At 42.4% G+C, this 56,377-nt stretch carries 62 protein-coding genes, 2 tRNA genes and 1 riboswitch (1 of these 65 running past the window's edge); of the genes, 20 read left to right on the forward strand and 44 right to left on the reverse strand.

The window, feature by feature from the left end:
* Nucleotides 1–44 precede the first annotated feature (44 nt).
* The 7 genes from QNM16_RS08135 to xerD form a co-directional block, all read right to left on the reverse strand.
* Nucleotides 45–121: transfer RNA gene (locus QNM16_RS08135), tRNA-Arg, on the reverse strand.
* Between the two features lie 25 nt (nt 122–146).
* Nucleotides 147–239 (reverse strand) — tRNA-Ser (locus QNM16_RS08140).
* Between the two features lie 712 nt (nt 240–951).
* Complete coding sequence (lysS, locus tag QNM16_RS08145; RefSeq protein ID WP_284020035.1) at nt 952–2,493, reverse strand: lysine--tRNA ligase; 1,542 nt, start codon at nt 2,491–2,493, stop codon at nt 952–954.
* A 27-nt stretch (nt 2,494–2,520) separates the two neighbouring features.
* Nucleotides 2,521–3,619, reverse strand: a protein-coding gene (gene prfB, locus QNM16_RS08150) for a peptide chain release factor 2 (protein WP_152614627.1) whose coding sequence is annotated in 2 segments (ribosomal slippage) — nt 2,521–3,543 and nt 3,545–3,619 — 1,098 coding nt in all. Because the reading frame shifts where the segments join, the coding sequence is not laid out codon by codon here.
* Between the two features lie 205 nt (nt 3,620–3,824).
* Entirely contained in the window at nt 3,825–5,555 is a 1,731-nt protein-coding gene (gene recJ, locus QNM16_RS08155) for a single-stranded-DNA-specific exonuclease RecJ (RefSeq protein ID WP_284020036.1), read from the reverse strand.
* 135 nt (nt 5,556–5,690) lie between these two features.
* On the reverse strand, nt 5,691–6,422 hold the full coding sequence (gene dsbC / locus QNM16_RS08160) for a bifunctional protein-disulfide isomerase/oxidoreductase DsbC (RefSeq protein WP_284020037.1): 732 nt from the start codon (nt 6,420–6,422) through the stop codon (nt 5,691–5,693).
* Between the two features lie 63 nt (nt 6,423–6,485).
* Nucleotides 6,486–7,412 carry a site-specific tyrosine recombinase XerD gene (gene xerD, locus QNM16_RS08165; RefSeq protein WP_284020038.1) on the reverse strand — a complete coding sequence of 309 codons (927 nt, stop codon included), beginning with the start codon at nt 7,410–7,412 and terminating at the stop codon, nt 6,486–6,488.
* A 77-nt stretch (nt 7,413–7,489) separates the two neighbouring features.
* On the opposite strand from xerD, the gene fldB reads away from it, so the two are divergent.
* On the forward strand, nt 7,490–8,011 hold the full coding sequence (gene fldB / locus QNM16_RS08170; RefSeq protein ID WP_284020039.1) for a flavodoxin FldB: 522 nt from the start codon (nt 7,490–7,492) through the stop codon (nt 8,009–8,011).
* Nucleotides 8,012–8,046: 35 nt separating this feature from the next.
* Here fldB and QNM16_RS08175 read toward each other — a convergent pair whose 3' ends face one another.
* Both QNM16_RS08175 and QNM16_RS08180 read right to left on the reverse strand, forming a co-directional pair.
* Nucleotides 8,047–8,556, reverse strand: a complete 510-nt coding sequence (locus QNM16_RS08175; protein ID WP_284020040.1) for a hypothetical protein — start codon at nt 8,554–8,556, stop codon at nt 8,047–8,049.
* A gap of 40 nt (nt 8,557–8,596) precedes the next feature.
* On the reverse strand, nt 8,597–9,295 hold the full coding sequence (locus QNM16_RS08180; protein WP_284020041.1) for a tRNA1(Val) (adenine(37)-N6)-methyltransferase: 699 nt from the start codon (nt 9,293–9,295) through the stop codon (nt 8,597–8,599).
* A 67-nt stretch (nt 9,296–9,362) separates the two neighbouring features.
* Here QNM16_RS08180 and srmB point away from each other — a divergent pair, with 67 nt between their 5' ends.
* A complete protein-coding gene (gene srmB, locus QNM16_RS08185; protein WP_284020042.1) occupies nt 9,363–10,595 on the forward strand; it encodes an ATP-dependent RNA helicase SrmB in 1,233 nt (410 codons plus the stop codon).
* A gap of 152 nt (nt 10,596–10,747) precedes the next feature.
* Nucleotides 10,748–11,542 carry a hypothetical protein gene (locus tag QNM16_RS08190; RefSeq protein ID WP_284020043.1) on the forward strand — a complete coding sequence of 265 codons (795 nt, stop codon included), beginning with the start codon at nt 10,748–10,750 and terminating at the stop codon, nt 11,540–11,542.
* Here QNM16_RS08190 and QNM16_RS08195 read toward each other — a convergent pair.
* From QNM16_RS08195 to yaaA, 3 genes are read right to left on the reverse strand one after another with little or no spacing between them, the layout of a single operon-like run.
* Entirely contained in the window at nt 11,499–12,674 is a 1,176-nt protein-coding gene (locus QNM16_RS08195) for an MFS transporter (protein WP_284020044.1), read from the reverse strand. The two genes, QNM16_RS08190 and QNM16_RS08195, sit on opposite strands and share 44 nt — an antisense overlap.
* A gap of 32 nt (nt 12,675–12,706) precedes the next feature.
* Nucleotides 12,707–12,919: a hypothetical protein gene (locus QNM16_RS08200; RefSeq protein WP_284020045.1), complete on the reverse strand. Its 213-nt coding sequence runs from the start codon at nt 12,917–12,919 to the stop codon at nt 12,707–12,709.
* A complete protein-coding gene (gene yaaA, locus QNM16_RS08205) occupies nt 12,916–13,695 on the reverse strand; it encodes a peroxide stress protein YaaA (protein WP_284020046.1) in 780 nt (259 codons plus the stop codon). Before yaaA ends, QNM16_RS08200 begins: the two co-directional genes overlap by 4 nt.
* Before the next feature lie 291 nt (nt 13,696–13,986).
* Between yaaA and tal the strand changes: the two genes are divergently transcribed.
* Nucleotides 13,987–14,937 (forward strand): transaldolase, encoded by a 951-nt coding sequence (tal, locus tag QNM16_RS08210; RefSeq protein WP_284020047.1) that lies wholly within the window; start codon nt 13,987–13,989, stop codon nt 14,935–14,937.
* 454 nt (nt 14,938–15,391) lie between these two features.
* The gene (locus tag QNM16_RS08215) at nt 15,392–15,583 is read left to right on the forward strand and encodes a DUF3545 family protein (protein WP_039611677.1); all 192 of its coding nucleotides are present in this window, start codon (nt 15,392–15,394) and stop codon (nt 15,581–15,583) included.
* Nucleotides 15,584–15,661: 78 nt separating this feature from the next.
* On the opposite strand, the gene ung is transcribed toward QNM16_RS08215, so the two are convergent.
* The 21 genes from ung to QNM16_RS08320 all read right to left on the reverse strand — a co-directional run bounded on the left by ung (nt 15,662) and on the right by QNM16_RS08320 (nt 34,236).
* On the reverse strand, nt 15,662–16,321 hold the full coding sequence (ung, locus tag QNM16_RS08220; protein WP_284020048.1) for a uracil-DNA glycosylase: 660 nt from the start codon (nt 16,319–16,321) through the stop codon (nt 15,662–15,664).
* On the reverse strand, nt 16,318–17,166 hold the full coding sequence (locus QNM16_RS08225) for a cobalamin-binding protein (protein ID WP_417709678.1): 849 nt from the start codon (nt 17,164–17,166) through the stop codon (nt 16,318–16,320). The genes ung and QNM16_RS08225 overlap by 4 nt, the downstream gene beginning before the upstream one ends.
* Before the next feature lie 5 nt (nt 17,167–17,171).
* On the reverse strand, nt 17,172–17,771 hold the full coding sequence (gene cobO, locus QNM16_RS08230) for a cob(I)yrinic acid a,c-diamide adenosyltransferase (protein ID WP_284020050.1): 600 nt from the start codon (nt 17,769–17,771) through the stop codon (nt 17,172–17,174).
* A 9-nt stretch (nt 17,772–17,780) separates the two neighbouring features.
* Nucleotides 17,781–19,250 (reverse strand): cobyric acid synthase, encoded by a 1,470-nt coding sequence (locus QNM16_RS08235; protein WP_284020051.1) that lies wholly within the window; start codon nt 19,248–19,250, stop codon nt 17,781–17,783.
* Nucleotides 19,247–19,789: a bifunctional adenosylcobinamide kinase/adenosylcobinamide-phosphate guanylyltransferase gene (cobU, locus tag QNM16_RS08240; RefSeq protein ID WP_284020052.1), complete on the reverse strand. Its 543-nt coding sequence runs from the start codon at nt 19,787–19,789 to the stop codon at nt 19,247–19,249. The genes QNM16_RS08235 and cobU overlap by 4 nt, the downstream gene beginning before the upstream one ends.
* Nucleotides 19,786–20,562, reverse strand: coding sequence for an adenosylcobinamide-GDP ribazoletransferase (gene cobS / locus QNM16_RS08245; protein WP_284020053.1), 777 nt, complete (start codon nt 20,560–20,562; stop codon nt 19,786–19,788). Before cobS ends, cobU begins: the two co-directional genes overlap by 4 nt.
* 1 nt (nt 20,563) lies before the next feature.
* On the reverse strand, nt 20,564–21,619 hold the full coding sequence (gene cobT / locus QNM16_RS08250; protein ID WP_284020054.1) for a nicotinate-nucleotide--dimethylbenzimidazole phosphoribosyltransferase: 1,056 nt from the start codon (nt 21,617–21,619) through the stop codon (nt 20,564–20,566).
* 11 nt (nt 21,620–21,630) lie between these two features.
* Nucleotides 21,631–22,623 carry a FecCD family ABC transporter permease gene (locus QNM16_RS08255; protein ID WP_284020055.1) on the reverse strand — a complete coding sequence of 331 codons (993 nt, stop codon included), beginning with the start codon at nt 22,621–22,623 and terminating at the stop codon, nt 21,631–21,633.
* Nucleotides 22,620–23,444: an ABC transporter ATP-binding protein gene (locus QNM16_RS08260; RefSeq protein ID WP_284020056.1), complete on the reverse strand. Its 825-nt coding sequence runs from the start codon at nt 23,442–23,444 to the stop codon at nt 22,620–22,622. Before QNM16_RS08260 ends, QNM16_RS08255 begins: the two co-directional genes overlap by 4 nt.
* Before the next feature lie 84 nt (nt 23,445–23,528).
* Nucleotides 23,529–23,653, reverse strand: a riboswitch (cobalamin riboswitch).
* Nucleotides 23,654–23,670: 17 nt separating this feature from the next.
* Entirely contained in the window at nt 23,671–24,270 is a 600-nt protein-coding gene (locus QNM16_RS08265; protein WP_284020057.1) for a histidine phosphatase family protein, read from the reverse strand.
* A 47-nt stretch (nt 24,271–24,317) separates the two neighbouring features.
* On the reverse strand, nt 24,318–24,530 hold the full coding sequence (gene nqrM, locus QNM16_RS08270) for a (Na+)-NQR maturation NqrM (protein WP_039611686.1): 213 nt from the start codon (nt 24,528–24,530) through the stop codon (nt 24,318–24,320).
* 139 nt (nt 24,531–24,669) lie between these two features.
* Nucleotides 24,670–25,701, reverse strand: coding sequence for an FAD:protein FMN transferase (locus QNM16_RS08275; RefSeq protein ID WP_284020058.1), 1,032 nt, complete (start codon nt 25,699–25,701; stop codon nt 24,670–24,672).
* A 99-nt stretch (nt 25,702–25,800) separates the two neighbouring features.
* Complete coding sequence (gene nqrF / locus QNM16_RS08280; RefSeq protein WP_284020059.1) at nt 25,801–27,027, reverse strand: NADH:ubiquinone reductase (Na(+)-transporting) subunit F; 1,227 nt, start codon at nt 27,025–27,027, stop codon at nt 25,801–25,803.
* Nucleotides 27,028–27,046: 19 nt separating this feature from the next.
* Nucleotides 27,047–27,655 (reverse strand): NADH:ubiquinone reductase (Na(+)-transporting) subunit E, encoded by a 609-nt coding sequence (gene nqrE / locus QNM16_RS08285; RefSeq protein ID WP_023399566.1) that lies wholly within the window; start codon nt 27,653–27,655, stop codon nt 27,047–27,049.
* 10 nt (nt 27,656–27,665) lie between these two features.
* Nucleotides 27,666–28,298 (reverse strand): NADH:ubiquinone reductase (Na(+)-transporting) subunit D, encoded by a 633-nt coding sequence (locus QNM16_RS08290; protein WP_039611690.1) that lies wholly within the window; start codon nt 28,296–28,298, stop codon nt 27,666–27,668.
* Nucleotides 28,298–29,044: a Na(+)-translocating NADH-quinone reductase subunit C gene (locus QNM16_RS08295; protein WP_284020060.1), complete on the reverse strand. Its 747-nt coding sequence runs from the start codon at nt 29,042–29,044 to the stop codon at nt 28,298–28,300. Before QNM16_RS08295 ends, QNM16_RS08290 begins: the two co-directional genes overlap by 1 nt.
* Nucleotides 29,037–30,236 (reverse strand): NADH:ubiquinone reductase (Na(+)-transporting) subunit B, encoded by a 1,200-nt coding sequence (locus tag QNM16_RS08300; protein WP_284020061.1) that lies wholly within the window; start codon nt 30,234–30,236, stop codon nt 29,037–29,039. Before QNM16_RS08300 ends, QNM16_RS08295 begins: the two co-directional genes overlap by 8 nt.
* A 2-nt stretch (nt 30,237–30,238) precedes the next feature.
* Nucleotides 30,239–31,582 (reverse strand): Na(+)-translocating NADH-quinone reductase subunit A, encoded by a 1,344-nt coding sequence (locus QNM16_RS08305; RefSeq protein ID WP_039612158.1) that lies wholly within the window; start codon nt 31,580–31,582, stop codon nt 30,239–30,241.
* Nucleotides 31,583–31,949: 367 nt separating this feature from the next.
* Nucleotides 31,950–33,140 (reverse strand): enoyl-ACP reductase FabV, encoded by a 1,191-nt coding sequence (gene fabV, locus QNM16_RS08310; protein ID WP_284020062.1) that lies wholly within the window; start codon nt 33,138–33,140, stop codon nt 31,950–31,952.
* 143 nt (nt 33,141–33,283) lie between these two features.
* Nucleotides 33,284–33,595 (reverse strand): BolA family protein, encoded by a 312-nt coding sequence (locus QNM16_RS08315; RefSeq protein WP_063369092.1) that lies wholly within the window; start codon nt 33,593–33,595, stop codon nt 33,284–33,286.
* A gap of 59 nt (nt 33,596–33,654) precedes the next feature.
* Nucleotides 33,655–34,236 carry an alpha-ketoglutarate-dependent dioxygenase AlkB family protein gene (locus QNM16_RS08320; protein WP_284020063.1) on the reverse strand — a complete coding sequence of 194 codons (582 nt, stop codon included), beginning with the start codon at nt 34,234–34,236 and terminating at the stop codon, nt 33,655–33,657.
* Between the two features lie 40 nt (nt 34,237–34,276).
* On the opposite strand from QNM16_RS08320, the gene QNM16_RS08325 reads away from it, so the two are divergent.
* The 4 genes from QNM16_RS08325 to QNM16_RS08340 are packed head-to-tail and all read left to right on the forward strand — an operon-like array spanning nt 34,277 to nt 38,026.
* Nucleotides 34,277–35,431, forward strand: coding sequence for a methyltransferase (locus QNM16_RS08325; protein WP_284020064.1), 1,155 nt, complete (start codon nt 34,277–34,279; stop codon nt 35,429–35,431).
* Nucleotides 35,432–35,433: 2 nt separating this feature from the next.
* Nucleotides 35,434–36,000, forward strand: a complete 567-nt coding sequence (locus tag QNM16_RS08330) for a YajG family lipoprotein (protein WP_284020065.1) — start codon at nt 35,434–35,436, stop codon at nt 35,998–36,000.
* 15 nt (nt 36,001–36,015) lie between these two features.
* Complete coding sequence (locus QNM16_RS08335; RefSeq protein ID WP_063360205.1) at nt 36,016–36,639, forward strand: peptidylprolyl isomerase; 624 nt, start codon at nt 36,016–36,018, stop codon at nt 36,637–36,639.
* Between the two features lie 7 nt (nt 36,640–36,646).
* Entirely contained in the window at nt 36,647–38,026 is a 1,380-nt protein-coding gene (locus tag QNM16_RS08340; RefSeq protein WP_284020066.1) for an AmpG family muropeptide MFS transporter, read from the forward strand.
* Nucleotides 38,027–38,068: 42 nt separating this feature from the next.
* Here QNM16_RS08340 and QNM16_RS08345 read toward each other — a convergent pair whose 3' ends face one another.
* Both QNM16_RS08345 and erpA read right to left on the reverse strand, forming a co-directional pair.
* Nucleotides 38,069–38,314 (reverse strand): helix-turn-helix domain-containing protein, encoded by a 246-nt coding sequence (locus tag QNM16_RS08345; protein WP_023399554.1) that lies wholly within the window; start codon nt 38,312–38,314, stop codon nt 38,069–38,071.
* A 582-nt stretch (nt 38,315–38,896) separates the two neighbouring features.
* A complete protein-coding gene (gene erpA, locus QNM16_RS08350; protein WP_039611699.1) occupies nt 38,897–39,235 on the reverse strand; it encodes an iron-sulfur cluster insertion protein ErpA in 339 nt (112 codons plus the stop codon).
* 213 nt (nt 39,236–39,448) lie between these two features.
* On the opposite strand from erpA, the gene QNM16_RS08355 reads away from it, so the two are divergent.
* From QNM16_RS08355 to hemL, 4 genes are all read left to right on the forward strand, one after another.
* Nucleotides 39,449–41,131, forward strand: a complete 1,683-nt coding sequence (locus QNM16_RS08355; RefSeq protein ID WP_284020067.1) for a chloride channel protein — start codon at nt 39,449–39,451, stop codon at nt 41,129–41,131.
* A gap of 21 nt (nt 41,132–41,152) precedes the next feature.
* On the forward strand, nt 41,153–41,587 hold the full coding sequence (locus QNM16_RS08360; RefSeq protein WP_284020068.1) for a CopD family protein: 435 nt from the start codon (nt 41,153–41,155) through the stop codon (nt 41,585–41,587).
* Between the two features lie 149 nt (nt 41,588–41,736).
* Entirely contained in the window at nt 41,737–42,753 is a 1,017-nt protein-coding gene (locus QNM16_RS08365) for an aspartate carbamoyltransferase (protein ID WP_284020069.1), read from the forward strand.
* A 16-nt stretch (nt 42,754–42,769) separates the two neighbouring features.
* The gene (hemL, locus tag QNM16_RS08370) at nt 42,770–44,056 is read left to right on the forward strand and encodes a glutamate-1-semialdehyde 2,1-aminomutase (RefSeq protein ID WP_284020070.1); all 1,287 of its coding nucleotides are present in this window, start codon (nt 42,770–42,772) and stop codon (nt 44,054–44,056) included.
* 65 nt (nt 44,057–44,121) lie between these two features.
* Here hemL and aroC read toward each other — a convergent pair whose 3' ends face one another.
* On the reverse strand, nt 44,122–45,222 hold the full coding sequence (gene aroC, locus QNM16_RS08375) for a chorismate synthase (RefSeq protein WP_284020071.1): 1,101 nt from the start codon (nt 45,220–45,222) through the stop codon (nt 44,122–44,124).
* A gap of 146 nt (nt 45,223–45,368) precedes the next feature.
* Complete coding sequence (gene prmB / locus QNM16_RS08380) at nt 45,369–46,304, reverse strand: 50S ribosomal protein L3 N(5)-glutamine methyltransferase (protein ID WP_063360212.1); 936 nt, start codon at nt 46,302–46,304, stop codon at nt 45,369–45,371.
* An 83-nt stretch (nt 46,305–46,387) separates the two neighbouring features.
* On the opposite strand from prmB, the gene smrB reads away from it, so the two are divergent.
* The 4 genes from smrB (at nt 46,388) to QNM16_RS08400 (ending at nt 48,456) form a co-directional block, all read left to right on the forward strand.
* On the forward strand, nt 46,388–46,942 hold the full coding sequence (gene smrB, locus QNM16_RS08385; protein ID WP_284020072.1) for an endonuclease SmrB: 555 nt from the start codon (nt 46,388–46,390) through the stop codon (nt 46,940–46,942).
* 167 nt (nt 46,943–47,109) lie between these two features.
* A complete protein-coding gene (locus QNM16_RS08390) occupies nt 47,110–47,910 on the forward strand; it encodes a response regulator (RefSeq protein WP_284020073.1) in 801 nt (266 codons plus the stop codon).
* Between the two features lie 173 nt (nt 47,911–48,083).
* Nucleotides 48,084–48,329, forward strand: coding sequence for a hypothetical protein (locus QNM16_RS08395; RefSeq protein WP_284020074.1), 246 nt, complete (start codon nt 48,084–48,086; stop codon nt 48,327–48,329).
* A gap of 1 nt (nt 48,330) precedes the next feature.
* Complete coding sequence (locus tag QNM16_RS08400) at nt 48,331–48,456, forward strand: hypothetical protein (RefSeq protein ID WP_269199990.1); 126 nt, start codon at nt 48,331–48,333, stop codon at nt 48,454–48,456.
* A 66-nt stretch (nt 48,457–48,522) separates the two neighbouring features.
* Here QNM16_RS08400 and QNM16_RS08405 read toward each other — a convergent pair whose 3' ends face one another.
* Both QNM16_RS08405 and fadR read right to left on the reverse strand, forming a co-directional pair.
* The gene (locus tag QNM16_RS08405) at nt 48,523–49,128 is read right to left on the reverse strand and encodes a peroxiredoxin C (protein ID WP_023398641.1); all 606 of its coding nucleotides are present in this window, start codon (nt 49,126–49,128) and stop codon (nt 48,523–48,525) included.
* A gap of 228 nt (nt 49,129–49,356) precedes the next feature.
* Entirely contained in the window at nt 49,357–50,070 is a 714-nt protein-coding gene (fadR, locus tag QNM16_RS08410) for a fatty acid metabolism transcriptional regulator FadR (RefSeq protein WP_284020075.1), read from the reverse strand.
* 493 nt (nt 50,071–50,563) lie between these two features.
* Between fadR and dsbB the strand changes: the two genes are divergently transcribed.
* Both dsbB and QNM16_RS08420 read left to right on the forward strand, forming a co-directional pair.
* The gene (gene dsbB, locus QNM16_RS08415) at nt 50,564–51,070 is read left to right on the forward strand and encodes a disulfide bond formation protein DsbB (protein WP_284020076.1); all 507 of its coding nucleotides are present in this window, start codon (nt 50,564–50,566) and stop codon (nt 51,068–51,070) included.
* A 13-nt stretch (nt 51,071–51,083) separates the two neighbouring features.
* Entirely contained in the window at nt 51,084–51,386 is a 303-nt protein-coding gene (locus QNM16_RS08420; protein ID WP_284020077.1) for a hypothetical protein, read from the forward strand.
* Nucleotides 51,387–51,402: 16 nt separating this feature from the next.
* Here the strand turns inward: QNM16_RS08420 and QNM16_RS08425 are convergent, their stop codons facing one another.
* Nucleotides 51,403–51,696, reverse strand: coding sequence for a ComEA family DNA-binding protein (locus tag QNM16_RS08425; RefSeq protein WP_284020078.1), 294 nt, complete (start codon nt 51,694–51,696; stop codon nt 51,403–51,405).
* Between the two features lie 214 nt (nt 51,697–51,910).
* Between QNM16_RS08425 and QNM16_RS08430 the strand changes: the two genes are divergently transcribed.
* Nucleotides 51,911–52,222, forward strand: a complete 312-nt coding sequence (locus QNM16_RS08430) for a YebG family protein (RefSeq protein ID WP_063360220.1) — start codon at nt 51,911–51,913, stop codon at nt 52,220–52,222.
* Between the two features lie 101 nt (nt 52,223–52,323).
* Here QNM16_RS08430 and QNM16_RS08435 read toward each other — a convergent pair whose 3' ends face one another.
* From QNM16_RS08435 to QNM16_RS08450, 4 genes are all read right to left on the reverse strand, one after another.
* Entirely contained in the window at nt 52,324–53,517 is a 1,194-nt protein-coding gene (locus tag QNM16_RS08435; protein ID WP_063360221.1) for an amino acid aminotransferase, read from the reverse strand.
* A gap of 175 nt (nt 53,518–53,692) precedes the next feature.
* Nucleotides 53,693–54,352, reverse strand: coding sequence for a GAF domain-containing protein (locus QNM16_RS08440; RefSeq protein ID WP_284020079.1), 660 nt, complete (start codon nt 54,350–54,352; stop codon nt 53,693–53,695).
* 153 nt (nt 54,353–54,505) lie between these two features.
* Nucleotides 54,506–56,155 (reverse strand): SpoIIE family protein phosphatase, encoded by a 1,650-nt coding sequence (locus QNM16_RS08445; protein ID WP_284020080.1) that lies wholly within the window; start codon nt 56,153–56,155, stop codon nt 54,506–54,508.
* A gap of 16 nt (nt 56,156–56,171) precedes the next feature.
* Nucleotides 56,172–56,377: the 3' portion of an STAS domain-containing protein gene (locus QNM16_RS08450; RefSeq protein ID WP_039608683.1), read on the reverse strand. The gene runs 100 nt beyond the window's last position; 206 of the gene's 306 nt are visible here — the last part of the coding sequence; the start codon falls outside the window, past its right edge; its stop codon occupies nt 56,172–56,174.

Below are 56,377 nucleotides of genomic sequence, written 5' to 3' on the forward strand. Positions count from 1 at the left end.
TAACACTCGATAAGTGCCTCTTTTATTTTTCCACTTAGAGAAAGTGGCGGACGCGGGAGGATTCGAACCTCCGACCGCCTGGTTCGTAGCCAGGTACTCTATCCAGCTGAGCTACGCGTCCAATCACAAAGAAAACCATTAAATAATGGCGGAGGGGGAGGGATTCGAACCCTCGATAGGGCTACAAACCCTATACTCCCTTAGCAGGGGAGCGCCTTCAGCCACTCGGCCACCTCTCCGTCTTTGTGGGGCGTATAATATAGAACAGAAAAAATAAGTCAAACACTTTTCTTGTAAAAAATGACTATCTGGTGACAGATTGAACACACTGCCTTTTTTTCTAACAAATTGCTCTAATCCTAATCATTTCTGGGGGTTGTGGGGTTCGAAAACTTGCTCATTAAACGCTGTTTGCGATCGAATACTTCTTCAAGGTAGGAGTCTAAATACCCCAATTTCTGAAATTCGATAATACATTGCCTACAATATTCCCTTCTTGCAGCCTCATGCTTTAATTGTTCTTCGTCTAATTTCGGCATAATCTATGTTTTCTTATAACTTATTATGTGTGATTCATCCTAAATGCCACGTCAGTATAGAAATGCATTAAGAAATTGCCAACTAACTAGCTTGATAAAACACGCACCAATTTAAGAAACAACAATAATAAAACACTGTTTTCAAATGCAAAGGCAATAATTATTGAGAAAATAAAAATTATTTTTGAGAAATATCTTACACAGATAAAAGAAAAGCACCGCACAAATACTTTATAACAAAATACCCCTGATATTACTGAATTCTTTTAACTTATATGGAGCTATAAAAAGAATATGTCGCGCTAATGATCGTGCTCGATTAAGTAATGCAGAAATTATCAATGAAGATCTGAGGGCGTGAATCAAAAAAAACGGCTTTCAAATGAAAGCCGTTTTTTCAATTAATCGGTTATTAGTCCGCTTGCGGGCGCATATGCGGGAATAAAATAACATCTTTAATCGTTGGTGAATCAGTAAATAGCATAACTAAACGGTCAATACCGATTCCTTCACCCGCTGTTGGCGGTAAGCCATACTCCAGCGCTTGAATATAATCTGCATCATAGTGCATCGCTTCATCATCACCAGCATCTTTTTCTTCAACCTGACGCGTAAAACGCTCAGCTTGGTCTTGCGCATCGTTGAGCTCAGAGAAGCCATTCGCAAGCTCGCGACCACCAACAAAAAACTCAAAACGGTCAGTGATGAATGGATTTTCATCATTACGACGTGCAAGTGGCGACACTTCCCACGGGTACTCAGTGATGAATGTTGGTTGAATTAACTTGTGCTCAGCGGTCTCTTCGAAGATCTCACATAAGAATTTGCCAGCACCCCATACACATTTCTCAGGGATCTTAACATGTACTTTCTTTGCATAAGCGACTAGTTCATCAAAGTGGTTTTCAGGATCTTTGAAGATATGCGCGATTTCTTCAGCATCAGGACCATACTTGATGATTGCATCTGCCATAGATAGGCGCTCGAACTGCTTACCGAAATCATATTCAATGGTCTCAATAACTTCGCCTTCAGCGTTCTTAACCGTGTTAATTACCGTTGTTGTACCAAGTACATCTTGTGCAACAGTACGAAGCATGTCTTCAGTTAAGTTCATTAGATCTTTGTAGTCAGCATATGCTTGGTAGAATTCAATCATTGTGAATTCTGGATTATGACGCGTTGAAAGACCTTCATTACGGAAGTTACGGTTAATCTCGAATACACGGTCAAAGCCACCAACGACTAAACGCTTAAGATAAAGCTCTGGTGCGATACGCAGGTACATGTCGATATCTAGCGCATTGTGGTGAGTCACGAAAGGACGTGCCGTTGCACCACCAGGAATAACCTGAAGCATTGGCGTTTCAACTTCCATGAAGTCACGCTCAGCTAAGAAACGGCGAATACCTTCAATTACTTTTGAACGAATACGGAAAGTCTCGCGTGTATCCATATTTGTAATCAAGTCAACGTAGCGCTGACGGTATTTCGCTTCCTGATCCGTTAAACCGTGAAACTTTTCAGGCAATGGACGCAGTGACTTAGTTAATAACTCATACTGAACCATGTCTACGTAAAGATCGCCTTTACCTGACTTATGAAGTGGGCCTGAAACACCGATGATGTCACCAATATCTAGCTGGCCGTACTTTTCTTTCAGCGCTTTTTGCACATCTTTTGAAGCATACGCTTGGATACGACCTTTCATGTCTTGTAGTACAAGGAAAGGCCCGCGTTTAGCAAGAATACGACCTGCTACCGACACCTGATGGTCTAACTCAACAAGCTCTTCTTTCGATTTATCACCAAACTTAGCCTGTAGATCAGCCGTATAGTCTTCGCGGCGGAAGGTGTTCGGGTGGCCATTGGCATCACAATTCTCACGAATTGCATCCAATTTAGCACGACGCTCAGCAATGAGTTTATTTTCGTCTTGGATTTGATCTGTCATTTTTTAGCTCTTAGTTTAGCTTGTTGATTAAAGGCCTGATTTCAGGCTAGCTTCGATAAATTTATCTAAATCACCGTCTAATACTGCTTGAGTATTACGGTTTTCAACGCCGGTACGTAAATCTTTAATACGAGAATCGTCCAATACGTATGAACGAATTTGACTACCCCAACCGATATCAGACTTAGCATCTTCTTGAGACTGCTTCTCGGCGTTTTGTTTTTTCATTTCAAGTTCAAACAATTTAGCTTTTAACTGCTTCATTGCTTGCGCTTTGTTTTTGTGCTGCGAACGGTCATTCTGACACTGCACAACAGTATTCGTTGGTAAGTGGGTAATACGTACAGCAGACTCTGTACGGTTTACGTGCTGACCACCCGCACCCGACGCACGATATACATCAATACGTAAATCCGCTGGGTTAATATCAATTTCAATATTGTCGTCAATTTCTGGGTAAATAAATGCAGAGGCAAATGAAGTATGACGACGACCTGTTGAGTCGAATGGGCTCTTACGCACTAAGCGGTGTACACCAGTTTCTGTGCGTAACCAACCGTAAGCATATTCACCTGATACACGCACCGTTGCGCCTTTAATGCCGGCAACATCACCATCAGTTGCTTCAACGATTTCAACTTTGAAGCCTTTTGCTTCAGCCCAGCGCAGATACATACGCAGAAGCATGTTACACCAGTCTTGCGCTTCAGTACCGCCCGAACCTGATTGTAAATCGATGTAGGCATCGTTGGCATCTTGCTCACCTGAGAACATACGGCGGAATTCTAGTTTTTCTAATTGACCAACTAAGCCTTCTACTTCTTGCTGTGCTTCAACGAAAGTATCTTCATCTTCCGCTTCTACAGCAAGCTCTACCAAGCCTTCAGCATCGTCTGCGCCACCAACAAGGTTATCAATGGTTTCAACTATCGCTTCTAGATTCGATTTTTCACGGCCCAGCGCTTGGGCTTTTTCTGGCTCATTCCATACTGCTGGATCTTCAAGTTCGGCATTGACTTCCTCTAAACGCTCTTGTTTTAGAGCATAGTCAAAGATACCCCCGAAGAAGCTCAGTACGTTCGCGAATTTCCTTGATTTGGTTAATCACAGGATTCACTTCAAACATCTACATTACTCCAATTTACGCCTTTAACATCTAGCCCATACACCGTAATTTCTTCGCTATGCTACGGCGTTTATTTAGACAGGCTATCTAAACGGCCAATAGTAACAAAATTTACTGCCATATATCAGCCCCAAAATACGATAATTTTGGGGTTTCGCATGGATAACTAAGGTCATTTCGTTTAATCGCAAGAAAATATCCAAAACTAGTTTGTGATGGCTTGGATCTCACGCACAATCAACTGCAATGAAAATTTACCTCTAAACTCGTTGATATCGAGTTGATACGCCACCTCAGCGAACTGGGCAGACATATTTGGCCACGCTCTCAAATCGACATTAAATGCGATAGCATCCACCAGCTTACCAGTCGGGTGTTTTAACACTAATTTAAGGTGTTTTTCGGCAACCAAACGCTGCTGTACTAACTCAAAGCGCTCACTAAAAATTGGCTCAGGGAATTGCTGCCCCCAAGGCCCTGCCGCTTGGAGCATATTTGCAAAGTCCATATTAAAACACTCGCTCGGTAACGCACCATCGGTCAGCAACACGCTTTGTTTCAACTCTTCAGTCAATTGCTTTTCGACTTGTGCTTCAAACGCAGTTTTGAATTCAGCAAATTGTGACTCATTAATACTGAGCCCCGCCGCCATAGCATGACCACCGAACTTCAAAATGAGGCCTGGATTTTGTGTGTTAATGTGTTCCAATAGATCACGCATATGAACGCCTTCAATCGATCTACACGAACCTTTGATCTGACCATCATCCCCTTGCGCAAAAATCACCGCTGGTCTGTGATATTTTTCCTTCAGTCGACCAGCCAAGATACCAATAACACCTTGATGCCAGTCATCCTGATACAAACACACCGCCGTTGGTACGCTTTGGTTTTTATTGCTTAATCGCTCTAAAACGGCGTTTGCTTCTTGCTGCATACCTTGCTCTATTTCGCGCCTTTCATGATTTAAGCTATCAAGCTCATTCGCAATCCGGCGCGCTTGAAATTCATCTTTCGCTAACAGACAAGCTATACCCAAGCTCATGTCATCCAAACGACCCGCCGCATTGAGCCTTGGTGCTAACGAAAAACCAAAATCACTGGCCGTTAAACGGTTCATATTACGATTAGAAACTTCAATCAGGGCTTTTATTCCAGGTCGTGTTTGGCCGTTTTTTATACGAGCCAGACCTTGAAAAACCAAAGTACGGTTGTTTGCATCTAACGCAACCACATCGGCCACTGTGCCCAATGCCACAATATCGAGTAATGAGGCTAAATTGGGTTCTGGACGTTGGCTATTTTCAAAATAAGACACCGAGCGCAGATGATGTCGCAATGCAATTAATAGATAGAATGCAACCCCAACACCAGCTATCGACTTTGATGGAAATTGACAATCATGGCGGTTCGGATTAATGATTGCGTCTGCTTTAGGCAACTGCTCGCCCTGTAAATGGTGATCGGTCACGATAACTTTGATGCCAGCGGCCTTTACAATATCGATACCCGCAATACAAGAGATACCATTATCAACGGTTATCACAAGATCTGGACCTAATTGTACTATTTGCTCGGCTAATGCTGGACTAAGCCCATAACCCAGACTAAATCTATCTGGCACCAAATAATCAACATGATTAAATCCAAACTCGGGCAACCCTTGCATTAATACCGCAGTACTGGTTGCGCCATCAGCATCAAAATCACCAACAATCAGAATGCGTTGCTGCGCACTTAGTGTCGTTGCCAAAATCTCACAAGCCACTGTTATATCTTTAAATAGCTTAAAATCTAGCAGTGTCGCTGCACTGTTATTTAACTCAGTCGCAGATTGCACTCCACGTGAGGCATAAAGCTGTTTAATGACTGGATGAAGATTATCCGGCAAGTAGCTATCATCAACATGCTGTCGAGGCTGGATCTTAGTTTGCATAGAACTCTGATTACTCTTTATCTGACTTTAGTTATTCCAGTTTGCGGCTACAAATAAGTGGATAGATAACATTTGCAGGCACAAAAAAAGGCCTGACGGCCTTTTTTATCATTATGGGTCTATTATACGTAAAGCTTAAGACTTTGCATTTCTTTCTAGTGAAGCAGCTAGTTCGGCTGCAGGCTGATAGCCTGGAATGATCGTGCCATCATCAAGAATAATTGCAGGTGTACCAGTCACACCAAACTTCTGACCTAGCTGATAATGCTCAGCAACTGGTGCTGTACAATCTTTTACATCAGCAACAGGATTACCCGCTTTCGCCTCTGTCATCGCGTTTGCAGAGTCTTGTGCACACCAAACATTCATTAAGTCTTCATAGCCTTGGCTTTGAATGCCACCACGTGGAAAAGCCAGATATTTGACCGTGATCCCAGCTTCTAAATAATCTTCTAACTCACGGTGAAGCTTACGACAATAACCACAAGTGATATCGGTAAAAATCGTGACCTGATGCTTCTCGTCTTTTGCTTTGTAGACAATCATTGAGTCTTCGTATTGCTTTAAGCCTTCTTTACGTACACCACTCAACGCATCTTCTGTCAGGTTTTTTCTATTTGGAATATCGATTAATGCGCCCTGCATTAAATAACGGCCATCAGTGCTCGAATAAAACACACCGCGGTCGGTGATCACGGTTTTCAACCCCGGAATTGGGCTATCAGTAATTTCATTCACTGATAAACCAAGGCCAGCAAGTGATTGCTGAATTGGGTTAATTGCAAAAACACCTTCTTTTTGCGTTGCCTCTTCTGCATAAGCAGAAGCACTGACCGCAAGCGCGGCTGCTAAAAATAACTTTTTCATCTTTGTTCTCGTAAATTCGTTTTTCATTCACCAATAGGACCGTAAAACCACAAAAAAATTCCATTAAGCCCTAGGATGATGTTGCTCGTGCAGGGATTTTAAACGCTCACTAGCAACATGGGTATAAATTTGTGTCGTTGACAAGTCACTATGACCCAACATCATTTGCACAACGCGTAAGTCTGCTCCATGATTCAGCAAGTGTGTTGCAAATGCATGACGTAACGTATGTGGAGATAACGGAGACTTAACATCAGCCAACATAGCATAGTGTTTGATTCTATGCCAAAAAGTTTGCCGTGTCATACCTATGCCGCGCTTAGATGGAAAGACAAAATCGTTGGCATGTTTGACCATTTGAGGCCTACCAATATTTAAAAATTGTTCCACCCAGCGCAATGACTCTTCACCCATTGGCACCATACGTTCTTTGCCCCCCTTGCCTTTAACTAATACAACGGCTTGACGCAAGTTGATTTGCTCTATTCTCAAACCAACCAATTCCGTGACTCGAAGGCCTGTTGCATACAGTAGTTCCAACATGGCTTTGTCTCTGAGTCCCATCGCATCTTCAACGTCCGGCGCATTCAACAAAGCTTCGACCTCTTGCTCTGATAGCGTTTTTGGTAAAGATTGTACTGTTTTAGGCTGTGCAATATTAACCAGTGGACTTTGACTGATTTTTTTCTGGTTAACCCAATAAAGATAAAACCGCTTCAAGGCACTAATAGAGCGGGCTGTACTTCGTGGTTTAAGACCCAGATCAACGCGGTATGCTAGATAGGCTTCTACATCTGTCACATTGATGGACAATATATCTTGGCCATCAAGCTGCATCCGTATAAAACTTGAAAACTTCTCCAAATCGGTTCGATACGCTGAAATGGTATTGTCGCTCAGCCCCTGCTCTAAAAATAAGGCGTCTAAGAATGATTCTATCGGATCGAAATCATCCTCTTCTATTTCTAATATGGTTTCTTGTTCGTTCACGGGCTGCCTGTATCAATTGATTAAACCTTAAGGTAGACTGCCCCCATATAATAACAGCCATTTGAGTGAAGAATACAATGCAAATCGGGTTATTTTACGGTTCAACAACCTGTTATACAGAAATGGCCGCTGAAAAAATACAAGAAATCATTGGTAAAGATGTCATTTCTTTACACAACATCAAAGATGAACCATTGAAAAATGCAGAGCAATTCGACTTTATAATCTTTGGTATTTCAACGTGGGACTTTGGTGAATTACAAGAAGACTGGGAATCACATTGGGACGACATCGATGGTGTTGAACTCAGTGGAAAGACCATTGCCTTATTTGGCATGGGCGATCAGCAAGGTTACGGCCAATGGTTCCAAGATGCACTGGGTATGCTGCATGATAAAATTGCCCCGCAAGGTGTAAATTTCATTGGTTTTTGGCCAAATTCAGATGACTATGAATTTGAAGCATCAAAAGCACTGACAGAAGATGGAAAACATTTTGTCGGTTTGGCTTTAGATGAAGACAGCCAATATGAAAAAAGTGATGAGCGTATCGCGACTTGGATTGAACAAGTTATGACTGAATACGCAGCGACACTATAAATGCATGTGAGCGGGCACACCCGCTCATACAACCTTCAAGCCCAAGAAACCTGTCTGATCCACGTCTGCATTTTTGGAAACCCGTGCTCTTTGCAGCTCATCTGATAAGCACCTAATAGCGGATGACCGATTCCTCCACCTTGTTCAAACGCATTAATTAAGCTCTCACTATTGCCTCTGTATCCCGCGTCATGAAATACAACATTAAGAGAAAAACCAAGATGCTTTGCAGCCGCGACGGACCATGCTGTCGCCGCCATTTCCTCACCCATCATTTGCTGTTTTGGGCGTTGATGCTTTAATCCGGTTTTATAAATATCACCATCTAAAAGGTGTCGCTCTTTTGGTTCGCATACGGCGTAATGCCCTGCTTCATGCAATATATCACCGGGGTAAATCAGTTTATCCAAGTCTAATTCTAACACCCCTTGGTTATGTCTAAGCCCAGGTAAGAAAGTCTTTTGCGCAAAGCTCACCACCTTATATGGCAAACCTATTTCGTCTAAAAAGCCCAAAACTAGCTTTATTTGTTGTGCCCGCTCCATCACACTCTCCTTTCATTTCGCATTCACTCGTACACAGCCTTTACATTTTTAAATAAAAAGCACGACACAAATGCGTATATTCTGCACTGTACTGATTATTGCCATCATATATACACAGAGACTCTGTCGCCAATGCCTGCTCTACTTTAGATAATTCAAACATAATCCGTGACACAGGTTTTGAAGGCGTCGTTTTAACGTTGCATTGGCGAGTCAAAAATAATCCTTGTGATTGTGCTTGTTCAATAAATCTATGCGCACCATCTGCAGGTAATATAATAGCCAGCCTGCCACATTCAGTGGACAGGCGCAAAAACGATGAAATTAAGTCTGCAAAACTAAGACTATCTGTATGCCTTGCTAAATTTCTCTGTGCATTTTCTCCTTTCAAGCTTGCTTGAAAATAAGGTGGGTTGCTAAGTATCAAATCAAACTTATCCAGCGATTCAAATTCTTGCACAGCAATGCGATGTAATCGAATATCCGGCCAAGGAGAGCACGCAATATTATGGCTTGCATCTTTACTTGCCTGCTCGTCTATTTCAATTGCAGATAATGTTAGGTCTGGTAACCGCTGTTTTACCATTAAACTCAACAACCCCGTCCCTGCACCTATATCAAGTACATTTTTCGCATTATCGAGAGATAACCACGCGCCAAACATGATCCCATCCGTTGAAACCTTCATTGCGGCATGGTTTTGGTCAATTTTAAATTGTTTAAATGCAAAGCTTGCCATATTGCACCTTTTAGAAAACGCCAAGCACAAGTATAATTCCGCTATTGTCCTTTATTTGTGATGCATTATGCAATTTTCTGAATTTGACCTTGATGGCAAGGTACTCTCTGCCATAAAAAAAATTGGTTATACAACCGCCACCAGCATTCAACAGCTGGCTATTCCTGAAGCGCTACTTGGGCGTGACATTCTTGCATCAGCGCCCACTGGCACAGGAAAAACAGCCGCTTTTCTTATTCCTGCGATTCAATACTTGCTAGATTTTCCAAGAAAAGACCCTGGGTTTGCACGTGTCTTAATTATGACCCCTACCAGAGAGCTTGCCTATCAAGTGCACGAACAGTGTCAGGCACTTGCAGAAAACACACATTTACGTATCGGTGTTGTCACAGGTGGTATCAACTATGGCAGCCACAAGGAAATCTTCGAAAAAAACAACGATATTCTAATAGCAACTCCGGGTCGCTTAATGGAATACTTGGAAACTGAAAACTTCCACGCTGACAACGTCGAGCTACTGGTACTCGATGAGGCCGACCGCATGCTAGACATGGGCTTCAAAAAAGAGATGCTACGTATCTGTGAAGAGGCTAAAAACCGTCGTCAGGGCTTCTTATTCTCAGCAACACTTGAAGGTGATAGCGTTGAGTTATTCGCTGAACGCATGCTCAATGACCCTGCATTACTAGAAGCAGAGCCATCAAGAAAAGAAAAAGGCAAAATCCACCAGTGGGCTCATCTTGCCGATGACTACACACATAAATTAGCGTTGCTAACGCACTTACTAAAAAGCGAAGAAGTCGAAAAAGCCATTGTTTTTGTTAAAACTCGAGAGCGTCTAGAGCAGTTAATTGGTGAGCTGTATGCCAATGAAATCAAGACTACTTGGCTACGAGGCGAGATGCCGCAAGATAAACGTATGACAGCTATGGCAAGTTTTCATAGTGGCAGAACCAATATCTTAGTTGCAACAGATGTTGCTGCAAGAGGGATTGATGTTCCCGACATAACGCACGTAATCAACTTTGATATGCCGCGCACTGCAGATATTTATGTTCACCGTATTGGTCGTACGGGTCGTGCAGGTAAAAAAGGCACGGCTATTTCACTGATTGAAGCACATGATGTTGAAATTTTAGGTAAGGTCGAGCGTTATACAGATCAAAAGCTTAAACGTCGTGCCATTGAAGGGCTTGAGCCGAAGCACAAAGAAGCTAAGGCGCCGAAAAAGAAAAAAGACGCAGCAAAAATTAAAGCCAAGAAAAAAGCGGCTAAAACTAAGAGCAAAAAGAAAAAATAATCAAAAGCCCCAGTAGGGGCTTTTTTGTATCCCTCAGTTGCTGCTAATCTTAGTTTAACCTTGTGTTGTTAACATACGAAAGAGTAGCGCATTTCATATTCTTGGCGTGTTGAAATATCACACTTTACATAGACCAATATAAAAATATCATCATGAATGAGCAGCAACGGCAACAATTAGAAAGTCACTTGGCACACCTAAGACTAGAAATCGATCCTATATTAGCAAAACAATATCCAAGCTTTGCGGGAAAGCCCTACCCTCTCGGGCGTTGTAAAGAGATACGCAACGCCATACTTGATAAGCTGCATATACAATTAGCACAAGAGAAAATACCTGAAGCAATAAAGCCACTTTCAGCCAAGCTAAGTGGTGGACAAGCTCTTAAACCTGTTTGGGGGACACTTAGAGATGAATACTTCCAAAATGCCATCTTAGCGGCTGATTGGTATATAGATGCTGCAAACGATACCGTGAACCCCAATAAACCACGCGTTGAAGTGGTAAAACTCGCCAAAAGTGGTTTTAGCGCCATTTCAAGCTTTGAGCAGTTTTGTACGATTGCACAAAAATACTGGCAGGTCACCTTATATCAAAACGATCTCTTTCCGTCACTTGCGCCGTTTTTACCGCTCGTATGCGTAAATCAGCAAGGTGCCTGTTGGCTAGGTGCTGCCAATGACGACATGATCTCATTGGCCAGAAAGTCAGAATTCAGATTGAGCGAACGTGTTCTCTCTATGCTGCCAAATACCCCACAGAACATTAAAACCGCTTGGTACACTCAATATGGCCATCTCACTGACCATTTATTGCAGCGTACTGAAGTCGACCCCAAAACATTTTGCCAGTCATATCGAGCACAGCACAAAGATTCTGATTTATTATTCCGTGATGCAGTCGTTAAAGCTTACTTACAACTGGCGAAGGGGGTGAGTATTGCTTAAACCAAGCAGAGGCCAATAACGCAAGCACAACTATTGGAATAGACCATATATTCAGTGCTTGCCAGCCAATTTCACTTTCAAGCCAGCCTGCAAATAGTGATGAAAGCACCACCATACTAAATACAAAAAATTCATTTGCAGCTTGTGTCTTTGCGCGCTCGTGAGGCTGATATGTCTCACTGACTAATGAAGTCGCACTGATAAACATAAAGTTCCAACCCACTCCCAACGCAAATAACGCAATTAAGAAATGCCAATGGCTCACCCCCAGCAAATTAATGACTGAACAAACCAACATCAAAGTGCAACCGACAATGATCATCACCACAGGGCTAGATTTTTCTATCAACTTGCCGGTAAAAAAAGAAGGTAGAAACATGCCAAGCACATGCCATTCAATGACTAAAGCCGACTGCGCCAAATCAAAACCGTGGCGATGCATTGCCAATGGGGTTGCCGTCATCAATAAGTTCATAACTGAATAACTGATCATGCCAATAAATGCGGCAATCATAAATTGCGGCTGAGTAATTATCCCTTTAATGGGTCTTTGTTGAAGCTGACTTTGTTGGCCTGAAACTTCATTGAACGTGACCAATTGTAATAAAGTCAGAGCGAGCAAATACACACAGGTCAATGCCAAAAATGAATTTGCAAAATTAATTTCAGGCAAGTAGTTATTCACCCATACAGCCAAATTCGGCCCAAGCACCGCAGCGATAACGCCACTTGCCATGATCATCGAAATCGCACGCGCGGGTTTGTCACTGACTTCTATGGCCGCAAAACGATACAAAGTTGCAAAACCAATTCCTATACCAATTAAAAATGTGGCTATACAGAACAAATAAAACTGACTATTTATCAGTGCCAAATAGCCCAATATCGCACCTGAAGTACCAATAATATTGCCTATGCTAAAGCCTAACTTTCGGCCTGTTTTAGCCATTACCAATGAAGCAGGTACAGTTGCAAGCAATAACCCAAACATTTGTGTCGCGATTGGCAAAGTGATCAAGGTGTCAGAGGCACTTAACTTTTGGCCGACCAAAGCGCTAATGGTGACCAGTAAGATATTACCCGTGGTCATCAATCCTTGACAGCATGCCAATAAAAAGACATTTTTATTCAAATTCTCTAGCCTTTATTTAAGGGCAATAGTAATCAGTACACTTCTGGATGTGGTGTCACTTCACATATTGATTCAACCTGACATTGCTGTTTACATGGCTGTGTCAAACCATCTTCTTTACATATGCTAAGACATTCTTGTTGCTTATGCTGACATGCGATTTCACCATGTGAATTTGTCAATGACACTCGAGTACTACATCCTTGTAATAAAATAAAAAGTGCGATTAGTGTTATTCTTCTCATGATTGCTCTTCTCGCAAAAATACAGGCTCATTAGCTTTTGCAGTAGCCTCTTCACTAAAGTAATAACCTGCAACATCGAAAGCCTTAAGTGCTTCGATATTATCAACCTTATTCTCCATAATATATCGTGCCATCATGCCACGCGCTTTTTTCGCATAGAAGCTAATCACCTTATATTGGCCATTTTTACAGTCTTTAAATACCGGCGTAATAATTTCGCCACTAAGCGCTTTTTTATCTACCGCCTTGAAGTATTCATTAGATGCTAAGTTAATAAGTTGGGTAGAGCCAGACTCTGATAACGCTTCATTAAGCTTTTCAGCAATCACCGTACCCCAAAATTCATATAAATTTTTACCGCGTGTATTAGCCAATTTTGTGCCCATTTCCAAGCGATAAGCTTGCATCAAATCAAGTGGTTTTAATACACCATAAAGACCAGACAAGATCCGCAAATGCTGCTGTGTATAATCAATAACTTCTTCTGATAATGTGTTCGCATCAAGACCTGTATACACATCACCGTTAAAAGCAAAAATCGCCTGTTTTGCATTCTCCAAAGTGAACGGCTGCGACCAATCGGCAAATCTCGCCGCATTTAAACCAGCCAGTTTATCGCTGATTTTCATCAAACTACCGATTTCTTGAGGACTTAAGTCACGACAGACTGAAATTAATGCTTCAGAATGCGTCAATAACTCAGGTAAGGTGTGGCGCGTTGTTGGCGCACTAGAGTCGTAATCGAGATTTTTTGCGGGTGAAATAACCGTGATCATTGATAGCCTATTGACTTAAATATTGATTAATGTCAATTTCAACACTATCCACAGTTGATCGCAAGCGTAAAATCTTTCGCTCTTAGTTGTTCATACAAATAACCGCAAGGTAAGGCCGCACCTTTACTGTGGACATACATAACTCACCTATTCATAACAATAACCAAACAGGCTAAGGCAAGCCATATGATAATCTATCATGAGGACATTTGACCTATAAAAGCTGATCACGGTATTGCAACATAAGGTGTGTAATTTATTTAAGCTGCAAAAATTAGGAATGAGGACAGCATGACTTCAGCATTAGATAGGCTAAAACAGCATTCATCGATCGTTGCCGATACAGGTGACATCGAAGCGATCCGTAAACATCAACCGGAAGACGCAACAACAAACCCTTCTCTTTTATTAAAAGCGGCGCAGACGCCTGCCTATCAGCCGTTTCTAAAACAAGCTTTAGATTACGCAAAATCGCAAGAGCAAGATGAGCAAAAACAAGTTGAGCTCGCTTGTGACTATTTCGCGGTTTTAATTGGTAAAGAGATTGCTAACATCGTACCTGGCTATATCTCTACAGAGGTAGATGCACGTTTATCATTTGATACTCAGGCGACGATTGCAAAAGCAGAGCAGCTTCTTGCGCTTTATGCTGAGCAAGGTGTAAGCAAAGATAAGATCTTAATCAAAATCGCATCGACTTGGGAAGGTATCAAGGCAGCTGAAGCACTTGAAAAGCAAGGCGTAAAATGTAACCTAACACTACTATTCAGCCAAGCGCAAGCGCGCGCATGTGCAGATGCAAACGTGTTTTTAATTTCGCCGTTTGTTGGTCGTATCCTTGACTGGCATGTAGCAAATGGTGTCGATAAGCCAACTGATCCGCTAGACGATCCTGGTGTTCAGTCTGTTCGTACTATTTATGATTTCTACAAGCGTCATGGCTACAAAACAGTAGTTATGGGCGCAAGTTTCCGTAATACAGGCGAAATCGTTGCACTAACGGGTTGTGATAAGCTAACTATTAGCCCTGCGCTACTAGAAGAGCTAGGCGAATTACCGGCAACTGAAGATTACCTGCTAGAAAATGCACAAGCGTCTGCAGAAAAGCCAGCACCGCTTACAGAGAGCGAATTCCGCTGGTTACATAACCAAGATGCAATGGCAACAGAAAAGCTTGCAGAGGGCATCAGAGCGTTCGCTCACGCACAAGAAATCTTAGAGTCTGAGGTTAAATCGCTTTAAGATTAGGTGATAAAAAGCTGAGTAACGTTTGCTCAGCTTTTAACATCCTCACCAAAATATTCCCTCGGTTTATATTTCTTTACATTTATTTTAAGCGACGATTTAAACAACGCTTCCCCACCCAAACTATAAAACCTTCGCCAGCAGCTAACATACCCGAACACTCTGATTCCCCTGAATAGAAACTGTTGTATTTCAAGATTATATAGTTCAAAAATCCAACTTATTTAGCTACTCGATGTGCAATGTCTATTAAGATCGACATGTTTTTTCTCAAACATACAGATTCTTTGCTTGTCATCAAACTGTCACTTTGTTTTCACTTTAAAGACATATTTGTGTTTTATTTTTCTACTGTCTGTGGTATACCAGCATTACTCAAGTGTGTTTTTCATGCAAATGGGGTAATGCTTAAGCACATGTTTTGAGGTTAGTACATCAATAGGAGATATTCATGGATAGCCTAGACGATATGATTGAAGTTGTAGAAAGTCCAGAACCGAAAAAAAGAGCCTCTTCGAAGGGGAAAAAAAGAAAATGGCGTGAAATTGAAGCGCTAAAAGACCGACAGCGCCTTCGTAAGGAATTGGAAGAACTAGACATATTCGCAGACAGTGTCGACTTAGACGAACTCGATTTTATATAGCAAAAAGGCTCTTTTATAGAGCCTTTTTGTTTGTCTGTACATACCCACTGACATGCTTGTCATGTCAGCCATCTGGTATCATATTTGCCAATCAATGGGAGATTTATCCATAGATTGTAGTAATGCGTTGGTCTTGGAGAAATGTTGACAGCCAAAAAAGCCTCTGTGCGCAGACAGCGGCGAAGGATGTGGCGCATGCAAAACATGATGTCGTAATGTGTCAATCGCTTTACCTTTCTTTTGCGCGTGTGCGCCCCAAAGTAAAAATATCACGCCTTCACAGTGCTCATTTATGGTATTTATCACCACATCGGTGAAACGCTCCCATCCTAGTTGTTTGTGAGAATGTGCCTGACCTTGCTCAACAGTCAACACCGTATTTAACAGCAAAACACCTTGCTGAGCCCACGGCAGTAAATAACCATGAGTGGGGGTTTTAAACCCCTCAATATCATTGGCCAGCTCTTTATACATATTCACCAAAGAAGGCGGTATCTTTATCCCAGGTTGCACTGAAAAGCACAAACCATGGGCTTGATTAGGACCATGATACGGATCTTGACCCAATATCACGACCTTAATATCCTCAAGTGCAGTTTCATCAAGCGCTGCAAAGACCTGTTCATCCGCCGGAAACACAGTCACGCCTTCACTACGTCTTTGCGCAACATATGCCAACGTTTCCTGCAAATAAGGCTGTTTCTTTTGCGCTTCAATAAGCGATTGCCACGATATCATAGTCGCTTTCCGTAATAATTTCTTGAAGCATGGAGTTTATCACACATATCCTGCACTCCCTCAAGCATGCGCGTGCTAAAGCGATGTAATAAGTCAGCGTCAACTTCGATATATTGCCCATGCTTTACTGCTGGTATCTCCGTCCATTTTTGCCATTGTACTTGCGGTGGCTGCTTTGTGGCTTTCTCATTTGGAATAATGATCACTTGAGGGTGCTTCGCAATCACATTCTCGAGACTTATCTGCGGGTATTCAGTAGCAGCCTCAGCAAAGACATTGCGCACCCCACACATATTTAGCGTCTGATGTATCCAAGTTTTACCATTGGTCGTCATCAGTGGAGATGGCCAAAGTTGATAAAATACATCCAAAGACACTTTGCCTTGAAACTGCTTAATTATTTGCTGATAGCGTTGATTAAACTTATCAGCAAGCTGCTCTGCCTGCGCTTTATGTCCGGTAAGCTCACCTAGTTTGATTAATTCTGTCGGTACTTGGCGTATGTCTTTAGACACACTGTATGCAATAGGAATACCCAGTGATTTTAACTTTTCAATATCCGCTTCTTTGTTACCATTTTTCCAAACGATCACCAGATCAGGCGCCAGCGCAAGTACTTTTTCTAATTGGATCCCATGGTATCCGCCAATTCGAGGGATGCGATTAGCTGCCTCTGGATAATCCGCATATTCCACAGTACCTACAATTTTATCACCAGCCCCTATCGCATATAGATTTTCAACGATATGCGGTGCCAATGCGATGATCCGACTAGGTTGCTGACTATCCTGCGCGAAACAACTAGCAGACAGTAACAAACTCAGAAGCAGCCACCAAACATGCATGGCCATTAGTAATCAAATCCTTTTTGTGCCTGAATGCCAGCTTCAAAAGCGTGTTTTACATTTCTCACTTCACTGACTGTGTCTGCAAGCTCAGTCAGTCTGCGGTGCGCGCCGCGGCCTGTGATGATCACTGATTGCATTTTCGGTCGATTATTGAGCGCTTCAATCACCTCATCAAGGTCTAGATAATCGTAACTCACCATATAAGTCAGCTCATCTAATAAAACCAAGTCAATATTCTCATCTTGTAACCATGCTTTTGCATGCTGCCACGTTGCTTGTGCAGCTTGCGTGTCGCTTTCTCTATCTTGTGTTTCCCACGTAAAGCCCGTTTTCATAACCGCAAATGGGACACCCGCATTCTCTAATAAATTGCGCTCACCGCATTCCCATGTGCCTTTAATAAATTGCACCACTGCTGCATTCATACCATGCCCAACACAACGGGCAACAGTGCCAAAACCAGATGTTGATTTGCCTTTACCATTGCCGGTGATCACCTGCAAGATGCCCTGCTCAATGTTCGCTTCAGCGACCTTTTGGTCTACTTGCTCTTTTACTTTTTGCTGTCGCGCTTTGTGCTTATCTTGATTCTTATCCGTCATACTGGACTCCTATACCTTGAGTTCAAAAATCTTATCTATATCTAAATGCTGCTCACAAATATCCGCAAGCCTATCAAGCTGTAATTCACGGTGCTGCGCCAGATCAAAGCCATCAAAATCAAACTGCTCATCACATGCCCATTGTAAAATCGCACGGCTCGCTACAGGATTATCAAATAGACCATGCAAGTAAGTACCCGCTATCAAATTATCATCAGAAATAAAGCCATCTTTTTGTATACCTAATGGATGTTCATCAAAAGTGAGAAACGGCTGCGCTAGCGCCTCTCCGTGACTTTGACCACAGTGAATTTCATACCCAGAAATGGCAACTGCTTTGCCATTTAATAAGCAGTGCCCAGACACATTGGTTAGCTGCTTTTTTTCACCAAGCTCTGTAGTCAATGCCGCCAAACCGAGTGCATTGGTACGAGCTTGAGTTGATTCTATATTCAACGGATCTGTAATTTCTTGCCCGAGCATTTGCAAACCACCACAAATACCTAACACCTTGCCTTGATACCTGATGTGTCGATTGATTTCTTTATCCCAGCCTTCGCTACGTAAAAAGGCTAAGTCATTGATGACATTTTTACTGCCCGGAATAATGATCAGATCAACACTGCCAATTTTCTCACCATGACGCACATATCTTAAATCCACTTTTGCATTTAATCTCAAACTATCAAAGTCGGTATGGTTGGAAATGTGAGGTAACAGTAAAACAGCAACACGTAACAGTGCATCGTCGGTACGATTCTCGATGGTAATTGCGTCTTCTGCATCCAGTGCCAAATCATGTAAGTAAGGCAAAACGCCTAATACGGGTTTGCCTGTATAGTTCTCAAGCCAGTCTAAACCGGATTGCAGCAAACTAATATCGCCCCGAAATCGGTTGATCACAAACCCTTGCACTAAGGCCTGCTCCTGTTCACTCAACAAAGCAAGCGTACCGACAAGGTGGGCAAATACACCACCTTTATCAATATCAGCAATAATGATCACTGGGCATTCGACTTTACAGGCAAACCCCATATTGGCAATGTCATTTTCTCGAAGGTTTATTTCAGCAGGACTTCCCGCCCCTTCCACCATGCAATATTGATATGTTTTCCTTAATCGCTCATGGGACTCAATCACAGCCTGCATCGCTACCGCTTTATAATCATGATACTTGCCCGCTTCCATGTTAGTCAGTGCTTGACCATGTACGATGACTTGCGCGCCAGTATCAGAATTGGGTTTAAGTAAAATGGGATTAAAATCAACACTGAGTGGCACCTTTGCTGCCATCGCTTGTAGCGCCTGTGCACGACCTATCTCTCCGCCACAAGGCGTCACGGCACTATTGAGTGCCATATTTTGTGGCTTAAACGGGGCAACTTTGACCCCCTTCCTAGCCGCTACACGACAAAGGCCCGCAACTAGCGTGCTCTTACCCGCATCGGAAGTGGTGCCTTGCACCATCAATGTCTTCATTTTTGTTCACTTTTTAAATTCAATACCAAACCCGCCATGACAAAATCCACATGATCTGCCACAGCTGCAATATGTTGATGCAGACGACCTGACTCATCTACAAATTGACGGCTCAGCGCTCCCATAGGCACAATGCCATGGCCCACCTCGTTACTCACCAGTATGACCTTGCCTTTCGTATCTTGAAGTGCTGTGAGCAACTGAGATCTTTGTTTTTCGTACTCTGGGAATTCAACTTCACACAAACCATAAGTCAGCCATAATGTTAAGCAATCAACCAACGCGCATTGGGACGGTGACAACGCGGCAATGAGCGGGGCGATATCCCATGGACATTCAATCACCTTCCAACAAGAAAGCCTTGAGGCTCGATGGTGTGCAATACGCTCAGCCATCTCCTCATCTTTACTTTGCGCAGTTGCGACATAGATAAGCTCTTTGACTAAGCCACTCTCGAGCAAGCTTTGTGCTCTTTGCTCGGCAAGCGCGCTCTTGCCAGAGCGCGCACCACCCAAAATGAGTTCAACATGCTTAGTCATATTAGGCTTACAACCAAAAAGGTATAAATCATTAACTCTGAGATTTGCTGTGCTGCGCCCAAGCAATCCCCAGTGTAACCACCCAACTGCTTTTTAAACCAATATTGACAAAAAAGGCGGGTAAACCATAAAGTGACGATTAAAGCAATCACTTGCCAAAAGGTGAGCACTGAGCAGACAAAAGCAGCAGCTATAACGGCAATGCCTGTTAGGTATAAAATTGCACGAGAGGCTAACTGCAGGCTTTTTGCTACAGGCTTTACTTTACTCTGTGCATCTAGCTGTACATAAGGCAGCTTGCCAATCAAACTCGTTGCGCTTAGGCGGCTCAAAGACTGCGCCAACACTATCCCCCATAACAGTGAGAATAGGTTGCCGCTAAGGGTAAGCATCAAGTGGAATTTACTCAGCATTAATACAAGCAGCGCCACACTACCATAGGTGCCCAAGCGACTGTCCTTCATGATATCCAGCTTCTGCTGCTGACTCCAGCCGCCGCCAAAGCCATCCCACACATCTGCAAACCCATCTTCATGAAATGCGCCTGTGATTAATAAACTAGCACCGAGCGTGAATAAAATTGCTACGCTCATAGGCAATACAAGCGACAAAGCCCACAGCAGGAGTGCCATCACCAAACCGATGCAAACACCCACACAGGCAAAGTAACGGCTAGACTGATTTATATCGGTATCCGTAACAGACGCCGTTAATGTAATCGGGATCCGAGTTAAAAATATCACCGCCAATTTAAATAAAGACCACTGTGTCATATCAGCCAACCACTTGGGTTACTTGCGCTTGAGAAAAGCTCGCCATATCGTTATAAATGGCCAAAGCACTTTGAATGATAGGCAGTGCTAACGCTGCACCGCTTCCTTCTCCTAAGCGCATATCTAACTGCAGTAACGGCTCTACATTTAGCCACTCTAGCATCTTCTTATGCCCTTGTTCGTTGGAACAATGCGCAAACACCATATATTGCTTAGCGTTGGGCGCCATCGAAATGGCCAACATAGCCGCAGCTGTCGCAATAAAACCATCCACTAAAATTGGTTTTTGCGCCTCAGCGACGGCTAACATAGCACCAACCATATGGACAATTTCAAATCCGCCAACGCTTTGTAAAATCTGTTTTGGGTCATTGCTGTCCAACTGATGAAGGTCAAGCGCCTGCTCTATCAGCAGCTGTTTTTTCACGACAGTTTCTTGGCTTACGCCAGTGCCCTGTCCAACAGTCTCCTTCGGTTTTAAGCTACAAAGCGCAGAAAAAATGGCGGCAGCAGACGTGGTATTACCTATCCCCATTTCACCAAACGCAAACAAATTACAGCCCATGTCCAACTCTGCTGCAACAAGCTGTTTGGCATTGTCAAAACCTTGCGCTAACTGAGCCTCACTCATCGCCGGTTGTAAATGAAATGGCGCAGTCGTTGCCCCAAGCCTGTTGTCAATCACATGACTGTTTTGAATAGGCTTAAGAATACCGCAATCCACTATATTTAGACGCCAGCCCAGCTGACGGGCCAAAACACAAATTGCAGCCCCGCCACTGGCAAAATTAGCCACCATTTGGCCAGTGACTTCACTCGGTGCAATAGAGACGCCTTCGCTGGCAATACCATGATCGCCTGCAAAAATACTGACCGATGGATTTTCAACGCTAAACAGCTGCGCGGCCATTGTCTCTTTAGGCATGCCTTGTGAGTAAATCAACACCAGATGCTTTGCCAGCACCTCAAGTTTACCCAGAGAGCCTAGAGGTTTTGTTTTTAAGTCTAGTTTTTGCTGAACAAAATCACTGTGTGTTAAATCTAAAGCAGGGATCATACATGCCTCTGTTAAATGTTTGCCGCTCGCTTGCGAAACATAAGTAAAGATAGGAAAAAGACGCTACCTATGGCCGCAGTAATCACACCAATAGGTAATTCTTGGTTTTCTATGATTATTCGGGCTAACACATCCACCCATAGCATCAATAATCCACCACTTAAAGCCGTGACTATCATGCCTAATACACGTGCTTGAGAGATAAAAAATCGTACTATGTGTGGGATCATTAAGCCGACAAAGCCAACGCCGCCACATGCGGCGACTAACACAGCCGTGATTAAAGAACTTACTAATAACATGCCCAAGCGCAACCTGTGTACATTAACGCCTAAAGTTACCGCACTTTCATCGCCCAATAGCAACGCATTAAGATGCCGTCTAAAACATACAACGGTCATAATTCCACTTAGCACCACAACAGCAGGCAACCACATCCACATCCAATCAGCACGACTGAAGCTACCTAAGCTCCAAAAGATAATGGCGGTAACCGCTTGCGGATCGCTCCAATATAAGAGCAAACTCGTAAATGCATTAAATAAGAAAGACAGTGCAACGCCCGCTAACAACATATTTTCGATTTGCGCAGTGCCCTTATGATATGCAATCAATAGCAGCAAACACATGGCGCAGACACTACCGATTAAAGCAGCGCCAGACATGGCAAGCGCACTTTGCATTCCAAATAATGTTAATAGCAACACCACACCAAAAGAGGCTCCTGAAGAGATACCAAATAGATAAGGGTCAGCAAGGGGGTTACGTGTGACTGTCTGTAAAATCAGCCCCGCTGTCGCAAGCCCAGCTCCAGCCAAAAATGCAAGTACGGTACGCGGTAACCTCAACTCGATGACAATTTTTTGTGCTAACTGGGTGTTGTCGTATGACCATAAGGCCAGCCAAACATCGTAAAAATCAACTTGCACTGCCCCGATACTTAGGGCGCACACAAAGCTAAATAAACATGCGAGTAACAATGCACTGCTTGCAGCTAATCTCATGTTCGACCCCTCGATGATAGTTCGCCATCGCCCGATAAGTGATACTGATAACGAATATGTGGGATCTCTTGTTCACTCGCAGGACATGTTTGGAGGCTCACGTCGGCTTTGACACCAAAAACTTGTGCTAACATAGACTCGCTCACCACCTCTTTAGGCGCGCCATGAATAACAAGCTCTCCATGGTTTAAAACTAACATAGCGTCACAGAGGGCTGAGGCTAAATTTAAGTCATGAAAAGAGGCGACCACAGTGATCCCTAATGATTTAGCTAGCGCCATTATTTCGATTTGGTACTTCACGTCCAAATGGCTGGTAGGCTCATCCATTAAGAGTAGACTCGGACGCTGGACAATAGCCCTGGCTATCATCACCCGCTGTTTTTCCCCCCCAGATAGAGACTCATACGATTGCTTTTGTTTATGTGTTAATCCGACCTTTAATAGCGCTTCTTGGATTGCCTGTTTGTCGCGCAGTGATACGCTGGAAAATAAACTTTTATGGGGTGTGAGGCCCATGGCAACAACATCAAAAACAGCGAGATTAAACTGACTTGGGATCTCTTGAAGCACTGCAGCGACTTTGCGAGCATAACTTTGGCGGTCATACTCGCTTACATCTTTACCATTAATACTGATAGTACCGGATGTTGGACTTTGAAAGCGATATAAACATCTTAGTAAAGACGACTTACCGGCCCCGTTAGGTCCGATGAGGCCAACACACTGACCCTCAGCAACTGAAAAGCTGATATTGGATAGAATTGATTTATTATTGATAACTAGATGTAAGCTATCGACTGATATTGGTGTTGCCGCCATAATTCCTCTACATGGGGCACACATCAAAACACCACTGTATCATAAATATGACTTGGTAAAATGACATGACCCAAGTGCGCCCGCTTAAGTCTTTATTCCAACCTTGGTATCTGGCTTTAAATGAGTAGTCATGCAATCATTTTTACAGTTGCGGGGACAGCTGAGGGTTTACACCTCATTCCCAAGTGATGTCGAAATAATTTTGTGTATTATGAAGTCTAGATGGCTAAAACACAACTTTAGGCCATGCACTCCCCTGTTCATCATAGAACACTGACACCTGAATGACCTTGCCATATCCAACTTCAAAGCAGTTTAAATGATTTACAGCGCCCTCAGGCAATGTGAGCCAGTGTGCCAGTAGCTGCTTCATAACCCCACCATGGGTTACAATGACGATTGTGTCATCACTGCTTTGAGATGTGAAAGTACGCCACCAAGCTTTAATTCGCGAATTAAAACAGACCATACTCTCTCCTTCTGGTGGTGTTACTAACCAAGGGTTTTGCCAAAAGTCGCCAACACTCGGAGAGCGAGTATGCTGCCAAAGCCACTCATAGCTTTTACCATCCCAATCACCAAAGTTCATTTCTTGCAGTGCATTAACAACCATGAAATCTGCCCCCAGCTTTTCTGAAAATGCTTTTGCTACAACCTGACATCGCAGTCTTGGCGAGCTGAGCACTCGATTTGGCTTAGGTAAACTATGGAGTGTTTTAAGTAATTGGTTTTGACTTTGTTCAGTTAAAGGAGGATCGGTTTGCCCTAATAACTTACCGGATAATGTCGTTTCAGTATGACGAACAAAGTAAAGAGTTTGCAGCATATACTTGGGGGTAATAAAAACGCAGGCTAGCCTGCGTTTTTATCTAATTATAGAATTTGGTTTTCGCGCCAAGATTGCTCTTTGGCTAAACGCTTTTTACGCTTATCACATGGGTCATCACAATCACAGATTTTATCGATACCCATTGAGCCTAAACCACCACAGCTACTTGCCATTGATTTTTTCTGAACGATTACACCTACAGCCATAGCTGCAGCGATCAAGATAAGTAACCCAAAGGTAAGAATAAATAGTGACATAGGCAGAGGCCCCTCAATAAACTAGCTTGGTCAAGTTCCAAGCAACTGACGGTGTATTGACAATATTATATATCTAAATCCGTCAAAGTTGAATGAATTTACCACACTAAAAGCAATGATATTTAACCGAATCCACTGATTACTTTTTTACATCTAAATACGGCTTAAACGCAGTGCTTGAGAATGTCTCTAGGCCAGCGTCTGTTTTACTGATCAAGTACACTGGTAGATTATGTTCTTCAGCATAAGCTCTTGCTCGTTGCGTTCCCATCACGGTAAGCGCTGTTGCCAAGCCATCAGCTGTCATTGCTGAAGGATGTAACACCGTCACAGACACCAAGTCATGGCGCACAGGTCTGCCGGTACCCGGGTCAATTAGGTGTGTAAATACCTCGCCATCCATTTCGTAAAAAATACGATAATCCCCTGACGTGGCAATGGCATTATTGCCCGGCTCTACAACTCGGTGAATTTGACGCTGTCCTGCCGGTGCATCTGGTTTTTCAATCGCTATTCGCCAAGGTGAACCATCTGGCTTATTGCCAGAGATACGAAGTTCTCCGCCAATCTCTACCATATAATTAGATAAGCCTTTTTTCTCAATCAACTCTGCAACTTTGTCAATGCCGTAACCTTTTGCCGTCGCTGAAAAAGATAATTCAAGATGTGGCAGTGATTTCGCCAGCCCTTCATCTGTCAGCGCTAACTTATTTACACCGATATTTGCTTGCATGGCTTCAATGTCAGATTGCGAAGGTCTTTTGGTCGGTCTTTTATCTGGACCAAAACCCCATAAATCAATCAGCGGTCCCATAGTCACATCTAAGGTTTTAGTCGACTCACCTAAGCGAATAGACTCTGCGATCACGGCACGAAAATCGCCACTAATCGGCATTACTGTATTAGCCTCAAGGCGATTAAAGCGATTGATTTCTGAGTCGGGAATGTAGGTAGACATGGATTGATTAACTGCCACAAGCGCTTCATCCACTTCTTGCTTAAAACGCTGCGCTTCTAAGCTCACCGGACCAGGAAATACTTTAATGTTATAGGTAGTTCCCATGGTTTTGCCGTTAATTTCAACCGGCTTTTGTTGAGTTTGCTGCTGTCCACAAGCGGACAAAAAAAACACCAAAAAAATAACAGAGAATAAATAGCTGAGTTTTTGCATCTACTTTTTAGTCCTTAAAGCATATAAAAAAACCCCTAGGGAATGCCCTAGGGGTTTAATCTTATTAAATACGATTTATCATCATATCTAAGTTCCTAATTAACCACCGAAGTCATCAAGTAGGATGTTTTCGTCTTCAACACCTAGATCTTTCAGCATGTTGATAACAGCCGCGTTCATCATCGGTGGACCACACATGTAGAACTCACAATCTTCAGGCGCTTCGTGGTCCTTCAGATAGTTTTCTAGTAATACGTTGTGGATGAAGCCTGTGTAACCTTCCCAGTTATCCTCTGGTTGAGGATCTGAAAGTGCTACGTGCCATTCAAAGTTTTCGTTGTCAGCTGCTAGGCCGTCAAAGTCTTCTACGTAGAACATCTCACGCTTAGAACGTGCACCGTACCAGAAAGACATCTTACGGTCTGAGTTAAGACGCTTAAGCTGGTCGAAGATGTGTGAACGCATTGGTGCCATACCTGCACCACCACCAACGAATACCATTTCTGCATCAGTTTCTTTCGCGAAGAATTCACCGAATGGACCAGAGATAGTGACTTTATCACCTTCTTTTAGTGACCAGATGTACGATGACATCTTACCACAAGGTAGGCTTAGGTTATTTGGCGGCGGAGTCGCAATACGTACGTTAAGCATGATGATGCCATACTCTTCTGGGTAGTTCGCCATTGAGTATGCACGGATTGTTTCGTCATCAACCTTAGACTCAAGGTTAAAGAAGCCGAAACGCTCCCAGTCGCCACGATACTCGTCAGGAATATCGAAGTCAGCGTATTTAACGTGGTGAGCTGGCGCTTCAATCTGGATATAACCACCTGCACGGAAAGGTACAACCTCACCTTCAGGGATACCAAGCTTAAGCTCTTTGATGAATGTCGCTTTATTATCGTTAGAGATAACTGTACATTCCCACTTTTTAACACCGAAGATAGACTCTTCTACTTCGATTTCCATGTCAGTTTTAACTGCAACCTGACACGCTAGACGACAACCTTCACGTGCTTCACCTTTAGTAATGTGGTCAAGCTCAGTTGGAAGAATATCACCACCACCAGAATGAACATGTACGCGACACTGGCCACAAGAACCACCACCACCACATGCTGATGAAATGAAGATACCTGCATCAGCTAGTGAGCCTAATAGCTTACCACCTGGTGCTGAAGTAATTGCTTTATCTGCATCGCCATTGATGCCGATTGTGATGTCACCGCTTGGTACAAGCTTCGATTTCGCTGCGATGATGACTAGCACCAAGATCACAACGATAGCGATGAACATACTTACACCTAATACAATAGTTTCCATCGTATAGTTTCCTCGCTAATTAAAGTGAAATACCAGAGAATGACAAGAAGCCAAAGCCCATAAGACCTACAGTGATGAAGGTAATACCTAAACCACGAAGACCGTCAGGGATATCAGCATACTTCATCTTCTCACGAAGACCTGCTAGCAATACAATTGCAAGCGCCCAACCCACACCAGAACCTACGCCGAATACGACTGACTCTGCTAGGTTGTAGTTACGCTCAACCATGAATGCTACCGCACCGAAAATCGCACAGTTTACTGTGATCAGTGGCAAGAAAATACCAAGCGCGTTGTATAGCGCAGGGAAGAACTTGTCCAAAGTCATTTCAAGGATCTGTACCAATGCTGCAATTACACCGATGAAAGTCAAGAATTTCAAGAAGCTTAAGTCAGCCTCTGGGAAACCAAGCCACTCTAGTGCACCTGGTGCTAATACTGCGTGATAAACGATGTTGTTTACCGGTACAGCTACACCTAGTACGAAGATAACAGCAACACCAAGTCCAAACGAGGTAGTTACTTTCTTAGATACCGCAAGGAATGTACACATACCTAAGAAGAAAGATAGCGCTAAGTTTTCAATGAAAACAGCTTTTACAAATAAGCTAAGATAATGTTCCATCTTTCTCCCCTTATGCCTTCGCTTCTACTTGGTCTTTCTTATAAGTACGAAGTACCCAAATGAAGAAACCAACTAAGAAGAATGAACTGAATGGCATAATTAATAGACCCATTGGCTGGTACCAACCACCGTCAGCAACAAGTGGAAGAATTTCAACACCAAATAGTGCACCTGCACCGAATAGCTCACGTACAAAACCAATTGTAATTAGAACTACTGAGTAACCAAGACCGTTACCGATACCGTCTAAGAAAGACATAAGCGGTGGCGACTTCATTGCATATGCTTCTGCACGACCCATTACGATACAGTTAGTAATGATCAGACCAACGAATACCGTTAGTTCTTTTGCTGTAGCATAGACAAATGCTTGAAGTGTTTGGTCAACAACGATTACCAATGATGCGATAATAGTCATTTGAACGATGATACGTACACTTGACGGAATGTGGTTACGAATCAACGAGATAAATAAGCTTGAGAACGCAGTTACCACAGTCAAAGCAAGTGACATGATAAGTGCATTTTTAAGGCTTGAAGTAACCGCTAGCGCAGAACAAATACCCAGTACTTGCAGAGCAATTGGGTTGTTTGCGAAGACTGGTCCTAACAAGACTTCCTTCATTTCTTTTGCATTAGCCATTAGTTCAATGCCCCTTCACGTACTTTCGCTAGGAATGGACCAAACGCTTTATCGCCTGTCCAGAACTTGAATGTGTTATCAACACCGTTCGAAGTTAGTGTTGCGCCAGATAGACCATCAACTTTGTGAATATCGTTGCCAGCTGTGCCTTTTACGATATCAACAGGTAGTTGCTTGCCTTCCCAAGTAGCTGTCCACTTAGGGTTCTGGATTTCACCACCAAGACCAGCGGTTTCGTTGTGCTGATAGAAGTTGATAGCTTTAATGGTTTTTGTATCAAGTTCAAGAGCGATGAAACCATACATGATGCCCCAAAGACCGTAACCTTGAATAGGTAAGATCACTGACTCAACCTGACCATTGCTGTCTTTAGCAAGGTATACAGGAGACTCATGAGTCATACGAAGTACGCCGGCTAAGTCTTCTTCTTTAGGAAGTGCAAAACTGCGCTCTGCATCGAACTTAGTCATTGTGAAATCAAATGAGTTAGGATCTGTGTCAACAAACTCACCAGATTTTAAGTCAACAACGCGTGCATCGATAACTTGGCTGTACTTTTGTGAAACGTTCTCAACGTCTTTAAAACCAGCTGCTGCTAGAATGTTACGCTGAACGTCTTCAATTTTGTTTGCCTGCTGTAGAGGGCGCAATTGAACTGCCGCAAAAGATACGACGATTGCACACACTAAACACAAACCAACAACAACGCCTAACGTTTTGCCGATAGTTTCATTGTTACTAGACACGTGCCAATCTCCTCTTCACATTTGACTGCACTACAAGGTGGTCGAATAGCGGTGCGAATAGGTTAGCGAATAGGATTGCTAACATCATACCTTCTGGGTATGCTGGGTTAACAACACGGATAAGCACTACCATAACACCAATTAATGCACCGTATGCCCATTTACCTTTATCAGTGAAAGACGCAGAAACTGGGTCAGTCGCCATAAAGAACATACCAAATGCAAAACCACCAAGTACTAAGTGCCAATGCCAAGGCATAGCAAATGTCGCGTTCGTGTCAGAACCGATCATGTTCAGTAGCGTAGACATCACAACCATACCTAGGAATGTACCTAGTACGATGCGCCATGACGCGATACGAACATACATCAAGAACAAACCACCAATTGCCAGTGCTAGCGTCGACGTTTCACCCATTGAACCTTGGATAAAGCCGTAGAATGCATCCCACCACAACTGCATGTTGTTGTAATCTAATGAACCGATCGCTGCTTGACCTAGGTATGTAGCACCAGAGAATGAATCTACTGCTGTCCATACTGTGTCACCAGAGATATCACCTGGGTATGCGAAGAAAAGGAACGCACGACCAGCAAGTGCAGGGTTAAGGAAGTTACGGCCTGTACCACCGAATACTTCTTTAGCTACCACAACACCAAACGTGATACCTAGTGCAACTTGCCATAAAGGAATGGTTGCAGGCAGGATCAATGCAAATAATACTGAAGTTACGAAGAAACCTTCGTTTACTTCGTGCTTACGCACTGATGCGAATAATACTTCCCAGAAACCACCTACGACAAACACCGTACCGTAAATAGGTAAGAAGAAGCACGCACCATAAAACATTTTCGCTGCCCAGCCAGAATCTGCTGTCAGCTCACCACCTAGCGCTTGGAAAATACCAGCTTGCCAAGTAGATGCGATGTCAAAACCACTACCAATCGCTAATGCCGCTTGGTGACCGATGTTGAACATACCAAAGAACATAGCCGGGAACGTCGCCATCCATACCAAAATCATGATACGTTTCAGGTCGATGTTATCACGCACGTGCGTGCCGCCTTTGTTTACGTAACCAGGAGTATAGAAAACCGTCGCGATAGCTTCATAAAGCGCATACCACTTCTCGTGTTTTCCACCCGGTTCAAAGTGAGGTTCAATGTCTTCTAAAAATTTCTTTAAGGCCATTTTTAACCTTCCTTCTCGATAGTAGTCAGGCAATCACGTAGGATTAAGCCAAAGTCATACTTGCCTGGACATACGAAGGTACACAATGCTAAATCTTCTTCGTCAAGCTCAAGCGCACCTAAAGAGATAGCGCTATCTAGATCGCCTGCGATCAGATCACGAAGTAATAGCGTTGGTAGGATATCCAGAGGCATAACACGCTCATAGTTGCCAATTGGCACCATTGCACGCTTAGAACCACCAGTAGACGTTGTAAACTTGAACAAACGGCTAGGTGCTAAGTGTGAAATGAATGTACGTGTCACAGAGAATTTTTTACTACCTGGCGCAATCCAACCAAATAGCTCTTTCTCACGACCTTCAAGAAGAACTGAAACCTGTACGTGGTAACGACCTAGGAAACCATGAGGGCCGGCTGCTGTTTTACCAGCTAACACAGAGCCAGAAATGACTCGGTTATCACCGTCTTCAAGTTCACCAGATACTAAATCTGTTAACGACGCACCAACTTGAGTTTTAACTAAACGAGGATTCTTTACGCGAGGACCTGCCAAAGAAACAACTCGATCAGTGTAGATCTCGCCAGTTAGGAACAGCTTACCAAACGCGATAACGTCCTGGTAACCTAAGTGCCAAACTTGCTTGTCTGCACTAACTGCATCTAGATGATGGATATGAGTACCCACTAAGCCTGCTGGGTGAACACCCGCGAACTCATGTACTTCTACTTGTGATAGCGAAGAGCTTGGTACTTTACTACCAGACTGCTTACACACAAATACTTTGCCATCAGTTAGACGTGAAACCACAGCAAGACCCGCTTCAAACGCTTCAACGTTTTCAGCAATGATCACTGCAGGATCTGCGGCTAATGGGTTAGTATCTATGGCTGTCACGAAGATTGAGCTCGGCGTTGCGCTTGGAACAGCAACACGGCTAAATGGACGTGCACGTAGCGCTGGCCATTGACCAGACTCAATAAGCAATTCTTTAACTTTCTCACGATCTAAGTTGCTTAAATCAGCAGCTGCGACCTTATCGAAAGTGATTTGCTCATTGCCTTGCACTTCAATCACGACAGACTGAAGAACACGCTTAGCACCACGGTTGATTTCTTTAACTACACCAGAGGCTGGCGCAGTAAACTTGACGCCAGGATTCTTTTTGTCTTCAAAAAGAATTTGGCCTTTTTTGACTTGGTCATCCACGCGAACATGCATGGTTGGACGCATACCAATAAACTCTTCACCAAGCACAGCTACGCGTTTGATGGCAGCGCCATCATGAATAGCTTGCTGTGGTGCGCCCTCTATGGGTAAGTCCAGACCTTTTTTTATGTTGATCATACGCACTTGCATTACATTAACGGAAAGAAATTGAAAAATCTTTAGTTATCACGGCCGCTATCTCATCGTGTTTTCAGTATCAAAGAACTCGCCTAATCAAAAGAGACTTGACAAAAGTCAAATCAACCAAAAACAAGCGTCGTGATATATAGTCCTCACATATTTCCGCAATTTTAACATTAATCGCCCTGACTATGCGAGTAGAATTATCAAATTAATACGACTTAACAATGGTTTTAGCTCAGTTCAGCTAATTGCGATTAATTCAATATAGACCAAAGTGGTATTGAATGAGAAAAAGATAGGTATGTTTAGCAGGATAAATATATGATGGTGAAGCAAGTACGCTTCACCATTAGCTCAATAATTAAACTAAATTATTGATTTCAGCAATAGTATTTACGTCAGCGTCATAATCGACACCCTCAACACCAAAGCCAAATAATTTTAAGAACTCGTTGTGATAACCTTCGTAGTCAGTTAATGCATCAATCGTATCCGTATCTACTGTGTCCCAAATATGCTGAATACGTGCTTGCACACCATCTTCTAGCTCTTTGTAGTTTTGGAACAGGTGACCACCGTCATCAAAACGCGGGCTATCGCTGTACAGACTTTCATTAAATAGACCATGGATCTGCTCAATAGTCCCTTCATATGTACCGTCTTCTTTGGTTACTTTAAATAAAGCTGAGATATAAAGTGGCATGATTGGAATTGCAGAACTCGCTTGTGTCACAACTGCATTAAGAGAAGACACATAAGCTTCACCATTTAGCGCAGCTGTCGACGCTTTAATTGCCGCAGCAGCTCTATCTAAATCTTCTTTCGCTTTACCGATTGTTGCATGACCATAAATTGGCCATGTTAGCTCTTTACCAATATAAGTATAAGCTGTCGTCTTAAAGTTATCTGCTAGCACATCTGCTTGCTTAAGTGCATCTAACCAAAGTTCCCAGTCTTCGCCGCCCATCACTTTAACTGTGTTAGCGATTTCATCTTCGTTGGCCGCTTCAACACTCACTTCGTCAATAACGCGCTTAGACGTGTTTAAGTTTTTAGTTGTAATTGCCTCGCCAATTGGCTTAAGCACTGAACTGTGTGTTTCACCTGTTTTAGGATCAGTACGACGCGGCGAAGCTAGGCTGTAAATAATTAAATCGACTTTACCCATATCTGCTTTAATCGCTTCAATGGCTTTTTCTTTTAGTTCCGTTGAAAACGCATCACCATTAATGTTTTTAGACCAAAGGCCTGCTTTGTCAGCTGCGTTTTGGAAAGCTGCTGTGTTGTACCAACCAGCAGATGCTGTTTTTTTCTCTGTACCTTCTTTCTCAAAAAAGATACCTAGTGTTTTTGCACCAGAACCAAATGCCGCAGTAATACGAGACGCTAGGCCATAGCCAGTAGAAGCACCGATCACAAGTACATTTTTTGGACCATCTTTTAACTCGCCCTGTTGCTTAACATAAGCGATTTGCTCTTCAACATGTGCAGCACAACCTGCTGGATGAGCATTTGTACAGATAAAACCACGGATCTTCGGCTTAATTACCATTATATTTCCTACTAAATTTTGAATTTGTCTCAAGTATTTAGGCCCATCATTTACCACAAACAACTGAGAGGTTAGAAAGATGGTGCCAGAAAAATTGCGTATAGTGTAATCTCTGATGACCTAAATACAGGTCTGATCAGATGTTAGTCGAACTTTGACCCACCTAAACAGTTTGGTGATGCTGGTACTTGCCCAGACTGCTCACTAAATTCTTCAGGTGTATGGGCATGAATAGCCAGAGCATGAATATCATTGGCTAATTCAGACTTCAGTACCTCATTTATGCGTCTGTGACGAGGTAATAAACGTAAACCAGAAAACTCTTCACTGACAACAATCACTTTAAAGTGTGAATCACTCCCGCGACTGTGCATATGGCTTTCATTGATCACCTCAAGGTGCGTGCAATCAATTGCGTCACTGAGTTTGGTGTGTATTTGTTGCTGCATAGACATGGGCATACTCTTTACTATCATATTGTTAAACATCGCATACTATACGCCCTAAACTAGGATTAACCAACCGTTCTAAATGTCAGATTAATTCGCCCCTGCTTGACTTTTGTTTGTTTAGGTAGACTGTGCTCATAATCGTGCTGACTATCTCCTGACATAATCAACAAGCTACCCGTTTCAAGCATAAAAGAAGTAACTTCCCGCGTTTGTCGATGACGTATTTTGAACAATCTTGGTGCGCCCAAAGATACCGAGGCTATTAATGGCTTATTGCCCAACTCTTTTTCATCGTCACTATGCCAACCCATTGTATCCATGCCATCACGATACCAATTAACCAACAGTGCATTAAAAGCTTTATCATATTGACTTTTTAAGCGCTGGCGCATGGCATCCAATGCGGGCAGCCATGGAACATTATCCAATGACTTACCTGAGTAGCCATAATGTACACTCGGGTCGGCAACGAAACACTGTAACCTCGGAATAAAATGATATTTACCATAGACCTGAATTTTTGGCTGTTGCCAAGGCAAACTCGTGGTTAAGTGCTCGTATAAGGCCAAGCTTTTATCAAAAGAGATAACCTGTGGAAAATACGTAAAGCCTTCAGGCAAACATTCTTTGTTCAGCTGTGACATGATATTATGCACTCACATTGTTAGTGAAAAATATAGACCTATGACAACCGACGCGGTATTGGCTAATCGCCCATTTACTTTACATCGATTTCCTCTAGAACAAAAAAATCGCAGTTTACAAGCTTGGGATGCCGCAGACGAGTATCTACTTGAACACATCAGCGAAGACTACTCTGATGTGCGAAAAATATTAGTGTTAAATGACAGCTTTGGCGCACTCAGTTGCGCACTATCCGTTATTTACCAACATGATGACCAGCTCCCTGCCATTCATTTTGTCAACGACTCCTTTGTGAGCACCGCTGCGTGTAAATACAACCTGAGTGAAAACCAGCTACCCGATACCCATATCTCATTTTTAGATAGCTTGGATGCGCTGCCCCATGACATCGATTTAGTGATACTAAAAATACCTAAAAATGCAGGTTATTTACAGCACCAGTTAGCAAAATTGAGTCACTTACCCGCAGACATCCCTGTTGTTGCCGCTGGTAAAGCAAAAGAGATCCATACCTCTACACTAAAGTCGTTTAACCATTTTATCTACGAACCAAAAACTAGTTTGGCCGTTAAAAAGTCTCGATTAATTTTTTCTAAAACAACCAACAAACCCGTTGCTTGCAAGTTTCCAGTATCTTGGTCATTAGAAAAGACAGAGATGACCATCACCAATCACGCCAATGTCTTTTCACGTGATTCCTTAGATATTGGCGCACGGTTTTTCTTTAACTACTTACCTGCAGGTAAAAAGGCACTCAACATCATTGATTTAGGATGTGGTAATGGCGTGATTGGACTGCAAACATTAAACCGTATGCCCAATGCAAAAGTCACCTTTGTGGATGAGTCTGCGATGGCTGTAGCAAGTGCTCGCCAGAACGTAGCAGACAATCTACCTACCAGACTGAGCGATTCTCAGTTTGTACACAACGACTGTTTAACCGATTTTACTCCGAACAGCGCAGATTTAGTGCTGTGTAATCCGCCATTCCACCAAGCACAAGCGATCACAGACCACATTGCTTGGCAAATGTTTTTACAGGCTAAATATACACTGCGCAATGGCGGCGAACTCAGGATCATTGGAAATCGTCATTTAGATTATCAAGATAAGTTGCAGCGCCTTTTTGGTAATTGTAAGGTGCTGGGCAATAATAAAAAGTTTACCGTATTAAGCGTAATAAAAAGGAGCTAATCATGGCCAAAATTATCTACTCTCTCGCAACTGCAGGCATGTTGGCTGTATTGTCTGGCTGCACAGCCGCGCCAAAGTCGGTGATCATGAATCCACAATATTCCGAAGGCCAAGTTGTCCAGTTTAACATGCCCATCAATGTCAATGTGATGGATTTAAGAACATCCAAGTTTACTGTCAAAGTGCTTAATACAGAGCCCGCAGTTTACTTACCTGATGCAAACTTGCCAGTCACTATTTCTAATGTATTTAAACAGGCCTTAGTAGCGAATAACGCAAACATCACTCCAGAAGCTAAAACAACGATTACACTGGAGATAGATAAGTTCTTAGCGCAAGTGACTGAAACATACAGCAAGCATGAAAGTAATGCCGAAGCTGAATTTAAAGTGACGGTCAATAAACCAAGTGGTACTTTTAGTAAGTCATACACGGGGACTCGCACGCTATCGGGCTCTTTAAAGCACGACCAAGCCAAGGTGGAAGGTCAGCTTAATATGCTCGCACAGCAGCTTGTTACTCATATAATTAAAGACAAAGAGTTAATTGATTTCATCGCACAACAATAATAAGAGGCTGTCAACATGATCCGCATATTGGTTTTTGCTTTCCTAATTGTAACAGCAAGCTTTGCACAAGCAGCTAATAAAGAAGGACGCTTCGTCCAAAAAGACAATCTGTTCCCTAAAGTTCAGATCAATACATCGCTGGGTAAAATCATCGTTGAGCTAGACCGCTCACGCGCGCCACTAACGGTCAATAACTTTTTAACCTATGTTGTCAATGGTGATTATAAAGGCTCTGTTTTTCATCGAGTTGAACGTGATGAAGCCAACGAAAAAGACTTTGTGATCCAAGGTGGCGGCTACGACAAAGACTACGATGGTATGTTCGAACGCAAACCCATTTTCAATGAAAGCGGTAACGGCCTTAAAAATGAAATGTATTCTGTCGCGATGGCCTACCAAGACAGTAAGCCGCATTCGGGTACCCGTCAGTTCTTCTTTAATATGGATGATAATGACCATTTAAACCCAGGTAGAGGTTGGGGATTTGCGGTATTTGGTAACGTCACTGATGGTTATGAAACCTTGGACAAGATAATGCAAGTGGAAACTGGCTACAATCAAAAGCTAGGTTACTCATTTATCCCTAAGACAGCGGTTATCATTCATAGCGTCGATATCTTGCCAGCTGAAGAGTTTTAACTAAACAATGATGACATCAGCCAGTATTTCCCAATACCTGAGTTATTACAAAGACAAACGACTGCTGACTGTATTTGCATTTGGTATGAGCCAAGGCTTCCCTTGGGTGCTGATCGGCTCAGTCATGTCTGCGTGGTTAAAAGATGAAGGCCTTAGCCGCAGTTTAATTGGATTGTTTGGAATTGTTTTTAGCGCCTATACCATCAATTTTCTGTGGTCTCCATTAGTCGATAGATTAAAGCTTCCCGTGCTTGGTAACATACTGGGTCAGCGTAGGAGTTGGATTTTACTCGGCCAAGTCGTTATTACGGCAAGTGCCATATGTTTGGCATTTATTGATTTAAAAACAAGTTTATTTTATGCGGCTCTACTTTGCTTTTTAATTGCTTTGTTCGCTGCGACACACGATATTGCGATCGATGGTTATCGTATTGATGTGCTACCCCAATCAGAAAGTGAAAAGTCTACGGCAGCTGCAGCCATGGCAACATCAGGTTGGTGGAGCGGCTATGCCCTGCTTGGCGCTATTCCTTTTTTCGCAGCCGACCTGCCAAATATATCTTGGTCTGATGTTTATTTGCTACTCGCTGTGATAATGGCATTACTTTGTGTTGTAACCTTGGTAGCAAAAGAGCCAGAGTCTCATCGAGATACAGCACAAGCGCAAATACAAAAAGCATACGAAGAAAAATTATCTCAACTTGGCCACTCCAAAGCCAATAAGTTACTCGCTTGGCTGGGTGTGACGCTGGTCGCGCCCTTTGTCAGCTTTTTTAATAAAAATGGCGTCAAAACAGCACTTGCACTTTTAACCTTTATTTTTTTATTTAAGATTGGCGAAGCGTTTTTAGCGCGCATGTCTATCGTATTTTATAAAGAGATTGGTTTTACCAACACGCAAATAGCACAGTATTCAAAGCTAGGCACCGGACTCATTACCATTGTATTTGCATTCCTTGGCAGCATTTTCAACCACAAATATGGCATAGTCAAAGGCCTGTTTATCAGTGGTGTCGCAATGGCGGCCTCTAATTTGATTTTTTCTTGGATAGCGGTTGCGGGACCAAAAGAGTCTCTGTATGCGCTTGCTATTGTTGTTGATGGCTTTACTCAGGCATGGTCATTGGTTGCTATGGTCGCTTTCATTTCTATGCTCTGCGATAGAACCTTTAGCGCAACACATTATGCACTTCTGGCATCATTGGGCAGTTTAGGTAGAACTGTGTTATCTAGTTACAGTGGCGTGGTCATTGATGACTGGTTAGGTGGCAATTGGGCAGTATTTTTTGTCATCACTGCGTTGATGGTACTTCCTTCTTTACTATTTCTATATTTCATTCGCCATAAGCTCTATGCATTAGAGGCGGACTTCAAGAAACAAGACTAAGGTGCACTTCCCTGCACCTTGTATTCTTAATCCCGTAAAGGGTTATAGCTCTTCTTTATTAATTAAAGATAGACCTTCATACGGGTCAACTTCTAACGCTTCACAATAGCGCAAAAACTCGATCACATCTAAACGGCGCTCTTGGTTTTCAATCTTTCCGATGAAAGAATGTGGCGTACCTAAAACTTGAGCAAGGCTACGCATTGTATGGCCTTTCTCATGACGCTTTGATTTCAACCATTTTGTTAACTTTCCGTTTTCTTCCGAAGAAACCGTTTTACCCATCATAAATAAACATCTCCTACTTGATGATTAATCTCAACTGGCCTCGTGAAATTTGCCCGTCTCACTCAGCTGGCTATTGTATTTTAAAAAATAATACCTCTGTAGGCCCTATAGGCCTTGCACATTTCCTGTATCAACAACAGGTGTGTTCCTATGTACCCAATTAGGTATAGACTATCTTACCGCTAAAACCTAATAAATTTTTGAAAAACTGTATTCGTTTTTTTCATGTAGGGTACATACTACACTTTAACAAAAATTTTATATCTTGTACCAGTATTTGAAATAATTTATTTTTCTTTAAAAAATAAGCATTTACAGCTAATCTTAAAATTAACTTAAAAAAAGGGCTTAAAAATGTTCCGGATTTTATTTTTATTACCACTGATTTTGTGCTTTGGATGGTATTATTTTTTGCGTGTAAACAATGTGCCTATCAAACAAGGAAAGCGCGGTTTCATCTATATTCTTTTGTTTTCCGCATTGATTTTAGGCTTTTTTGTTTTGATGATGCATGTGACTAACCCAGCATAAAAAAGCCATGCGATTGCATGGCTTTTTTATCGTGATTTGGAACCGCTTCAATTACACACTGAAACTTGCACCGCAACCACATGTTGTCGTCGCATTTGGGTTATTGACGAAGAAACGTGCGCCTTCAAGCCCTTCAGTGTAGTCAACGATACCATCCATCAAGTACTGAATACTCATTGGGTCAACCACCATAACCACACCATTTTTCTCTATTTCCAAGTCGCCTGGGTTTACCTTTTCATCAAATGTAAATCCATATTGAAACCCAGAGCATCCTCCACCAGTTACGTATACACGAAGCTTTAGTTCAGGATTTTCCTCTTCGGAAATCAATTCTTTTACGCGCGCAGCAGCTGCATCGCTAAACTTAATCGGTAACTCTTCTGACATGTGCATTCGACCCTTGTACATTAATTAACGGAATTATCTAATACCCGACTATTTTAATCAAGTATCGGTATGTACCCGTTTCACCCGCCATCAAGTCCATACCTTTAATAAAAAATACCCGTAAAAACACGTACAAAGCTAGATTTATGTCAGGGACTTAATATTATTCTTTTGATAAAATAAAAAAGTACTTCCAATCTCAAACTTTAAACTATGACGCTTGATCAAGTTAGACGACGCCTTGCACAACCGAGAACTTCAGCACAGCTTTGCCTATTGGGCGTATGCGCTGGATTGATTGCAGCCATTTTAATCATTCTTTTTCGATTAATGATCGAACTTGTTCAATCAACTTTTCTTGAAAGCCACGACGACTTCACATCTTTGGCAGAGCACCAAAGGTTATTACTACCTGTCGGGGCAGCATTGGTCATCGCCTTATTTGCTAACTTAACTGGCTTTAAGCACTATCGACTCGGTATTCCATTTGTGATTAACCGGATCAAGCATCATTACGGGCATATGCCCATCTGGAATTCAGTCAATCAATTTTTTGGGGGTGGTATCGCGCTTATCTGTGGTTTCTCAGTAGGTCGTGAAGGACCATCTGTGCATATGGGCGCGACAGGCGCCAGCGTACTCACTGAAAGGCTACATTTACCGCACAATGCTGCTAGAACGCTTGCCGGGTGTGGTGTTGCAGCAGGGATAGCGGCGTCATTCAACACGCCTTTAGCCGCTGTTATTTTCGTGATGGAAGTCGTGCTTAGGGAGTACAAGATCCATATCTTTGTTCCCATCATGCTGGCAGCCGTTACTGGTGCCTTAGCAACACAGTTTGTATTTGGTAATGTCTCCGAACTTTCATTGATCCAAATAGAAATGCTCAGCTTCTGGCACTACCCTTATCTGATAATATGTGGATTTGCATTAGGTGCGATTGCTTTTGCATTTAATCAAAATTTGATGCTAATCATCAAAAGCTTTAAGCCAATTAGCATGTTCCCTCGTTTATTACTCGCCGGTTTAATTGCTGGGTTAATAGGTTATCTTGTACCTGAAGCTATGGGCTCAGGCATGAGTGCTATAAAACTGGCAGTTGATAGTCCTGATAATTTGCAGCTACTCACGACAATTTTTATTGCTAAGTTGCTTGCCACCTTGTTTGCAATTGGGCTAGGGATCCCAGGGGGGCTGATAGGCCCTGTTATAGGGCTTGGCGTAATCATGGGCACACTCATGGCTTTTTTTGCACAGTTTATCTCCCCTGAAGTAAACGTAGCTGGAACTTATGGTGTACTAGGTATGGCTGGGCTTTTAGCAGCTACTTTACACGCTCCACTAGCAGCTTTGACAGCTGTCATGGAGCTTACCTCAAATCCACAAATCGTAGTCCCTGCCATGCTAGTTATTTCGACCGCATATGTAACTGCGCTGCAAGTTTTTGGCAACCGCTCTATTTTTATTCAGCAACTCGACTTTCAAGGTCTGCCTTATCAGGTTTCACCCGCCAAAGAAGCACTGCAGAAAGTCGGGATCGTCGAAGAAATGGAAGAAGATTTTAAATTACTTTATTCAAATGATCCCGAGCAGATTAAAGCAACACTCAGTGCTGTGGATAGCCAAACTCCGCTGATTACTTACGACGAAGAAAAGGGATATCGTTTAGCTGAGTATGATTTAACCTTAGTATCTGATGACAGTGCGACAATAAAATATTTACCGCTACAAGGTTTGAGCACACAAGCAACGCTCGCCGAGGCATTTGAAATATTAAAAGATAAGCGCTCTGGCGCAGTCTATGTTTACAATCAAAAAGATAGCTTACAAATAATGGGCGTTGTACGTTGGGATAAGTTGCGTCATATCCTAACAATGAGAAACAGTTTACTTTAATCAATAACAATAAGGGGCACTATGAGCGCTTTGCTGATTTATAAAGCTTTGCACATATTTTTTATGGTTGCGTGGTTCGCTGGGATTTTTTATTTGCCAAGATTATTTATCTATCACACCATGACTGAAGAGAAAGCCTGCGCTGCCATGCTGAAAATAATGGAGCGAAGACTGCTCTATTTTGTCACACCATTTGCGGTTTTAACCACTGTCTTTGGCGTACTGACTATCATAGAGTACGGTAGAGAGTGGTTCAAATACAACATGTGGTTGCACTATAAACTCGTGTTCGTGATTATTCTCTATATATATCATGCATATTGCTTCAAGCTCCTGGCCGACTTTAAGCACGATAGAAATATTCGCAGCACACGATTTTACCGCTTCTTTAATGAGTTCCCAGTGTTATTGTTGCTGCCTATCATCTTACTCGCAGTCTTAAAGCCACTTTTTTAGTGTAAATATGACGGTATCGTACCGTCATACTCTCCTGTTGACGTGCAATTATGCTATCATATCGTTCCAGTAACCTGCGTTGCCAAGGTTATCTCGGTTAGGAGCGCACCCTTGCCTCCTGTTGTCAATCTGTGATTAGGAATCGCCGCATGCTAAGTTTCCAAGGTGAAAACATCCTTTCTGTCAATCAACTCGATAGAGAAGCCATTGAATTAATTTTTGACGTTGCTAAACGCATGGAACCTTATGCTAAAAAGCATAAGCGCACTCAAGTACTTGAAGGTGCTGTACTGGCAAACTTATTCTTTGAGCCAAGTACTCGTACGCGTGTCAGTTTTGGTACTGCATTCAACTTATTAGGTGGTTTAGTAAGAGAAACCACAGGCATGCAAAGCTCTGCATTAGCTAAAGGTGAATCCTTATATGATACAGCGCGTGTTATTTCAGCCTACGCTGATGCTGTTGCTATGCGTCACCCGGATGCTGGCAGTGTGGCTGAATTTGCCACTGGCTCAGATGTGCCTGTTTTAAACGGTGGTGATGGACCAAACGAGCATCCAACACAAGCACTGTTAGATTTATTAACCATTGACCGAGAACTTAATCGTTTCGACCGCTCTGTTGATGGTATGCATATCGCCTTAGTCGGTGATCTAAAGTACGGTAGAACTGTGCATTCGCTCTCTAAACTTTTGTGCCACTATAAAAATATTAAGTTTTCAATGGTAGCACCAGATGGCTTGCAAATGCCAGATTATGTCTTAGATGCGGTCTCCAATGCTGGACACCAAATCGAGCTCGTATCTCAAATGGAAGGCAATCTAGCTGCTGATATCGTTTACCAAACGCGTATCCAAGAGGAGCGCTTCCCGTCTCAGGAGGAAGCAAACAAATACCGTGGCGGCTTCAGAATAAGCCAAGCAATCTACGACGCACACTGTAAGCCTGAATCAGTATTAATGCACCCACTCCCTAGAGATAGCCGCAGCGATGCGAATGAACTAGACAACGATTTAAATAGTAATGATAACTTGGCAATCTTCAGACAAGTACAAAACGGTGTATTGATCCGTATGGCACTTTTTGCACTGACGCTCGGTGTAGAAAACAAAGTACAGCAATACGAAACCAACGTACCTTGGTTCAGCAGAAAGCGCCAAAGTTAATCAAAAAGGATACATTATGACAATTAGCCAAGACTTATTTGAGCGTGCACAAACCTCTATACCTGGGGGCGTTAACTCGCCAGTAAGGGCATTTAATGGTGTGGGTGGCACACCGTTATTCATTACAAAAGCAGAAGGTCCATTTACCTTTGACGCTGACAATAATCGTTACATCGATTATGTTGGCTCTTGGGGACCGATGATCCTTGGCCACAACCACCCAGAAATCAAGCAAGCGGTGTTAGAAGCTGTTGAGAACGGCCTGAGCTACGGTGCGCCTACTGAAGCTGAAATCTTAATGGCAGAAAAAGTTAAAGCACTTGTTCCGTCGATTGAAAAAGTTCGTATGGTGAGCTCTGGTACCGAAGCGACAATGAGCGCGATCCGCCTTGCCCGAGGCTTCACTGGCAGAGATAAGATTTTAAAGTTCGAAGGCTGCTACCATGGTCATGCTGACTCTCTACTGGTAAAAGCAGGCTCTGGTGCACTAACAATGGGCGTACCAAATTCCCCGGGCATTCCTGCCGATTTTGCAAAACATACACTTACAGTGTCATTTAATAATTTGGATGAAGTCAAAGCGATTTTTGAAGAATATAAAGACGAAATCGCCTGTATCATAGTTGAACCCGTTGCAGGTAATATGAACTGCATCCCGCCTGTTAAAGGCTTTTTAGAGGGTCTTCGTGCGGTATGTGATGAGCACAAGTCAGTGCTTATCTTCGATGAAGTGATGACTGGCTTCCGTGTCGCCCTTGGTGGTGCACAAGCCTATTACAATATCGAGCCAGATCTGACTTGCTTGGGCAAAGTGATCGGTGGCGGTATGCCAGTTGGTGCCTTTGGAGGTAAGCGTGAAATCATGGATTACATCGCACCAGTAGGACCTGTTTATCAAGCTGGTACGCTCTCTGGTAACCCAATTGCGATGGCTGCAGGCCTTAAAGCACTTGAGTTACTTTCTAAGCCAAACTTACATGACGACCTAGAAGCAAAGAGCAAAGCGCTATGTGCTGGTTTTCAGGCTGCAGCGGATAAACACGGTATTCCACTGACGACTAACTTCGCCGGTGGCATGTTTGGCTTCTTTTTCACTTCGGCCGAGCGTGTTGACACCTACCAGCAGGCGACTGAATGTGACCTAGAAAGGTTTAAGCGCTTCTTCCACTTGATGCTAGAAGAAGGTGTGTACCTTGCACCATCTGCATTTGAAGCCGGCTTTGTAAGTACTATGCACAGCGATGAAGACATCAACAACACTATCGCAGCGGCTGATCGCGCTTTCGCTAAATTAATCGCTTAATCTAAAGTTCATTATTTAGCATATAGATATTTAGAAATAAAAAAGGCACCTTTCGGTGCCTTTCATTATTTAATCTGTCCAGGTATAGGACCTTGAGGCACTTCGACATGCGGGTTTTGTCCGCGCTGTCTAAGTAGGTGATCCATAATGGTAATGGCCATCATTGCTTCCGCAATTGGGATTGCGCGAATGCCCACACATGGGTCGTGACGACCTTTGGTTACCATCTCTACCGACTCATTAGCAGTATTAATACTCTGTCCAGGGACTGTAATGCTTGAAGTAGGTTTCAACGCAATCGACGCGATAATATCTTGTCCTGTAGAGATCCCGGCAAGTACGCCACCAGCATGATTGCTAACAAACCCATCGGGTGTTAACTCGTCTCTATGCTCTGAGCCCTTCTGCTCAACCACATCAAAACCATCACCAATCTCAACGCCTTTCACTGCATTGATACTCATTAGAGAGTGCGCAAGATCAGCATCGAGTCTATCAAATACTGGCTCACCTAAACCCACAGGCACGTTTTTAGCGACTACTTTCACTTTGGCACCAATTGAGTCACCTTGCTTTTTAAGGTCTCTCATATATTCATCCAAAGCGTCTAATTTGCTTTCATCTGGGAAGAAAAATGCGTTTTGCTCCGCCGCATCCCAGTTGAACACCTCAGCTTTAATTGGCCCAAGCTGCGACAGACAAGCGCAAACCTCAATACCATGGACTTGCTTGAGATATTTTTTAGCGATACCGCCTGCAGCAACACGAATTGCTGTTTCGCGTGCAGATGAACGTCCGCCACCACGATAGTCTCGATGACCATATTTATGCCAGTAGGTATAGTCACCGTGCCCTGGACGAAAAACATCCATGATCTTACTGTAATCTTTAGAGCGTTGATCGGTATTTTCAATCAGCAACCCAATACTCGTGCCGGTCGTTTTGCCCTCAAATACACCTGATAAAATCTTAATTTCGTCCCCTTCACGACGCTGTGTCGTGTAGCGGCTTTGCCCTGGCTTTCTTCTGTCTAGGTCTACCTGTAAGTCAGCCTCGCTGATTTCAAGCCCTGCCGGAACACCATCTACAACACCACCCAGTGCTGTACCATGGCTTTCACCGAAGGTTGTCACTCGAAATAGCTGGCCTATGCTATTGCCTGCCATTAACTTTCCTCATTCCTCGTTACGGTTTTGGCCTAAAGCCTCAATGGGGATATGCCCCAAGTTTTGACAATGTTCATCACTGTCATACCTTGCCGTATCAAGCTGCCAATGAATAGGTTTCATTTGCAGGCAATATACAGCAAAGCTTAATCGTTAAAGTATGCTACCAATTCTTTTTTACTGATCATAAACACACCTAAACCGCCGTGCTCAAATTCAAGCCAAGTAAATGGCGCACCCGGATACAATGCATCCATATGTACCATAGAATTACCCACCTCGACAAATAGAATCCCGTTCTCTGTTAGATGCTCGGCCGCATCTTGGAGCAGTACTCGAGTCACATCTAAGCCATCGTCACCAGACGCGAGACCTAATTCAGGCTCATGATGAAACTCATCTGGAAGATCTGCCATATCTTCAGCATCAACATAAGGTGGATTTGCGACAATTAAATCGTACTTTTGACCCGGCACACCACTAAAGACGTCAGACTGAATCGCAAATACACGCTCATCCATCATATGATCATGAATATTCATTTCGGCCACGGCCAGCGCATCAAAAGAAATATCCACTGCATCCACTTGTGCATTTTCAAAATGCTTAGCCAGTGCAATCGCAATACATGCAGAACCCGTGCACATATCTAAAATACGAGTCACTTCTTCTGGTGCTTGAACCCAAGGTTGAAACTGTTGGGTGATCAACTCTGCAAATGGAGAGCGTGGCACCAATACGCGTTCATCAACATAAAATGGCATACCTGCAAACCAAGCTTGGTTGGTAAGGTAAGGCACTGGCATGCGCTGCTCAATACGCAACTTGATGACTTCAATTAAACGCTTTTTTTCTGTTCTGGTCAGCCTAGCTTGCATTAGGTCTTTTGGCGCATCTATCGGCAAGTTTAGCGTTGGCAAGAGTAAATTTACCGCCTCATCCCAAGGATTGTCGGTTCCATGGCCATAAAAAAGCCCATTTGCAACAAACTGACTTGTCGTCCAACGCAGCCAATCTTGCATGGTTACCAGATCTTCATAAGCCTCTTGGGCGATTTCATTGGTTATTGCTAATTCACTCATGATTATTCTCACACTTTGTAGATAGCCGCATTGTAGCGGTTTTTAGACTAGGTTTTTATGCTTTTTTTATTTAAAATGCGCGAATGACTAGAGAATACCCTGAAGTAGCTATGGCCTCTGATGACTTTGATTTATTCCGTGATGCAATTTCCGGAACACAACCCCTTAAGCAAGACACTGTGGTGCACGAACGAAAAGCCACCCGCTTCAAAGGCGAAGTAATTGCTGAGCAAAAGAAACAACATCAAGCTGAGTTTTATTTTTCAGATGAGTACGTTCCAGATATTGATACTCATGGCACCATCAACTTTGTCAGACCGTGTGCCGATAAGTACCTTGCAAAGCAGTTAAGGCGCGGTGACTATGCGCCAGAGCTGATTTTAGATATGCATGGAATGAATAAAGAAACCGCAAAAGATGAACTTGCTGCGCTTATTCACGCCTGTAAAAAACAGCATGTAAGTTGCGCGTGCATCGTACATGGTATTGGCGAGCGTATTTTGAAGCACAAGGTACCCCATTACTTGGTACAGCACCCTGATATTCTTGCTATGCACCAAGCGCCTCTTGAGTATGGTGGAAAAGGCGCCATTTTGATATTGGTTGATTTACCCCAAAACCCTGAATTTCGCAGATAAAAGTTAACAAGCATTAACGCAATCATTATCCAAACTAGCCTGACGTTTACAAATACGCTATATTAGCCTGAATCATGTGCAGCCAGTTGATGAAAAAAGCCGACGTTAGGTGAATAAATTGTACTGGCTGAAGACATTTAGCTTCTGTTTCTATCCTCAGGTTTAAAATGAACGATTTACTCAGTACAGATCTGACGATTTTACTCGTCGAACCCTCTGTGACCCAACGAAAGATTATCGCCAAAGAGCTCCAAGATGAAGGCGTGCAAAATATTGACTTCGCCGATTCAGTCAGTAGCGCCATAAATGCACTCAATCAAAATTTACCGGATCTCATAATCTGTACGCTGTACTTGGCAGATGGAGACGCACTTGCTCTATTGGACCATGTTCACGAGCACTTCAGTGAACATCAATTACCCTTTATGCTCGTCTCCAGTGAAACTCGCCGGAAACAGCTTGAAGCCTACAAACAATCAGGGGTTGTTGCGATTCTGCCAAAGCCATTTACCAAAGAGCATTTAGGCAAAGCCATTAACGCCACCTTGGATTTACTCTCGCCACAAGAGCTTGAGCTTGAGTTATACGACATTCAAGATTTGCGAATTTTGGTCGTTGACGACTCCATGTTGGCCCGTAACCACATTCAACGTGTTCTGCAAAATCTTGGCGCAACGCGTATCAGTGAAGCTGAAAATGGTGCTCAGGCTTTAAGTGTATTAAATGAAAGCATGTTCGATTTAATCGTCACTGATTTCAACATGCCTGAAGTCAACGGACAAGAGCTGACAGAGGCAATTCGTCGCTCAGATGAACATGCCCATGTGCCGGTATTAATGGTAACGTCTGAGGCCAATGAAACACATTTAGCAAATGTTGCGCAATCAGGCGTCAATGCAATGTGTGATAAGCCTTTTGAACCTAATATCGTAAAACAGCTTATCTTTCAAATGTTAGAGCAAAATTAACCATAAATTAGTTATTTAAGCCATTCTTATTGGCCAAATCGACCACACCTCGATTTTGGCCAACTATCTGAAAAATGAAAACCTCATAAATATCATTAACTTAAAAATAAAATCTAAGCTGGCACAACCTTTGTAATAGTTATTACGTCTAAACAATCAAAGGGAACAACAGCATGAACTTATTTACTAAAGTACTTACAACTAGCCTTTTTATTGGTCTGTCAGCTTCAGCTAACGCGAATACGATTAGCAGTGATTTGTTAAGTGATGTGCAAAGTCGAGTGAGTGAAAATATTCAATTGAGTTTAGTGGAATTAAAAATAAACACTAAAAAGGCACTAGTAGATAGTTTGATCCGTACCAATAAGGACATCGAAATCGACCAGCCTGAAACAACACAGGCTAAAAAGGATAACTAATATGTTTAGTGAAGTAACATTGATTAGCTTATTAGCGATGCCAGTAGTGAGCTTATTGCTGGCATATTTTTCGATAGAAACCATCAAGATGATCAGTCAAAAGTGGTTTGAAGAGAGTACCTCATGATGTGGCGATTTATAACAATAAAAAACCCGCACAAGGCGGGTTTTTAAAACTAATCGAAGTTGCTAATTATAGCTCGCCTTCGTTTTCAGATAGGAACTTAGCAACACCTTCTGGGCTTGCGTCCATACCTGATTTACCTTCAGTCCAACCTGCAGGACATACTTCACCGTGCTCTTCGTGGAACGCTAGAGCGTCAACCATGCGAAGCATTTCGTCGATGTTACGACCTAGAGGTAGATCGTTAACTACTTGGTGACGTACGTTACCTTCAGAGTCGATTAGGAAAGAACCACGGAAAGCAACACCAGCTTCTGGGTGCTCAACGTCGTATGCTTGACAGATTTCGTGCTTAACGTCAGCAACTAGGTCATATTTAACTGGACCGATACCGCCTTCGTTAACTGGTGTGTTACGCCATGCATTGTGTGAGAATTGAGAATCGATAGAAACACCGATTACTTCAACGCCACGCTTTTGGAATTCTTCGAAACGCTTGTCAAAAGCGATAAGCTCTGAAGGACAAACAAAAGTGAAGTCTAGTGGGTAAAAGAATACAACTGCTTTTTTACCTTTGATACGCTCATGTAGATTATAGCTATCTACGATTTCACCATTACCTAGTACTGCTGCTGCTGTAAAGTCAGGAGCCTGACGGCCAACTAATACACCCATTGTTTTCTCCAAATAGTTAGGTTTAGTTCCAATATACAAATCGTTTTGTAATTTGATTCTAATTATTGAGGCGCTGTTTACGAAAAACAACCCCTTGAAAAAATTTGCCTAAGTTTATTCAGCTCTGAAGAAAAATAACAATCGAATTATCCGATAGGTACAATCTAAAAATTCGATGGGGCCAATATTTGGACACAAAAAAGCCCCTTTCGGGGCTCTTTTAAATATTTAATCCATAATGTCATTTGGCATGTCGGCACGAATAACCTGCCATAACTCACTTGACTGATGACCATATTTACGGATAAGCGCAATCGCTCTATCGTAGTCGCCTTGCTCAGCCAATGCCGTTAAATCACGGTAGAACTCTCTGGTCAATTTACGAATTTTTGGCTCCGAGAAGTAATGGCAACCGATTTTCGAATAAAGGCCTCTAAAGCCATTTAAAATCAATACATAAATTTTGTTACCACCAGCAATTGCAAGCTGATGATGTACTTGGTAATCATAATCTGCAAATGCTTCAGCCGTATCAGGTAGCTCCTGATATTGCGCCAGAATTTCAATCACTTTTTCAGCATTTAATTTAATCGCAGCACGAGTATAAATTGCACTGATGTTTGTTCGTGCAGACAACAATTGATCGGTTAATTCAGGGACTTTATCTTCATCAAGACGCGCAAGTGCCTCTAAGATATTTAGACCCGATGTCTCCCAGAAGTTATTCACACGTGTTGGCTTGCCATGCTGAATTGTTAACCAACCATCACGCGCTAATCTCTGTAATACTTCCCTTAAGGTTGTACGAGTCACACCGATAAGTTCTGATAGTTCACGCTCGGCCGGCAATATCGACCCTGGTGGAAACTCACCATTCCAAATCGACTCTACTATATATTCCTCAGCAAATCCCGCTGGGCTCTTGGCTTTAAAAATTCTCATTTTGCACCACTTAATTTACAACCAAAGGCTAGATACATTCAACGCAAGCGACACTCGGTAGCAGGCGGAGCATGATACTGCAACTCGTTAATCTACTGATTGTACCAGATGGATATAAAGTAACAAGCGCAACTGTGACATGAAGACAGAGTTATTCACGTTTAGATAGTATAAACGAACAAATTGCTTAGTTTTGCCATAACATAAACAGCATTGAGAGCTGCTTTTTTACAACACATTTAGCCAACAATATTGCGCGTAATATCACTTGAGCTTAGATAGTCACTCTTCATAAAAGAAATGACCGATAACAACATAAAGTGGAACTAAATTAAAAATGAATAGACTAACGGTCTGTTTACTAAACACATTAAAACCCTACAAAGTAAAATAAAAGCAATTTACCCTCCTTAATGTGACCTACATTAAGATGCAAATAGCTTGAAGCATTGATACTAGATAGCCATAATAGCGTGCAAAAAAGGAGATATACATGTTTGATAGACTCGCGAGTTTTTCTCGAACCACAACAGCTTGGGGCTTATTGTTTTTAAGTGCACTTACTTTCGAAGTCGTTGCACTATACTTTCAATATGCCATGGGCTTAGAGCCCTGCGTGATGTGTATCTATCAACGTACAGCAATGCTAGGGGTTTTAATAGCCGCCTTTGTTGGTCTTTGTGGTAACAAGAATTACTTTGTTCGATTGATAGCGACTGCTGGTTGGGGTATTTCAGCTATATGGGGGTGGCTACTTGCACGCGAGCACCTTGATATGCAAACCACTACAGATCCTTTTGCTTTTACCTGTGCTTTCGAACCAAGCTTCCCTGTTCCTTTACATGAATGGGTCCCATCCTTTTTTGCTGTAACAGGTAGCTGCTCAAACATAGACTGGTCTTTTGCAGGACTATCTATGCCGGGCTGGATGGAAGTTATTTTTGCAATTTATGCCATTAGCTTTTTGATCTTTGCACCTATGATTATTTTTAAGAAGTAAATTAGAGAAATATATGATTTTTAGACTAAGCCAAGTTCCTGCACTTTCTTCGCTGTCTTTACGAGAAAAACAGCAAGTTAAGGCGATAGCAATCTCCATGCTGTCTGCAAAAAATAAGGTTATATTGGCTGTATGTAAACTTGCTTTGTTGACTCCCTTATTCATGGCACTCGCCTACTTTGAAGGCTGGTCACTTTTACCTGTATTGCTCATCACAGGTATTGCATACCCGCTCTTAACAGCCCCCATTGAAGTACAGTTTGCTTTAAAAAATTTAGATAAAGCTTTATCTGAGTTTAAGCAGAGCCAAAATTAGGCTCTGCTTTTTCCATTTATTCCAATACGACATGGGCCTGTATTTTATCTATTAGTCCTGCCCCTATACCTTTCACTCTTGCCAGCTCTTGTATATTGAAAAATAATCCTTCTCGCTCCCTTGAGTCCACAATTGCTTGCGCCTTTGATTTGCCTATTCCAGGTAATTTCATTAGCTCATCAACTGCTGCTGTATTCACATTGACCTGTAAGGTCGACGTTTCAATATCCTCTACTGCTTGTGCCAGAACCACATTGTTAAAAGCTAGCAATAGTACTAGTAAGCCAATATTCCATATTTTCCTTAACATTTAATTTCTCCTTAAAAAGTTTGTGAGTTTCATCATGCTTAAAAAGGTGATTAAGCTATCTAACCATAGGATTTATCACTGACTTTTGTAAAATACCTAAGAATATTTTCATTGTATTTTTTTCATATGGATCGTCTAATTGGCAGCGATTGAGTTGCAAAAAAATCAAATACAGTTTACTGTATAAAAAAACAGTGTTTTATGGAGGGTGATCATGGCTGTTATAGTAAAGTATGTGGTTGAAAGAAATGGAGTAGAGCGAATGACATTTACTAGCAAAAAAGAGGCAGATGCCTACGATAAAATGCTGGATGTGGCAGAGGCGCTTGAAGGGATGCTAGATAAGGTAGATGTGCCACTGAGCGAGCAACAAGTAGAGTCTCTTGCGCTAGAAATGGCAAAATACAAAGACGACTTTATCTCTGTACTAAAAGGTAGTAAGCCAACCGCAGAAAAAGAGCCGAAAAAAACGACCAAAAAAGCCGACGTTGAAGATGATAAGGTGACTGCTATTAAACAAGCATGATACTGCCTTTATCTATACTTGCTTATTCGTTCCAAAAACGCAAAAACGCCGACCTATCAATATAGCTCGGCGTTTTAATATACTTGAAATATCTTGTTAGATTACTTCAATACTGACGCTACAGCATCTGCAAAGTAATCAATATTACTGTGGCTAATACCTGCAACATTTACACGGCTAGAGCCCACAATATAAATTGAATACTCTTCACGAAGACGATCAATCTGCGCTTTGTTAATCCCTAAGAAAGAGAACATACCGTGCTGACGCTCAATGAATGAGAAGTCATGTCCTGTATTTCTTTGCTCAAGACTGTCTTTAACCAAGCTGCGAAGGCCATTAATTCTGTCACGCATTTCAGCCAGCTCTTGATGCCATTGCTGTGTCAATTCATCGCTCGATAAAATCGTATTTACAATATCAGCACCATGTGCTGGCGGCATAGAATAAATACTACGAACAACGCTTAACAGTACTGAATTTGCAACATCCGCATTCGCTGCATCTTTTGAAATAATTGAACATGCGCCAATTCGCTCTCGGTAAAGGCCAAAGTTTTTAGAGCATGAAGAGCAGATAATCATCTCTTCTACTGTCTGAGCCAATAAACGCAGGCCATTAGCGTCTTCATCTAAACTAGTACCGAAACCCTGATATGCAATATCTACTAATGGTGTAAAGCCCACTTCTTTAGCAAGATCTGCAAAAATTTGCCACTGCTCTGCATTTAAGTCCATACCACTTGGGTTATGACAACACGCATGTACTAAAACAACATCACCTTTTGGTACTTGCTTTAGTGTGTCAATCATCTCGTCAAAAAGCAGACCTTTGTTTTCATAATCGTAGTAAGGGTACTCTTTTACCGTTAAGCCAGCCGCTTCAAACAAACTGATGTGGTTTGCCCATGTTGGCGTAGTTACCCATACTGTCGCATCTTTGTTACAGCGCTTAATAAATTCAGCTGCAACACGCAATGAACCTGTACCACCAGGTGTTTGTGCCGTGCGAACGCGATTGGCAAGTAATGTTGTATGACTATCGCTTAATAGCAGTTGTTCCATCTTTGTACAGAAATCTAAATTACCTGCTAATCCAATATACGATTTTGTTGTTTCATTTTCTAAACGAAATGCTTCTGCTTTTTTAACCGCTTTTAAAACTGGTGTAGCACCCTGCTCATCTTTATATACACCAACACCTAAATCAATCTTGTTAGGGTTATCGTCTTGTTTATAAGCTGCCATTAGGCCCAAAATAGGATCTGTAGGTAATGGTTTTAGTTCTGAAAACATGTGTATTTTATTCCTATTAAAACTGATACGCACAAAATTTGAAGAGACGAAGAGTCACTCACATCTTTGCAAGATCGCCTCTAATAATTTAAGTATTTAACTCAATATTACGTAGCAATTGTGGGGGTTATAGTTGCCATAATACTACCACAATTTAACAAGAACACGAGCCTTGTTACTTGGGAAGGTAATGCGTTATTTTCATGCAAGCTGCGACAAGTACAGATAAATTGTCAGCAGTAAAAAAGTCTTTACTAAATGCTTCTGCATCAATGATCCCGACACAATCAAGTTTGTCATTTAATAAAGGTATGCAAACCTCAGCCTGAACTTTTGGGTCACAGGTATAATATTCACCGCCCTGTGCAATATATTCGGGAATATTATTGATAATACGAGATGTTTCAGAAAGTACTGTCTGAATATTATTTGATGTCGCTGCAAATTGCTCATTGATAGGAAATAATGGACGACTAGGTGCTCCATTGTATGCGAGTTTAAGCAATTGTTGCTCACCGTCAACTTGCCTTGACTGATAAATACCGAACCACTCCACGCCAGTTTTATTAGTAACAAACTCGACAATTGTTTGAAGCTTAGACAATAAAGCATCATTTTCTTGAGTTTGCTCTATCACTGATGCCAATTCAAATGGTGCGTCTTGTAAATGACCAAACAAGCTACAACTCCCACCCTCACCAAGTTCAGGTATTTGATAAGACCATCTCATTTGAGCTTGATGTGACGCCAAGTAAACATCCAACTCATCAAGCTGTAATTGAACAAGTGTATGGTCAAGGGAGGTTTGTGTTTTATCCAAGTATGCAGAAATCATTTAGCCATCCAAACATCTATATATCTAAAACTAATTTAACACGCAAACACGCCTTTGCCTATAGCCATCAGCATATTTTTTACTTTTGGGTATTATAAGAAAGGGGGGATCGTAAAAAAATTTCAATACTAAGAAGTGATTATGGAGAAGTGCTTAATCCAGCGAATATACTAATTTAACTTCATTACCAATACGATTGTAGCTGACACTGTCAGCAATTTCTGATAACAGCTGAACACCCCGCCCATGCTCTTCGGACAGTGTGCTGTCGCTTTGTAGTTCAGGTTGAGAAAATCCTCTACCTGAATCTTTAATGTCAAAAGTGATCGATCGCTTCTCAGGGTTGTAGGATGCTAAAATCTCAATGGATGCTGTGTCCAACTTTGATAACGCCTCGGCACGCTGTGTGTAGTACTCTAAAAACCCATCTTCTTGATTTTTTAACTCTGAACTGATCCCTAAAACTCCATGATCTAAAGAATTATTATATGCCTCAGATAACAGTAAAAATATATTAGAGCGATGTGCGTCTACACCTTCAACATTGCTCAATACATTGACTACTTCCAAAACAGGATCGGTATTTTTCATCTGCTCGGCATCTAAAGAGACCGCAATCTCGAAGGGAATAGAAGAATAATGTGTATCACCAATTTGCTCTAACTCTGCAGGTAAACAATTAACGATTGCGATACTTAGATCATCTTGCTGTTCAGCGTGCTGCGCATAGTTACGTACTTGATCAATGACATTTTGTGTGGTGATTGCGGGTGTGCTTTGCAATGTATCGACAAATCTCCCTTCTCCAAACATTTCTCCATCAGGTCCTTCACTTTCAATGATACCATCCGTTGCCATCACTAAACGTGTTCCTTGATCCACCTCAAAATGTAAAATAGTTCTCTCAAACTCATCATCATCTAAAATCCCTAGAGCCATATGCTGTGACTCCACGGTTTTTAAAACACGACCTTCTTTATTAACTAAGTACACATCGGGCAACCCGCCTAGCCAAGCTGAAATATTTTTTCCTGAACTACTGAGTTCAATAATTGCCGCTGCACAAAACATATGGCCAGGCAATAAAGTATACAAGGAGCTATTTAACTCCGTGGCGATATCGCCAACAGCCATTCCTTTTTGTACCATGGTGTAAAAAATGCGTGAAGCAGGTAAAGCACCAACAGCTGCAGCTAAACCATGGCCAGTAAAATCCCCTAATAAACAATAAAACCCACCAATCGGACTTTTCGCCATTAGGAACATATCACCGTTAAACATAGATGCGGGAGACAAATGAAAATCACAGAGTTTGTCGAATCTCTCTTGCCCTGATAAAGCATTACGGAAGATATGCTCTACTATTTCGTGTTCACGCTCTGTTTGGTTATAGTGATACTCTAGTTGTTTCTTTTGCTCATTTGCTTCCTTACTGAGCTTTCTGGTGCGGGCGTGCGCTCTAATCTTAGCCGATAGAATAATTCTATCAAATGGCTTGTGTATAAAGTCGTCTCCGCCGACTCTCAAACATTTCTCAAAGCTGGCATGATCTTCAAGCGCCGTAATAAAAATGATGGGCAAATACACATCACCTGCGTATTCTTTTATTTTGGGTGCTGTTTCAAACCCATTCATCACCGGCATCATGACATCAAGCAAAACAATATCAACTTCATGCTGGTGTAATAAAGTCAAAGCTTCTTGACCATTATTAGCCACCAAAACATCATAATGCTGCTGCTCAAGCATAGCTGTGAGCAGCCTACAGTTAAGGGGTTGATCATCAACCACTAAAATAAGCATGCTAGATTAAGCTCTGCTAATCAATTTCAAACTTTTTATCGAATCTAGAAATTTGCAGTATCTTTTTTAACTGTGGTCGACAATTACTTATCTGAATACTCCCGACTGAGTCGCCGAGCGTTTTTTTCATATTTAATAACATTCCCAGTGCTGAGCTGTCCATGTAGTCTGTGTCTCGCAAATCAACAACGACTTTCTCAGTTTCATCGTTCACTTCGGCGT

This window comes from Pseudoalteromonas umbrosa (assembly GCF_030125375.1).
In the GTDB taxonomy this organism is placed as follows: domain Bacteria; phylum Pseudomonadota; class Gammaproteobacteria; order Enterobacterales; family Alteromonadaceae; genus Pseudoalteromonas; species Pseudoalteromonas umbrosa.

What these genes read in the sequence shown, in the direction of transcription:
- QNM16_RS08320 (WP_284020063.1), bottom strand. Translation starts at nt 34,236, where the DNA reads ATGTCACAGCTGAACAAAGAATGTTTGCCTGAAGGCTTTACGTATTTT.
- hemL (WP_284020070.1), top strand. Translation starts at nt 42,770, where the DNA reads ATGACAATTAGCCAAGACTTATTTGAGCGTGCACAAACCTCTATACCT.
- dsbB (WP_284020076.1), top strand. Translation starts at nt 50,564, where the DNA reads ATGTTTGATAGACTCGCGAGTTTTTCTCGAACCACAACAGCTTGGGGC.
- QNM16_RS08365 (WP_284020069.1), top strand. Translation starts at nt 41,737, where the DNA reads ATGCTAAGTTTCCAAGGTGAAAACATCCTTTCTGTCAATCAACTCGAT.
- QNM16_RS08305 (WP_039612158.1), bottom strand. Translation starts at nt 31,582, where the DNA reads ATGATCAACATAAAAAAAGGTCTGGACTTACCCATAGAGGGCGCACCA.
- erpA (WP_039611699.1), bottom strand. Translation starts at nt 39,235, where the DNA reads ATGTCAGAAGAGTTACCGATTAAGTTTAGCGATGCAGCTGCTGCGCGC.
- nqrF (WP_284020059.1), bottom strand. Translation starts at nt 27,027, where the DNA reads ATGGAAACTATTGTATTAGGTGTAAGTATGTTCATCGCTATCGTTGTG.
- QNM16_RS08340 (WP_284020066.1), top strand. Translation starts at nt 36,647, where the DNA reads ATGATGACATCAGCCAGTATTTCCCAATACCTGAGTTATTACAAAGAC.
- recJ (WP_284020036.1), bottom strand. Translation starts at nt 5,555, where the DNA reads ATGCAAACTAAGATCCAGCCTCGACAGCATGTTGATGATAGCTACTTG.
- QNM16_RS08265 (WP_284020057.1), bottom strand. Translation starts at nt 24,270, where the DNA reads ATGCTGCAAACTCTTTACTTTGTTCGTCATACTGAAACGACATTATCC.
- QNM16_RS08400 (WP_269199990.1), top strand. Translation starts at nt 48,331, where the DNA reads ATGTTTAGTGAAGTAACATTGATTAGCTTATTAGCGATGCCAGTAGTG.
- QNM16_RS08355 (WP_284020067.1), top strand. Translation starts at nt 39,449, where the DNA reads ATGACGCTTGATCAAGTTAGACGACGCCTTGCACAACCGAGAACTTCA.
- dsbC (WP_284020037.1), bottom strand. Translation starts at nt 6,422, where the DNA reads ATGAAAAAGTTATTTTTAGCAGCCGCGCTTGCGGTCAGTGCTTCTGCT.
- fadR (WP_284020075.1), bottom strand. Translation starts at nt 50,070, where the DNA reads ATGAGAATTTTTAAAGCCAAGAGCCCAGCGGGATTTGCTGAGGAATAT.
- QNM16_RS08315 (WP_063369092.1), bottom strand. Translation starts at nt 33,595, where the DNA reads ATGTCTATGCAGCAACAAATACACACCAAACTCAGTGACGCAATTGAT.
- QNM16_RS08225 (WP_417709678.1), bottom strand. Translation starts at nt 17,166, where the DNA reads ATGCATGTTTGGTGGCTGCTTCTGAGTTTGTTACTGTCTGCTAGTTGT.
- QNM16_RS08425 (WP_284020078.1), bottom strand. Translation starts at nt 51,696, where the DNA reads ATGTTAAGGAAAATATGGAATATTGGCTTACTAGTACTATTGCTAGCT.
- QNM16_RS08445 (WP_284020080.1), bottom strand. Translation starts at nt 56,155, where the DNA reads ATGCTTATTTTAGTGGTTGATGATCAACCCCTTAACTGTAGGCTGCTC.
- smrB (WP_284020072.1), top strand. Translation starts at nt 46,388, where the DNA reads ATGACTAGAGAATACCCTGAAGTAGCTATGGCCTCTGATGACTTTGAT.
- nqrE (WP_023399566.1), bottom strand. Translation starts at nt 27,655, where the DNA reads ATGGAACATTATCTTAGCTTATTTGTAAAAGCTGTTTTCATTGAAAAC.
- nqrM (WP_039611686.1), bottom strand. Translation starts at nt 24,530, where the DNA reads ATGTCACTATTTATTCTTACCTTTGGGTTACTTATCTTGATCGCTGCA.
- QNM16_RS08260 (WP_284020056.1), bottom strand. Translation starts at nt 23,444, where the DNA reads ATGGCGGCAACACCAATATCAGTCGATAGCTTACATCTAGTTATCAAT.
- QNM16_RS08440 (WP_284020079.1), bottom strand. Translation starts at nt 54,352, where the DNA reads ATGATTTCTGCATACTTGGATAAAACACAAACCTCCCTTGACCATACA.
- QNM16_RS08390 (WP_284020073.1), top strand. Translation starts at nt 47,110, where the DNA reads ATGAACGATTTACTCAGTACAGATCTGACGATTTTACTCGTCGAACCC.
- cobO (WP_284020050.1), bottom strand. Translation starts at nt 17,771, where the DNA reads ATGACGGATAAGAATCAAGATAAGCACAAAGCGCGACAGCAAAAAGTA.
- cobU (WP_284020052.1), bottom strand. Translation starts at nt 19,789, where the DNA reads ATGACTAAGCATGTTGAACTCATTTTGGGTGGTGCGCGCTCTGGCAAG.
- QNM16_RS08435 (WP_063360221.1), bottom strand. Translation starts at nt 53,517, where the DNA reads ATGTTTTCAGAACTAAAACCATTACCTACAGATCCTATTTTGGGCCTA.
- QNM16_RS08430 (WP_063360220.1), top strand. Translation starts at nt 51,911, where the DNA reads ATGGCTGTTATAGTAAAGTATGTGGTTGAAAGAAATGGAGTAGAGCGA.
- tal (WP_284020047.1), top strand. Translation starts at nt 13,987, where the DNA reads ATGACTTCAGCATTAGATAGGCTAAAACAGCATTCATCGATCGTTGCC.
- yaaA (WP_284020046.1), bottom strand. Translation starts at nt 13,695, where the DNA reads ATGATCACGGTTATTTCACCCGCAAAAAATCTCGATTACGACTCTAGT.
- lysS (WP_284020035.1), bottom strand. Translation starts at nt 2,493, where the DNA reads ATGACAGATCAAATCCAAGACGAAAATAAACTCATTGCTGAGCGTCGT.
- QNM16_RS08255 (WP_284020055.1), bottom strand. Translation starts at nt 22,623, where the DNA reads ATGAGATTAGCTGCAAGCAGTGCATTGTTACTCGCATGTTTATTTAGC.
- QNM16_RS08175 (WP_284020040.1), bottom strand. Translation starts at nt 8,556, where the DNA reads ATGGAGCGGGCACAACAAATAAAGCTAGTTTTGGGCTTTTTAGACGAA.
- QNM16_RS08360 (WP_284020068.1), top strand. Translation starts at nt 41,153, where the DNA reads ATGAGCGCTTTGCTGATTTATAAAGCTTTGCACATATTTTTTATGGTT.
- ung (WP_284020048.1), bottom strand. Translation starts at nt 16,321, where the DNA reads ATGATATCGTGGCAATCGCTTATTGAAGCGCAAAAGAAACAGCCTTAT.
- QNM16_RS08190 (WP_284020043.1), top strand. Translation starts at nt 10,748, where the DNA reads ATGAATGAGCAGCAACGGCAACAATTAGAAAGTCACTTGGCACACCTA.
- QNM16_RS08300 (WP_284020061.1), bottom strand. Translation starts at nt 30,236, where the DNA reads ATGGCCTTAAAGAAATTTTTAGAAGACATTGAACCTCACTTTGAACCG.
- QNM16_RS08290 (WP_039611690.1), bottom strand. Translation starts at nt 28,298, where the DNA reads ATGGCTAATGCAAAAGAAATGAAGGAAGTCTTGTTAGGACCAGTCTTC.
- QNM16_RS08275 (WP_284020058.1), bottom strand. Translation starts at nt 25,701, where the DNA reads ATGCAAAAACTCAGCTATTTATTCTCTGTTATTTTTTTGGTGTTTTTT.
- QNM16_RS08215 (WP_039611677.1), top strand. Translation starts at nt 15,392, where the DNA reads ATGGATAGCCTAGACGATATGATTGAAGTTGTAGAAAGTCCAGAACCG.
- QNM16_RS08345 (WP_023399554.1), bottom strand. Translation starts at nt 38,314, where the DNA reads ATGATGGGTAAAACGGTTTCTTCGGAAGAAAACGGAAAGTTAACAAAA.
- fldB (WP_284020039.1), top strand. Translation starts at nt 7,490, where the DNA reads ATGCAAATCGGGTTATTTTACGGTTCAACAACCTGTTATACAGAAATG.
- cobS (WP_284020053.1), bottom strand. Translation starts at nt 20,562, where the DNA reads ATGACACAGTGGTCTTTATTTAAATTGGCGGTGATATTTTTAACTCGG.
- QNM16_RS08325 (WP_284020064.1), top strand. Translation starts at nt 34,277, where the DNA reads ATGACAACCGACGCGGTATTGGCTAATCGCCCATTTACTTTACATCGA.
- QNM16_RS08335 (WP_063360205.1), top strand. Translation starts at nt 36,016, where the DNA reads ATGATCCGCATATTGGTTTTTGCTTTCCTAATTGTAACAGCAAGCTTT.
- QNM16_RS08330 (WP_284020065.1), top strand. Translation starts at nt 35,434, where the DNA reads ATGGCCAAAATTATCTACTCTCTCGCAACTGCAGGCATGTTGGCTGTA.
- QNM16_RS08235 (WP_284020051.1), bottom strand. Translation starts at nt 19,250, where the DNA reads ATGAAGACATTGATGGTGCAAGGCACCACTTCCGATGCGGGTAAGAGC.
- QNM16_RS08200 (WP_284020045.1), bottom strand. Translation starts at nt 12,919, where the DNA reads ATGAGAAGAATAACACTAATCGCACTTTTTATTTTATTACAAGGATGT.
- fabV (WP_284020062.1), bottom strand. Translation starts at nt 33,140, where the DNA reads ATGGTAATTAAGCCGAAGATCCGTGGTTTTATCTGTACAAATGCTCAT.
- cobT (WP_284020054.1), bottom strand. Translation starts at nt 21,619, where the DNA reads ATGATCCCTGCTTTAGATTTAACACACAGTGATTTTGTTCAGCAAAAA.
- QNM16_RS08180 (WP_284020041.1), bottom strand. Translation starts at nt 9,295, where the DNA reads ATGGCAAGCTTTGCATTTAAACAATTTAAAATTGACCAAAACCATGCC.
- aroC (WP_284020071.1), bottom strand. Translation starts at nt 45,222, where the DNA reads ATGGCAGGCAATAGCATAGGCCAGCTATTTCGAGTGACAACCTTCGGT.
- prmB (WP_063360212.1), bottom strand. Translation starts at nt 46,304, where the DNA reads ATGAGTGAATTAGCAATAACCAATGAAATCGCCCAAGAGGCTTATGAA.
- QNM16_RS08420 (WP_284020077.1), top strand. Translation starts at nt 51,084, where the DNA reads ATGATTTTTAGACTAAGCCAAGTTCCTGCACTTTCTTCGCTGTCTTTA.
- QNM16_RS08395 (WP_284020074.1), top strand. Translation starts at nt 48,084, where the DNA reads ATGAACTTATTTACTAAAGTACTTACAACTAGCCTTTTTATTGGTCTG.
- srmB (WP_284020042.1), top strand. Translation starts at nt 9,363, where the DNA reads ATGCAATTTTCTGAATTTGACCTTGATGGCAAGGTACTCTCTGCCATA.
- QNM16_RS08405 (WP_023398641.1), bottom strand. Translation starts at nt 49,128, where the DNA reads ATGGGTGTATTAGTTGGCCGTCAGGCTCCTGACTTTACAGCAGCAGCA.